Consider the following 43,398-nt stretch of genomic DNA (forward strand, 5'->3'; position numbering starts at 1 on the left):
GCAGCGGGGTCGCCTCCGGCTCGACGACGGTGACCTCGGCGCCGTACTCGCGGGCCGCCGCCGCGACCTCCAGGCCGATCCAGCCGGCGCCCGCGATCACGATGTGCCCGTTGTCCCTGCCGAGCGCGGCGAGGACTCCCTTCAGCCGTTCGGCGTGGGCGAGGCGGCGCAGGTGGTGGACTCCGGCGAGGTCGGTGCCCGGGATGTCGAGGCGGCGCGGCTCGGCGCCGGTCGCGAGGAGCAGCTTGTCGTAGTGGACGAGCGTTCCGTCGTCGCCGAAGCGGACCGTCCTCGCGGTGCGGTCGATCGCGTCGACGGTCTGGCCGAGGTGCAGCTCCACGTCGTTCTGCGCGTACCAGGCGGGTTCGTGCACGAAGACGCTGTCGCGCTCCTCCTTGCCGAGGAGGTAGCCCTTGGAGAGCGGCGGGCGCTCGTAGGGGTGGTCACGTTCGTCGCAGATCAGTATCACCCGCCCGGTGAATCCCTCCGCTCGGAGTGTCTCGGCCGCCTTGGCGCCGGCCAGGCCTCCTCCGACGATGACGAATGTCTGATCCGCGTCGACCACTTGATGCCTCCTCGTAAGGATGTCGCCCCATGCGAGCGTCCCGCACGCAGCGTGATGCGGGAAGAGGGAGTGGCCCGATCAGGCCACGCAGGGTCACACTCCGCCGCCTGTGGTGGGGCGGGTGGTGAACCTGAGGTGCAGTGAGCGCGCCGAGGCGTCCGTCAGCGAGGCGATCTGGTCGACGATCACCCGTTTGCGGGCGCGGTCGTCGGGCGCTTCGTCGAACAGTGCCCTGAACTGCGGGTCCAGGCCGTCGGGGGCGCGGGCGGTGAGCGCCTCGGCGAGTTCGGCCACCACGATCCGCTGATCGGCGCGGAGCAGTTCCTGCTCGGCGCGCTGCATGACGTAACGGTCCGCGACCGCCTTGAGGACCGCGCACTCCAGGCGCGCGGCGCGCGGAACGACCAGTTCCGCACCGTAGCGGGTGAGCCGGCCGAGGCCGTACGTGGTCCGTGTGGCGCCCTCGGCGGCCAGGCAGAAGCGGCCGATGAGCTGGCTGGTGGCGTCCTTGAGCCGGGCCTGGGCGATGGCCGATCCGTCGTAGCCGTGCGGCCACCAGTCCTGGTCGAGGAGGCGGTCGAGGGCCTCGGCGAGCTCGGCGGGGTCGGTCTCCGCGGACACGTACCGCCCGATGGCCACCGCGAAGATCTCCTGCCGTTCCGGCTCGGCGTGCAGGCAGCCGGGGTCGATGTGGCCCGCGTGCAGCCCGTCCTCGACGTCGTGGACCGAGTAGGCCACGTCGTCCGACCAGTCCATGACCTGGGCCTCGAAGCAGGTGCGGGTGGCGGGGGCGCCCTCGCGGATCCAGTCGAAGACCGGCCGGTCGTCCTCGTAGACCCCGAACTTCGGTGACTCGGGGGCGGTGGGGTGGGCGCCGCGGGGCCAGGGGTACTTGGTGGCGGCGTCGAGGGTGGCGCGGGTGAGGTTGAGGCCGACGCTGACCAGTTCGCCGGTCTCCTCGGACGGCACGAACCGCTTGGGTTCGATGCGGGCGAGCAGCCGCAGCGACTGCGCGTTGCCCTCGAAGCCTCCGCAGTCCCGCGCGAACTCGTTCAGCGCCTGTTCGCCGTTGTGTCCGAAGGGCGGGTGGCCGAGGTCGTGGGAGAGGCAGGCCGCCTCGACGAGGTCGGGGTCGCAGCCGAGGGCCGCGCCCAGCTCACGGCCGACCTGGGCGCATTCCAGGGAGTGCGTCAGCCGGGTGCGGGGGCTGGCGTCCCAGGCCCGGTCGAGGGTCCCTCCCCTGCGGGCGGAGTCGAGGCCCTGGGGAAGGGTGCCGGGCGTGACGACCTGGGTCTTGCCCGCGAGCCTGCGCAGCGCGGAGGAGTGCAGCACACGCGCGCGGTCGCGCTGGAAGGCGGTGCGTCCGGGGCGCTTGTCGGGCTCGACCGCCCAGCGCTCGACGGCGGTCTCGTCGTACTCCTCGTGGCCGGTGTGGTGCTCGCATGCCTTCGGTGCGGTGCCTTCCATGCACCCGACAGTAGTCGCAGGCGGTGACGGCCGGAGCCCGCAGGACCACCGCGAGCCACGGTTCAGGTCGCGGCGAGCTCGCGTGCGAAGGCCGGTTCGGGGGCGGCGAGGGCCTGGTCGTAGCGGTGCAGCACGAGGCGGGCCATGGCCGGGTGGGTGCCCAGGGGCGCGGCGGCGATCCAGGGGGCGGCCCCGGCGCACGCGGTGGCGAAGCGGCCGGGTGCGGTGAAGTAGGAGGCGACGGCGATGCGGTGGCGGCCCCGGGCGGCCATGGCCCGTACGGCGGCCGGGACGGTGGGCGCGGCGGCGGAGGCGTACGCCGCCGTGACGGGCACCCCGAGGCGTTCGGCCAGCAGACCGGCGGTGCGGCGGGTGTCGACGGCCGCGTCGGGGTCGCGGGAGCCGGCGGCGGCCAGCACGACGCCGCTCGCCCGGCGGGCGGCGTCGCTCATCCGGGTGCGCCAGCCGGCCTCGACCAGCCGCGCGTACAGCGTCTCCACGAGGAGCGGGTGCGGGCCGAGCGGGGCGGCGACGCGGGCGCGCAGGCCCGGGACCGCGGCCACCGCCGCGGGGACGTCCCGCTTGACGTGGTGGCCGCGGCTGAGCAGCAGCGGCACGAGGACGGCCCGGGGGTCGCGGGCCGTGTCGATCGAGGCGAGGGCGGCGGGCAGCAGCGGTTCGTCGAGCTCCAGATGACCGAGCCGCACGGGCAGGTGCGGGCGCAGCTCGCGGACCCGTTCGGCGAGGGTGCTCACGGTGTCGAGCGCGCGTGGGTCGCGGCTGCCGTGCGCGACGAGGACGAGCGGCGGGGGCGCCGGGCGCCGCGTGCCGTTGAGCGAGACGAGGCTGAGCTGCGTGCCGAGGCGGCTGGTGATCGCGTTCATCAGTTGCGCCGTGGTGTCGAGGGGAGCGCCCGGGAGCGGCCGGCCCCCGGTGCCGGCCGGGGACTCGTCGTGAGGGGGTTGCGACGCCGTCATGGACCGATCGTGCCGGTCGGAGGTTGCCGCGCCGTTGCACCGGCGTGACGGGGGTTTTCCGGGGGTTCACGGTGGCGTTCCGCCCATCCGTGAGGCCCGCGCACGCGCGGCCGGCGACGTCGGGTGACCCCGGTCACCGCACCACACCGAACCGAACGGGCTTGCGCTGCGTCCCCATCTGTCGAACGCCGTCACGCGCCGACGCCATCTGGGGGACACCGATCATGCTGCGCCTGCCGGGCCCGAGCATCCGTAGACCGCTTCTCCGACGGCCCCGGCAGCTCCGGCGGTTCCTCCGGTTCCCCCGCACCCGCGCCGGGCAGCGCAGGGCGGTGCAGGTGATCATGGCGCTGTGCGTGCTGGCGCTGCTTCCCGCGACCTGGCTGTACGCGGTGACGGGCGACCGGCTGCGGACCACCGCGGACGTGCCGAGGACCGGGGTCGCGGTGGTGTTCGGGGCGGGGCTGTGGGAGGGCGAGCCGTCGCCGTACCTCGCGCACCGGCTGGACGCGGCGGCGCGGCTGTACAGGGCGGGACGGATCGAGGTCGTCCTCGTCACCGGGGACAACAGCCGCGAGGACTACGACGAACCGGACGCCATGCGCGCGTATCTGACCCGGCACGGGGTGCCGGACGGCCGGATCGTCAGCGACTACGCCGGGTTCGACACCTGGGACTCGTGCGTACGGGCCCGGAAGATCTTCGGGGTCCACGAGGCGGTGCTGATCAGCCAGGGGTTCCACATCCGGCGGGCCGTCGCGCTGTGCCGCGCGGCGGGGGTGCGTTCGTACGGCGTCGGGGTCGACGACGCGCACAACGTCACCTGGTACTACGGGGGTGCCCGCGAGGTGTTCGCGGCGGGCAAGGCCCTGCTGGACGTGGTGTTCGAGCCCGATCCGCGGTTCCTCGGGCGGAAGGAGCCCGGCGTGGCGCGGGCGCTGGCCTCGGCGGGTGCGCGGTGATCCCCGCCGACCTGACGCCCGCCGAACGCCGGGTCCGGGACGCCTTCCCGCTCGGCGAGGGCGTCGACTTCCGCGAGAGCGACGTCGAGGACGCCGCGGACGGGGCCTCCTGGGGACCGGAGCGGACCGTGCGCGCCGAGGTGCTGAGGGCGCTGCTGATCGGCGGGGCCGCCCGGGAGGGCGGGATCGCCGGCCTGAGGCTGAGCGGGGCGCGCGTCACCGGGCGGCTGGACCTCGCCTACGGGACGGTCGACCACCCCGTACGGCTGCGGTTCTGCCACTTCGAGCAGGATCCGAACCTGTACGGGGCGCGGCTGCGCAACCTGGTGCTGAGCGACTCGGTGCTGCCCGGACTCACCGCCGGCACCCTGCGGGTGGAGGGGGTGCTGCGGCTCAGCTGCTGCCGTGTCACCGGGCAGGTGCGGCTCCAGGGCGCGAAGATCTCGGGCGCCGTCTTCCTGAACGGGGCGCGGCTCGGCGTGCCACCGGACCCGGACGCCCCGCCCCGCGATCCCGGGGCCCCGGAGGCCTCCGCGGAGCCGGCCCTCCAGCTCAACCACGCCGAGGTCGGCACCGACGTGTGGGCCGTCGGTCTCGTCTCCCACGGCCAGGTCCGGCTGAACGGCGCGACGCTCGGCGGGCAGTTGAACCTCGACGACGCCGAACTGCACGCGCCGGGCGGCACCGCGCTGCACGCCGAGACGCTGTCGGTCGGCACCGATCTGCGGGCCATGCGGCTGCGCGCCCACGGGCGGGTCAACCTGAGCGGCGCGAGGATTCCCCACCAGCTCAACCTGGCCCACGCCCGGCTGTCGAACCCCGGCGGACCCGCCCTGCGGGCCAGCAGCTGTGTCATCGGCGAGCTGTGGCTGCGCGAGGCCCCTCCGATCGTGGGCACGGTCAATCTGCGCCGCTCCCAGCTGGACCTGCTGCACGTTCCCCCGGAGACCTGGCCCGGCCGGGTCCGCATCGACGGCCTCAGCTACCGCACCCTCGCCCCGCATCTGCCCGCCGAACTGCGGCTGCCCCTGCTCGAACGCGAGGAGTCGGGCTATCTCCCGTACGCCTACGAGCAGTTGGCGACCGCCTACCGCACCGCGGGCGACGACGCCGCCGCGCGCACGGTGCAGCTGGCCAAGCTCCGGCGGCACCGCGGGACGCTGTCACGCCCCGCCCGGTTCTGGGGCCATCTGCAGGACGCGACCGTCGGGTACGGCTTCCGGCCGATGCGCGCCGCCGGCTGGCTGCTGTTGCTGCTGTGCACGGGCGCGGTCACCTTCGCGCTGCACCACCCGGCGGCCCTGAAACCGGCCGAGGCACCCGGTTTCAATCCCCTCGTCTACACCCTCGACCTGCTGCTGCCCCTGGTCGACTTCGGGCAGGAGACGGCCTTCGCGCCGCGTGACGGCTACCAGTGGCTCTCGTACCTGCTGATCGCCACCGGCTGGATCCTGGCGACGACGATCGCGGCGGGCGTCACCCGCTCCCTCAACCGCCAGTAGCCGCCCGGCGGTCCCAGGTCGCGCACCGCTCCCGGCGCACCACGTCTGCCGGGCGCCGGCGGACCCCGTCACGGCGTACGCCCGCGCTCCCGCCAGTCCCCGCCCGGGACGAGCCGGCCGTGGGCGCGCAGCCGGGCGGCGACGGCGGGGGCGGCCAGGTACACCCAGGCCCGCGCCGCCGTGCCGTCCGCGCGGATCACGTCCCCGACCACCCGCTCGTACAGGTTGCGGGGGTCGCCCGGCACGTACTCCTCCAGCCGGTCGAGCGCGCCGAGCAGTTCCCCGTACGCCTCGGGCAGCGCCGTGACCAGTTCCCCGCGCACGACGCCGGCGGGCTCCTCCACGGCGTACGGATACCCGGGTCCGTCGTACAGCACGATCCCCCGCATCGTCCCAGGCTCCTCGGACCGCGTCCGTCCGCGCAGGAGGAGGTCGTGGTTGTGCTCGCCGGGGCGCAGCGTGCCGTAGGCGAAGAACGGCAGTCGTCCCCCGTTCGCGACGTTCACGAGCCGGTCTCCTCCCTCGTCCCCGGGGTCGTCCCGGTGGCCGCCCCGGACGTCGTCGCCACCGTGGTTCCCGTGGTCGTTCCATGGTCGTTCCGGGCGCCGTCTCCATGATCGTCCCTCATTCGTGAGGGCACGGAAACGATTCTCTCCACACCCGCCGGAACCGTACGTGGGCTATGGACATGACATGTCATGCACCTTTAAATCTGAACCGACATCAGCGCCCCCCACACGCGTCTGAGCGTGCCTCCCCGAGGAGACCGATGAGTCGGAACCGGATACGGCCCACCCGAGGTTCCCGTCTGGCCGCCGGGGTGGCCGCGGCCACCACCGCCCTGCTGGCGACCGCCCTCACCCCCACCGCGGGCGCCGTCACCCCCACCGCCGGCGCGGCGGAACGGCCGAGCCGGGCCACCGCGATCGCCGACGCGGCGACGGCCCTCGCGCACGAGGCCGCCCGGCTGGGCCTGACCTCCGCCGAGGGCACCGGCGTGCGCGACGTCGTCATCGACGCGGACGGCGGCCGGCACGTGCGCTACGACCGCACGTACCGCCGACTGCCGGTGCTCGGCGGCGACTTCGTGATCCATCTCGCCCCGGACGGCTCCTACCGCGGCGCGGACCGGGCCACCTCCCGCGACCTCGCCGTCCCCACCACCACGCCCGCGCTCTCCGCCCCGAAGGCCGCCTCCCTGGCCGCCACCGCGCTGCGCGCCGCACACGCCGGCCAGACCCTGAGGAAGGTGACGGCCAGGCCGAAGCTGGTGGTCGACGCCCTGCACGGCACGCCCCGACTGGCCTGGCGCACCGACGTGGTGGGCCAGGACTCACTGGGCAACCCGGTCGCCCGCATGGTGCTCACCGACGCCCGCACCGGCCGGCGGATCGACGCCTGGGACAGCATCGAGACGGCGACCGGCGACGGCAGCTCGCTCTACAGCGGCACGGTCCCGCTGGAGACCACGCCGTCCGGATCGGCGTACCAGCTCAAGGACCCGACGCGGGGGAACACGTACACGGGCGACGCGGCGAACAAGACGGACCTGTGCATCTTCGGGATCTGCATCAGCCGGGCCCCGGCGACCCTCTTCACCGACGCCGACAACCACTGGGGCGGCGGCGCGGCCACGGACCGCTCCTCGGCCGCGGTCGACGCCCAGTACGGCACGGACGAGACCTGGGACTACTACAAGGACGTGCACGGACGCAACGGCATCGCGGGCGACGGGAAGGGCTCGTACAACCGCGTGCACTACGGCAGCAAGTACAACAACGCCTTCTGGGACGACAGTTGCTTCTGCATGACGTACGGCGACGGTGACGGGACGACGTTCGGCCCGCTGGTGGCGCTCGACGTGGCCGGTCACGAGATGTCCCACGGAGTGACCTCGAAGACGGCGGCGCTGACGTACTCGGGCGAGTCGGGCGGCCTCAACGAGGCGACCTCCGACATCTTCGGCACGCTGGTGGAGTTCCACGCGCACAACGCCACCGACCCCGGTGACTACCTGATCGGCGAGAAGGTGGTGCGTTCCGGGTTCGGCAAGCCGGCCCTGCGCTTCATGGACCGCCCCTCCAAGGACGGCAACTCGGCGGACTGCTGGAGCTCGTCGGTGGGGAACCTCGACGTCCACTACTCGTCCGGCGTGGCGAACCACTTCGCGTACCTGCTCGCCGAGGGCAGCGGCCCGACGACCGTGGGCGGCGTCCCGTACGACAGCCCGACCTGCGACGGCTCGACGGTCACCGGCATCGGCCGGGACAAGCTCGGCGCGATCTGGTACCGGGCACTGACGGTCTACATGACGTCCTCGACCAAGTACGCGGGTGCGCGGACGGCGACCCTGAACGCGGCGAAGGATCTGTACGGCGCGGGCAGCACGGAGTACGGCGCGGTGGCGGCGGCCTGGTCCGCCGTGTCCGTGGGCTGACGCGCCGGGCCGTACACCCCGGTACCGTCCGGTCCCGTCGAGGCCGAGCGGGCGCCGCGCCCCTCCGTCGGGGCCGGACGCCCGCGTCGGCGTGACCGGACGCCCGTGTCGACGGGGCCGGGCGCTCTTCACCCGTTCACCCATGCCCTCCCCCCTTCGGACCCCCGTTCTCCCCTCACGTTCGACGCACACCGCTGACCTGCCGAAACGCTCCCCGATCCGCCCGTACGGCCCCCTCGTACGCCACCCGTTCACCGCACTTCCGGCTTTCCCCGGGCAAGCGGGCGCGCACCGATGCCACTTACCTCGGAAGGGCAGGGGCACGACCGACGCAGCGGCACTTGGGGGTGCCGCGGGCCGCGCCCCCTCGGAGGAGCAGCAACCATGCGACGCACAGCCCGTCTGCTGATCGGTACCGCGCTCGCCGTCGCCGCCGCGGGTCTCACCGTCGTGCCCGCGTACGGCGAGAGCACCGTGAGTCTGGTGGTGTCCCCCTCCACCGCGCTCCCGGGTGGCGACATCACCGTCAGCACGGCGGCGTGCGGCACGAACGGCGCCGCGACGGGTGACGCCAGCGCGGTCGGCGCCGGCACCTTCCCGCTCGCCGCCGGCCCGCGCGAGAGCGACGCGGTCGGCCGGTTCCGGGTGCCGCCGAGCGCGCAGCCGGGGACGTACGAGATCGTCGCGAAGTGCTCCCGCGGCACACAGGTCACCGGGGATCTGACGGTCACCATGACCTCGACGACCTCGGGTGCCTCGGCGCACGACGGGCTCCAGCCGCACGGACATGTGAACACGGGCGTCGGTGGCGCACTCGGCACCGACCCCACGAAGACCGCGGCGGGAGTGGCGGCACTGGCCGTCGCCGCCGCGGGCGGTACCTGGCTCCTGCATCGCCGGGCGAGAGGCGACGGGATCTGACGGACACCCTCCGCTGTCCGTCTGCCGGTACCGCCGTCCCCTCCCCCTCCGTGGCCCGACGCCCCTCGCGGCCCGGAGGGGGACGGGGACCCACCCACGGGCGAAACCCCGAGGCAGCCCGAAAGGCCCCTCGAGGAATCCCCGAAGAACCCCGAGAGGAGGCTCCCGTGCACCGGATAACCAAGGCCGGTCGCCCCGGCAGCGTCGGCAACACCTTCATAGCGTCCGTCACCGTGGTCGCCCTCTGCTCGGGCGTCTGGCTGGTGCGCAGCGGCACCGAGAGCCACCCGCCGCCCCAGCCCTCCGCCGCCCAGTCGGGCACCGGCCGCGCGGTCCGGCAGTCCGTCCCCGCGCTCCGCCACTCCCCGCCCGAGCGGATCCGCATACCCTCCATAGGCGTGGACGCCCCGCTGATGGGCCTCGGGCTCACCCCCCAGGGCAGTCTGGACGTCCCGCCCGCCGCGCAGAAGAACCTCGCGGGCTGGTACGAGGCCGGCACCACGCCCGGCGAACGCGGCACCGCCATCGTCGCCGGCCATGTCGACAACACCGAGGGACCGGCCGTCTTCTACGACCTCGGCTCCCTGCACAAGGGCAGCGCCATCGAGGTGGCGCGCCGCGACGGCGGCACCGCGCACTTCACCGTCGACGCCGTCGAGGTGTACGACGCCCGCGACTTCCCCGACGACAAGGTGTACGGGGCCGCGCCCCGCCCCGAACTGCGCGTCATCACCTGCGGCGGCGACTATTCGAAGGCGACGGGCTACCAGGGCAACGTGGTCGTCTTCGCCCACCTGACCGGCAGCGGCTGACCCGGGCCCGCCCGCGCGCGGGCGACACGGGTCCGGCCCGAGCGGCGGCCTCAGGCCACCCACTGCTGGTACGCCAGGTTCGCGACCAGCGCGAACACCACCGTGAGCAGGACCACCCGGACGAACCCGCTGCCCCGCTTCAGCGCGGTGTGCGCCCCGACGGTCCCGCCGACGAGGTTGAAGACCGCCATCAGCGCGGCCAGTTGCCAGTACACCGTGCCCTTCCAGGCGAAGGTCGCGAGGGCGCCCGCGTTGGTGCAGCAGTTGACGATCTTGGCGGTCGCGGAGGCGGTCACCAGGTCGAGGTGGAGCAGCGCGGTGAGGGCGAGGACGAGGAAGGTGCCCGTGCCGGGGCCGACGAGTCCGTCGTAGAAGCCGATGCCGAGGCCGGCGAGTCCGATCGCGGCGAGCACGCGGCGCGGCGGGACGGGCCCGGCCGAGGGTGCGGTGCCGAAGGCGGGGCGCAGGATGACGAACGTCCCGACGCCGACCAGGACCACCATGACGACCGGCTTCAGGACGTCCGTGCTCATCCCGGCGGCCACGAAGGCACCGGCCGTGGAGCCGGCGAGCGCCGCGAGACCGATCCGGACGGCCAGCCGCACGTCGACGGGCGCCTTGCGCGCGTAGGTCACCGCCGCGCCGCTCGTCCCGACGATCGCGACCGCCTTGTTGGTCCCGAGCGCGTACGCCGCCGGGGTGCCGCCCGGCAGTCCGAGCAGCAGCGCGGGCAGCAGGAGCAGTCCGCCGCCGCCCACCACGGCGTCGATCCATCCCGCCGCGAGGGAGGCGAGGCACAGCACAACGACCATGGTCAGCGATATGTCGGGCATGATCGCGACCCTAACGGAGGGGATGGATGTGTCGTCCACGGAATTGGGCGTCTTCCGAGGTTCTCCGCCCGGCGCGCGGAACGACGGGCCGGACCCTCACAACCGGTCGCCGCCCCCGCTGAGGTCAGCGTTCCGCCCGGGAAACAGCGGTGATGCGACCGGGTAACACCGGCGTCGCACGCTGCGGGCATGACCTCGAACGCGCGGCCGGTGGCGACCGGCACCGGATCCGCGGGCACCCGTGCCGCCCGGGGCCGCGAAGAACCCGGCGATCGGGCAGGCCCGGTCGGCCCGGTCGGCCCGGCAGGCCCTGCGACAGGAAGAGCCGGCGTTCTGCCGGCGCCCGCCGCGCCCGCCGCGCCCGCCGCGCCCGCCGCGTCCGCCGCGTCCGCCGCGTCCGTGGGCACCGAGGAGCACCGCCCGTGCCACCGGCTTCCGCCCGCCCGGGTCCTGGCCACGGGCCGCTCCACCGCTCCCCGACCACGGAGGCTCCCGATGTCCACGGACACCCCCACCATCGTGCTCGTCGGTCACGGCATGGTCGGGCAGCGCGTCCTGGAGGCGCGGGCCGAACGCGGGCTGACCGCCACGCACCGGGTGGTCGTACTGGCCGAGGAGCCCCGTCCGGCCTACGACCGGGTCCGGCTCACCTCGTACTTCTCGGGCCGCACCCCGGACGAACTCTCGCTGACCGACCCCGGGTTCATCTCCGCGCACGGCATCGAGCTGCACCTCGGCGACCCGGCCGGGTCGATCGACCGGGCGGCGCGGACGGTGACGGCCCGCTCCGGTCTGACCGTCGCCTACGACACCCTGGTCCTCGCCACCGGCTCCTCCCCCTTCGTGCCGCCCGTGCCCGGCAGGGACGCCGAGGGCTGCTTCGTCTACCGGACCATCGAGGACCTGCTCGCCATCGAGGAGTACGCGAGGGCGCGGGCCACGACCGGCGCGGTGGTCGGCGGCGGGCTGCTGGGCCTGGAAGCGGCGGGCGCGCTCCAGGGCCTCGGACTGGCCACGCACATCGTGGAGTTCGCACCGCGGCTGATGCCCGTGCAGGTCGACGAGGGCGGCGGCGCGGCACTGCTGCGCACGGTCAGGGACCTCGGCCTGACCGTCCACACCGGTACCGGCACACAGGAGATCGTCATCGGTGCCGACGGCACCGTGACCGGCATGAGACTCTCCGACGGCTCCGAACTCGCCGCGGACCTCGTGGTGTTCTCGGCGGGCGTGCGTCCGCGCGACGGGCTCGCCCGCGACAGCGGACTGGCCGTCGGCGAACGCGGCGGCGTCACGGTAGACGACCGGTGCCGCACCTCCGACCCCCACGTGTTCGCGATCGGCGAGTGCGCCCTCGCGTCCGACGGCCGCGTGTACGGGCTGGTCGCACCCGGGTACGAGATGGCCGAGACGGCCGCCGCGGCCATCGCCGGCGCCGACGCGGACGCCGGCTTCACCGGTGCCGACCTCTCCACCAAGCTCAAGCTGCTCGGCGTGGACGTCGCGTCCTTCGGCGACGCGCACGGCACCACCGACGACTGCCTCGACGTCGTCTACTCCGACGCGCGCTCGGGCACGTACCGCAAGCTCGTCATCGGCCGCGACGGCGCGCTGCTCGGCGGCATCCTGGTCGGCGACGCCGACACGTACGGCACCCTGCGCGCCCTCACCGGATCGGTGCCGCCGGTCGCCCCCGAGCAGTTGGTGCTCCCGGCGGGCGCGGGCGCCCCGGTCGCCCTCGGCCCCTCCTCGCTCCCCGACTCGGCCGTCGTCTGCTCCTGCCACAACGTCACCAAGGGCACGGTCCGCGAGGCGGTCACCGCGGACTCCCGGACCACCGTGCAGGAAGTGAAGAGGTGCACCAAGGCCGGTACCGGCTGCGGGAGTTGTGTCAAGGTCCTCGCCCAGCTCGTGGACGAGGAGCTGGCGGCGCAAGGCGTCGAGGCCGACCACGGACTGTGCGGCTGCTTCCCGCAGACCCGCGAGGAGCTGTACGAGATCGTCCGCGCGCTGCGGATCTCCTCGTACCAGGCGCTGCTGGACCGCCATGGACGGCCCGGCGCCCGGGGTGGCGAGGGCTGCGAGGTCTGCAAACCGGCCGTCGCCTCGGTCCTCGCCTCGCTCGCCCCGCTCCTCGGCACGAGCGGCCATGTCCTGGACGGCGAGGAGGCGGCCCTCCAGGACACCAACGACCACTTCCTCGCCAACCTGCAGAGGAACGGCTCGTACTCGATCGTGCCACGCGTCCCCGGCGGCGAGATCACCCCCGAGAAACTCATCGTGATCGGCGAGGTCGCCCGGGACTTCGGCCTCTACACGAAGATCACGGGCGGTCAGCGCATCGACCTGTTCGGCGCGCGGGTCGAGCAACTCCCCCTGATCTGGGCCCGGCTGGTGGACGCGGGCTTCGAGTCCGGGCACGCGTACGGAAAGGCGCTGCGGACGGTGAAGTCCTGCGTGGGCCGGACCTGGTGCCGCTACGGGGTCCAGGACTCGGTCCGGATGGCGATCGACCTGGAGCTGCGCTACCGGGGACTGCGCTCGCCCCACAAGCTCAAGTCGGCGGTCTCCGGATGCGCCCGGGAGTGCGCCGAGGCCCGCTCCAAGGACTTCGGCGTCATCGCCACGGCCACCGGCTGGAACCTCTGGGTCGGCGGCAACGGCGGTGCCACGCCGCGCCACGCGGACCTGCTGGCGCAGGACCTGGACGATGCCGGACTGATCCGTCTGATCGACCGGTTCCTGATGTTCTACATCCGTACCGCCGACCGGCTGGAGCGCACCTCGGCCTGGCTGGAGCGGATCCCGGGCGGCCTCGGCCATGTCCGGGACGTCGTCGTCCACGACTCACTCGGCATCTGCGAGGAGCTGGACTCCCTGATGACCGCGCATGTCCGCGCCTATCGCGACGAGTGGGCGGAGACCCTCCGCGACCCCGTGCGGCTGGCCCGGTTCGTGTCGTTCGTGAACGCCCCCGGCACCCCCGACCCGGTGGTCGGCTTCGTCCCCGAGCGCGACCAGATCAAGCCGGACCTGCCGCTGCTGACCATCGGCCCGCGCCCACTGGAAGGAAGCGCCCAGCGATGACCCGACCACACAGCCCCCTTCCAGCGGATGTCCAACTCCGACTGGGTGAAGTCTGGTTGACCATCTGCGACCTGTCCGTCCTGACGCCCGGCCGGGGGGTGGCCGCGCTGCTGCCGGACGGCCGCCAGGCCGCCGTCTTCCGCGACCGGTCGGGCCGGACGTACGCCATCGACAACCGCGACCCGTTCAGCGGGGCGGCGGTCCTCTCCCGCGGCCTGACCGGCTCCCACCAGGGCCGGCCCTTCGTCGCCTCGCCGCTCCTCAAGCAGCGGTTCGACCTGGAGTCGGGACGGTGCCTGGACGACGAGACGGTGACGGTCACGACGTACGAGGTGCGGACGTTCGAGGGGACGGCGCACGAGGAGACGGCGTACGAGGGGACGGCGTACGAGGCGAGGGTCCACCGGCACGGTGTGAACACCCACTGACTTGACCGATCGTTCCGGAAAAGCCTAGGCTCCCCGCATGGCCAGGACCAAGGAGTTCGACCCGGACGCCGCGCTGCAGTCGGCCCTGGAGCTGTTCTGGCGCCGCGGCTACGAGGCGACGTCGATGGCGGATCTCGTCGAGCACCTCGGCGTGGGGCGCGCCAGCATCTACGCGACCTTCGGCAACAAGCACGACCTTTACCTGAAGGCGCTGGACCGCTATCAGCAGGCGCGCAATCCGCAACTGCTGCGGGAGCTGTCCCAGCCGGGCCCCGCACTGCCGGCCGTCCGCGCGGTCGTACGCCGCTTCGCGACCGAGGCGTCGACCGGCGAACGGCGCCTGAGCGGCTGCTTCGTCACCAACACGGCCGCCGAGCTGGCTCCGCACGACACGGACGCGGCCCGCCGGGTCGAACACAACTGGGACCACCTCGAAACCCTGCTGCACGCGGCTCTGGTCCGCGCCGAGGCCCAGGGCGAACTGCCCGCCGGCCGCGAGCCGCTGGCCCTCGCCCGCATGCTGCTGGTCCTGATGCAGGGGCTGCGGGTGGTCGGCAAGGCGACCACGGACCCGGCCCGCGTCCAGGACGCGGCGGAGCAGGCACTGGCCCTGCTGGACTGAACACTCACCCCGGAGGGGCGCTTTCCCCTTCCCCTCATACTGGACCGATCAGTTCAATAAATGGGGCATCCCCTCGCGTACGCGTCCCGTGCGCGTCCCGTACGACACCGCAGACGAATGGAGAACTCGTGAGCGTCCGCTTCTCCGGCAGGACCGCCCTCGTCACGGGCGCCGGGTCCGGCATCGGCCGCACCACCGCCCTGGCGTTCGCCGCCGAGGGCGCGCACGTCGTCGTCGCCGGGCGCACCGCCGCCCCGCTGGACGAGACGGTCGCGCTGATCGAGGCGCGCGGCGGCAAGGCGCTGGCCGTGCCCGCCGACGTGTCGCGCGCCGCGGACTGGCGGGAGCTCGTCGCAGCGGCCGTGGACCGTTTCGGCTCACTCGACGTGGCCGTCAACAACGCGGCCGTCTTCCACGGCGGGACACCGCTCGCCGACCTCGCGGAGGCGGACTGGCACGCCCAGTTCGACATCAACACGACCGGCGTGTTCCTGGCCCTCCAGGCCCAGATCCGGCAGATGCGGACCCAGTCGGCCGGCGGCGCCATCGTCAACATCGCCTCCACCATCGGCGTGCACACCCGGCGCCCGGGCGTCGCCGCCTACGCCGCGTCCAAGGCGGCCGTCACCGCGCTGACCCGCGCCGCGGCCCTCGACCACATCGCCGACGGCGTCCGGATCAACGTCGTCAGCCCCGGCGCCGCCGCCACCACGATGTCGCTGCGCCCCGGGGAGTCCGAGGAGGAGCGGGTGGAACGGGTGCGGCACGAACTGCCGCTGGGCCGGGTGTCGAGGACGGCGGAGGTGGCCGCGGCCGTCCTGTACCTGGCGTCCGAGGACGCGGCGTCGGTCGTCGGCACGGACCTGGTCGTCGACGGCGGCGGGGCGCTCTGACCGCCTGACCGCCGGACCGGTCAGGCCTTCAGGCCGCCGTACGGCACTCCGGTGAGTTGCAGGGAAACGTCCCAGAGCCGCTCGCCCGCGACGTCGTTGCGGGTCCAGCCCGCCCGCCAGGACTCCGCCGGCGCGCCACGCCACATCGCGAACGAGGGTCCGGTGAAGGAGTCGGGCCGCACGCCCGGCGCGGTGGCCGCGTACAGCGAGGGCAGCGCCCCCGCCTCCGGGCTCTGCCCGAAGACCAGGTTGCCGATCTCCATGAACCGCTCGGCCCCCTTGCGGCCGGCCTTCCGGGGGCCGGCGGTCTGCAGATTCGTCGCGGCGTACCCGGGGTGGGCGGCGGCCGCGACCACGTCGGACCCGATGGCCGCCAGCCGGCGTGCCAGCTCGTGGGTGAAGAGCAGGTTGGCGGTCTTGGAACGGGCGTAGGCGATCCAGCGCCGGTAGGAGGGCCGCTCGCTGCCGAGGTCGTCGATGTCGATGTTGGCGAGCGCGTGCACCATGCTCGACACGGTCACGATCCGTGCGCCGGGGGTGTTCAGCAGCGCGGGGAGCAGCAGTCCGGTGAGCGCGAAGTGCCCCAGGTGGTTGACCCCGAACTGCGTCTCGAACCCGTCGGTGGTCCGTCCCTGCGGCAGGGCCATCACCCCGGCGTTGTTGACGAGCAGGTCGAGCCGCTCGCCGTACCGGCGGTCGTAGGTCGCCGCGAACTCCGCGACGGAGTCGAGGTCGCCCAGGTCCAGCCGTACGAACTCCACGTCCGCGCCCGGCACTTCGGAGGCGATCCGGTCGCCCGCCTCACTCCCCCGTGCCTCGCTCCGGCAGGCCAGCACGACCCGCGCCCCACGCCGGGCGAGCTCACGCGCGGTGACGAGGCCGATCCCGCTGTTTGCTCCGGTGACGATGGCCGTACGACCGCTCTGGTCGGGAATGTCGTTCACGTTCCACGCGGCCATGCCGGACCTCTTCTCTGCACCGATGTCTGCCGCTCACCGTACGCCGCACCCCTTTCCCCGCCTCGGACCGTCGACCCCGGTCAGTGACGCCGGATCAGTTCGGGATCGATTCGCCGCCCGACCAGCGGCAGCGCACCGACGGCGGCGACGGCCACGACGCCCAGCGCACAGGCGAGCAGGACCGGGACCCCGGCCCCGTCCCAGAGGACCGGTCCGCCGCCGATGACCAGGTAGCTCGACTCGGCCATCTTCCCCACCACCAGCGCCGGCACCAGCCCCACCACCAACGGCAGCACCACCTGCGCCACCTGCGCCGCCCGCAGGGTCCGCGTCCGCGCACCGAGCAGGGTCAGCGCGGTGACCTGCGGCCGCCGCTCCACGGCACGGTCGGTGGCGGCCACGAGGTAGGCGGCGACGCCGATGACGAGGCCGAGGGTGATGCCTACGGCGAGGAGGGTTCTGACGATGGTCACCTCTTGGAACACGTCGACGTTCAGGCCCTGCGGGAGGACACCGGCCGTGGGTGCGATGCCTCCGATGCCGTCGAGAACGGCACGGACGGTCTTCTCCCCCGGAGCGCTGACGAGCCTGAGCGTGGCTTCCCGCGGGATCGCGCCAGGGGGCAGCATCGAAGGCGGGACGAGAACGCCTCCGTTCTGCAGGAGCACGAGGCCCTCGTGCTCCCGGTACCGGACGGTCTGCCGCGGCATCTTGAGATTCAGGCCACGGGAGCGCTGCCCCACCCGCCGACCGAAGCGGACCTCGTCGCCCGCCTCGGTCCGCACCTCCTGGGGCTGCCCGGGGTCCCACAGCCGCATGAGGCGTCCGTCCACGCATCCCTCGGTCCACCGCACCGCCTTGCGGAGTTGGTCGCACGTCGCCACCACCCCCTCGGGGCGCGGTGACTGCTCCCAGCCGTCCGAGAGCGGCGGATTCAGGGTCACGACATGCGCCCGGACACCTGGCAGGACTTCGATCGCCTGTCGCTGGGACCCGCTGAGCTGCCCGTACTGGATGTCGTACGTCTGAACGGGCAGGGTGCTCCTCGCGACGCTGTCCAGTTGGATGACGACCCCCTGCGCGAGGGAAGCCGCGAAGACGAGCAGGACGAGCCCGGTGGCCACCCGGACGGCACCACCCGGCTCGGCCTCGTTGCGCCGCATGGCCAGACCGAAGGAGAACGACCGCGTGGAGCGCGCCATCCGCCGCGCGAGAAATCGGGAGCACGCCGGAAGTGAGAGGGCGAGCCCGACACCGGACAGGAGGGCCGCCGACGGCATGAGCCACGCGGAGAGGGCGGTGCTCGTGGGGGTGTGGTGCGTGACGCCGGCGACGCAGTAGCCCGTGAGGACCCCCAGACCCGCGATCAGCGGCAGGAAGACCCACTTCCGGGGCGCCTTCTCCACGGCCCCGCGCCGGACAGCCAACGGATTGGCGGCGGCCTTTCCCGCACTGGCACGGCCCACGTACCAGGCCAGTGCCGGACATCCGACGAGACACACCGCGAGGGTCTCGAAGGTGAGGGCCCCGTCAGCGGGGTACCACGTGAACCCCGGCAGGCCGACCCGCGAGACCAGTTGGTTCATGGTCCAGTACTCGCCGAGCCCGAGGATCGCGCCCAGCCCGGCGGCCGCGACGGTCTCGGCGGCGTTCACCCGCTGCGTCCCCTTCTTGCTCAACCCCAGCAGGCGCAGCGCGGCCAGCCTGCGTGCCCGGTCCGCGGCGGACAGTCGCGCGCAGACGGAGAGGAAGACGACGAGGGGAAGGAGGACGACCGCTGCCAGGGTGAAGCGCAGGATGGCGAGAGTGGAGGAGTCCAGTGTGGGCAGTGGCCCATGGGACTCACCGAACCGCTCCACGGGGTCGCCGTCGGGGAGTTCAGCACGGCTCACGCCCACGTACGCGATGAGTTCATCAGGGCGCGCCAGCCCTGCGGGGCCGATCAATCCGCCCTGCTCGCCAGGGACCAGTTGCGCCAACGCCGTGTTGTGCCAGAGGAGTTCGTGCAGTCGCGGGGAGACGAACACCTGACCGTCCCGTGGGAACGACCGGAGTCCGGGCGGCGGCTCGACGGTCCGCGTGCCGCGAGCCACGAAGACCCGGGTGAGGGGTGTCGAGCCGTAGGGATCGGTGCGGGCGAGCGTCACCGGATAGCCGTCGACGACGGCAGCGCCTGACGGGTCCCTCGGTGTGACGGGTTGGCGGGCGGTGACACGCGCGTCCTGCGCTTCCAGGATCCCGGGAATCGCCAGCACGATGGCCAGACAGCAGACACCGAGCGAGCTGCCGAGTGTCATGAGGAGGAACCTCGCACGATGACCGGGTCCGCTCCCGAACAGCAGTCGCAACCCCAGAACGAGTTCCCTCATGACGCACCCCGCTCTCGCGCGCTGAGAACGCCGTCGGACATCGTGTACCGGCTGTCCGCCCGGGCCGCGACCTCCAGATCGTGCGTGACGAGCAGGACCGCGGTCCCCTGCGAACGGGCGAGACCGAGGAACTCCTCGAGGACCGTTGCCGCGTTGGCGCTGTCGAGCGAGCCGGTCGGCTCGTCCGCGAAGACCACCGCCGGTCTGTGCACGAGAGCACGGGCGACGGCGACCCTCTGACTCTGGCCGCCGGACACCTGTGAGGGGCGCCGCTCCCGCAGATCCGCGAGGCCCAGACGTCCCAGCACCTCTCCCGCGGCGGCCAGTGCCGGGGTCTTGCGCTGCCCGGCGAGCCTCAGTGGCAGCGCGGTGTTCTCCTCCACGGTCAGCTCGGGAAGCAGCTCGCCGTACTGGAAGACGAAACCGAAGCGGTCTCGTCTCAGGGCGCTGAGCTCCTCGTCACCGAGATCTCTCAACAAGCGCCCGGCGAAACGGACTTCACCGCTCGTGACAGGAAGAACCCCCGCCAGGCAGTACAGCAGGGACGACTTGCCCGAACCGCTCTGCCCCGTGATTGCCGCCACCTCGCCCCTGTGGAGGCTCACGGAAGCCCCTCTGACGGCTTGCGCAGAGCCGTAATGGAGGTCGATTCCCCTGCCGGAGAGGATTTCTGACATGTCGATCTGGACTCCCGAAGGAAGCGGACCCGGGCCTGAGCCCGGGTCCGGGGTGCCGAGGTGACCGCTCACTTCTTGTAGTGAATTTCCCTGGAACAGAGGTCCCACTGGGCGGCTCCCCGATCGACGCAGGCGCGGATGTAGGCATCGTCCGTGTACTGCTGCGCACCGTCCCAGTTGGACTTGTGCAGCGTCACCGTCCGCCCCTGCTTGCCGTAGTACCGGATCGGTCCGTGGCCCTCGACGCGGACCTGCATGTAGACGTTGCGGCCGTCCCTCGCCAAGGAGTCGTGGAGGTATCCGGCCCACTCGAAGGCGCCATGGTTCCGGCCCGCCGGATTGAACTTGTACTTGCCCTGATCGAAGCGCACGCCCTGCACGCCCATGTTTGGGAGGTCTTGCCAGGACGCCGCGGCCGCGGTACCCGCTCCGACCATAAAGACGCCCGCCGCCACCACGCCGGCCCATACCCGCTTCATGTCCCACCTCTCGTGATCCCCATGGCCCCACGGCCACCGGAGATCACAGAAGGTAATGGATCAGTAACGCGCTGAATCCTTTGGCCTCCGGATCGCCATCCCATCAGGTGATCCGGAAGCACAAGAAGCACAGGCCGTACAGGCCAAGCACGACGGGACGGCACCCCGCACAAGGTGCCGCCCCGCTTCTTTCGTACGCCGGGACCGTCGACCGCCGGTGAGGGTCGGACAGTGGGCGACGGTCCCGGAGTTCCCGGTGCTCCCGGAGGGCTACCGGTGGTCGCTGCCCTTCGACGTCGACGCCGCGCGGCCCGCCTCCAGGCGCGCCACCGGAATCCGGAACGGCGAGCAGGAGACGTAGTCGAGACCCACCTCGTGGAAGAAGTGGACCGACTCGGGGTCGCCCCCGTGTTCGCCGCAGACGCCGAGCTTCAGGTCGGGACGCGTCGCGCGGCCTGCCTTCACGGCGGAGCGGACCAGCGAGCCCACGCCGTCCCTGTCGATGGTCTCGAAGGGCGACACCCCGAAGATGCCCTTCTCCAGGTACGCCGTGAAGAAGCTGGCCTCCACGTCGTCCCGGGAGAAGCCCCACACCGTCTGCGTGAGGTCGTTCGTACCGAAGGAGAAGAACTCGGCCGCCTCGGCGATCTGCCCCGCCGTGAGAGCCGCCCGCGGGAGCTCGATCATCGTGCCGATGGCGAGCTTCAGCTCGGTGCCCGTCGTCTCCTGCACCTCCGCGATGACCCGGTCGGCCTCCTCGCGGACGATCTCCAGTTCCTGGACCGTGCCGACCAGCGGGATCATGACCTCGGCGCGCGGGTCGCCCTTGGCGTTCCTGCGCTCGGCCGCCGCCTCCGCGATGGCCCGTACCTGCATCGTGAAGAGGCCGGGGATGACCAGGCCGAGGCGCACACCGCGCAGGCCCAGCATCGGGTTCTGCTCGTGCAGCCGGTGCACCGCCTGGAGCAGGCGCAGGTCGTTCTCGTTGGCGTCGCCGCGCGACTCCGCGAGCGCCACCCGCACCGACAGTTCGGTCACGTCGGGCAGGAACTCGTGCAGCGGCGGGTCGAGGAGACGGATCGTCACCGGAAGGCCGTCCATCGCCTCGAAGAGTTCGATGAAGTCCCGCTTCTGGAGCGGGAGAAGCTCCTTCAGGGAGTCCTCGCGCTCCGAGTCCGTGTCGGCCAGGATCAGCCGCTCCACCAGCTCGCGCCGGTCGCCGAGGAACATGTGCTCGGTGCGGCACAGGCCGATACCCTGCGCTCCGAAGCGCCGGGCCCGCAGGGCGTCCTCCGCGTTGTCGGCGTTGGCGCGCACCCGCAGCCGGCGGACCCGGTCCGCGTACGCCATGATCCGGTGCACCGCGGCGACGAGTTCGTCGGCGTCGTCCGCTCCGGCGTGCATCCGGCCCTCGAAGTACTCGACGACCGGGGAGGGCACGACCGGGACCTCGCCGAGGTAGACCTTGCCGGTGGAGCCGTCGATGGAGACGACGTCGCCCTCCTCGATCACCACGCCGCCGGGGGCCGTCATCCGGCGCCGCTTGGTGTCGACCTCCAGTTCCTCCGCGCCGCACACGCACGTCTTGCCCATGCCGCGCGCGACGACCGCCGCGTGCGAGGTCTTGCCGCCGCGGGAGGTGAGGATGCCCTCGGCCGCGATCATGCCGTCCAGGTCGTCGGGGTTGGTCTCGCGGCGGATCAGGATGACCTTCTCGCCGGAGCGCGACCACTTGATCGCCGTGTACGAGTCGAAGACGGCCTTGCCGACGGCCGCGCCCGGCGAGGCGGCGATGCCGCGGCCGATCTGCTCGACCTTCGCCTGGTCGTCGAAGCGCGGGAACATCAGCTGGGCGAGCTGGGCGCCGGTCACCCGCTGGAGCGCCTCGGCCTCGTCGATCAGGCCCTGGTCCACGAGCTGGGTGGCGATCCGGAAGGCCGCGCCCGCGGTGCGCTTGCCGACACGGGTCTGGAGCATCCACAACTGACCGCGCTCGATGGTGAACTCGATGTCGCAGAGGTCCTTGTAGTGGTTCTCCAGCGTCTCCATGATCTGCATCAGCTGGTCGTACGACTTCTTGTCGATCGACTCCAGCTCGGCGAGCGCGACCGTGTTGCGGATGCCGGCGACGACGTCCTCGCCCTGGGCGTTCTGGAGGTAGTCGCCGTACACGCCCTGATGACCGGAGGCCGGGTCGCGGGTGAAGGCGACTCCGGTGCCGGAGTCGGGGCCCAGGTTGCCGAAGACCATCGAACAGACGTTGACGGCCGTGCCGAGGTCGTGCGGGATGCGCTCCTGGCGGCGGTAGAGCTTGGCGCGGTCGGTGTTCCAGGAGTCGAAGACCGCGTGGATGGCGAGGTCCATCTGCTCGCGCGGGTCCTGCGGGAAGTCCCGGCCGGCCTCGGTCTTGACGATCCTCTTGAACTTCGTGACCAGCTTCTTGAGGTCCGCGGCCTCCAGCTCCGTGTCGACGCCGACCTTCTTGGCCACCTTGGCGGCCTCCAGCGCGTCCTCGAAGAGCTCGCCGTCGACGCCGAGGACCGTCTTGCCGAACATCTGGATGAGGCGGCGGTAGGAGTCCCAGGCGAAGCGGTCGTCGCCGGCCTGCTGGGCGAGACCCTGGACCGACTTGTCGGAGAGCCCGATGTTCAGGACCGTGTCCATCATGCCGGGCATGGAGAACTTCGCGCCGGAACGGACCGACACGAGCAGGGGGTCGTCGGCCTGGCCGAGCTTCTTGCCCATGCTCGCCTCGAGCGCCTTGAGGTGTGCACTCACCTCGTCACGCAGTGCCGCGGGCTCCTCGCCGCTGTCGAGGTACGTCTTGCACGCCTCGGTGGTGATCGTGAAGCCCGGAGGGACGGGAAGGCCCAGGTTGGTCATCTCGGCGAGGTTCGCGCCCTTGCCGCCCAGGAGGTCCTTGAGGTCCTTGTTGCCCTCGGTGAAGTCGTAGACGAACTTCGCGTCCCCGACGCCGTTGTCGCCGCTCTCGGCTACGTGGGGATCTTTGTTTTCCGACACGAGTCTCGACTCCTCGACGTCGCGGTGGCTGCCCTGACGGCGAGGAACATACCCAGATCGAAGGCACCTGGGTACGTCCACTTGCACGTCATGCGCCTGTAACCACCCGTCCGCCACGCGATCGAAAGTCAAGGCTTGGCAAGCGGCCGGGGCGGGATGTTTTCACTTCTTGAACGAGCGAGCGCTCACGCACCAACAAATTCGCTCACCTGAGCACTCCCCGGCACGCCCGAGTTCAATCGATGAACGATCATGGGGTGGCACTGAGTGCCACTCCTTAGGGAAGTGCAGTCGCTCAAGATCCGCTCATCTGAGCATCACCCCGATCAGAGGTGGCGAGAATCACGCCGGAAGGACGGCCGGAATTTCATCATGCGGACCACGACGCGGACCCGACACACGGACGTCACAGGACGCCGGCACCGGCCGCGGAGTCTCACACGCCCAGCGCCGCCAGCCGCTCCTCGGCCCGCTCCGGCGCGTACAGGTACTCCACGACCAGCGCCCCGGCGCCGACCAGCCCGGCCCGCTCGCCGAGCCTCGACGTCACCACGTCCAGATGAGCGGTGGAGCGGGGCAGCGCCCGCTGGTAGAGCAGCTCGCGCACGCCCGTGAGGAACGGGGTTCCCGCCAGGTCCCCGGCGATCATCAGAACCCCTGGGTTGAGCAGGGTCACGACGGTCGCGAGGACGTCCCCGACCTGCCGCCCCGCCTCCCGCGCCAGCGCCATGGCCTCCGGGTGACCGGCCGCCAGCAGGTCCCGCACGTCCGAGCCGGAGGCGGCCGGCACTCCGGACTCCGCGAGCCGCCGCGCCACCGCGCCACCGCTCGCGACGGCCGCCAGACACCCGTACGACCCGCACCGGCACAGCGCGTCCGCGCCGACCCGGATGTGCCCTATGTCGCCGGCGCCTCCGTCGACACCCCGGTAGACGGACCCGCCGACGACCATGCCCGCGCCGATACCGGTGGAGACCTTGACCAGGGCGAACGCCGAGCAGTCCGGGTACCCGGTGCGCTGTTCGCCGTACGCCATCAGGTTGGCGTCGTTGTCGACGAGGACGGGGACCCCGGTGCCGCCGCCCGCGTGCTCCGCGAAGGCGCGTGCCAGGCGCCCCCGGATGTCGTATCCGTCCCAGCCGGGCATGATCGGCGGCTGCACGACCCGGCCGGTCTCGCTGTCGACCGGCCCCGGCACCGCCAGCCCCATCCCGCACACCGAACCGGCGGACTGCCCGGCCTTCTCCAGCAGTTCGGCGAACCAGCCGCCCAGTTCACCGAGGACGGCGTCCGGGCCGTCCTCGATGCGCAGCGCGCCGTGGCGCTCGGCCTGGATCTCCCCGGTCAGCGAGACCACGGCGGCCCGGCCGTGCCGGGTGTCGAGGTCGGCGGCGAGGACGACGGCGTGCGCGTCGTCGAACTCCAGGGTGATGGAGGGGCGCCCGCCCAGCGGTGAGTCCACCGGGCCGCCCGCCCCCTCACGCAGCCAGCCCGCGCGGAAGAGCCGGTCGAGGCGCTGACCGACCGTGGCCCGCGACAGACCGGTGGCCTGCTGCAGCGCGCCGCGCGTCGTGGCACGGCCGCTGCGCACCAGTTCGAGCAGATCTCCGGCGCTTGCCTGGTTCCCGGCCCTCATGGCCTCCGCCGCCCTTCCGTCGTGCCGGTCATGCCCTACCCCTTGCGTTCCCCAACTCTGCATTACATATTGAGTTTTGCGTGTTAAATAGGCGTAACCCTACGGTACCCAGTGCCGAACCGGCCGGCCGGACGTCTTCGGGGAGACCTGAGTGGACAGCACTTCCCAACTCACCATCCGCCGCACGGGAATCACCACCCCCGTGCGCACCTCGGGCTCCCCCGCCCCGCCCGGCTCGCGCGAGATCACCCACTCCGCCGCCGACGTATACGATCCCGTCCGGTCCGCCGGCTCACTGCGGCTCAGGGCCGCCCACGTGCTCGAGGGCAACTGGACGGGAACGTCCACCGTCCCCTCGCGCGGCCTGTATCCGCACCAGTGGTCCTGGGACTCGGCCTTCATCGCGATCGGGCTGCGCCACGTGTCCCCCCTGCGGGCACAGACGGAACTGGAGACCCTGCTCGGCGCCCAGTGGGGTGACGGCCGGATTCCGCACATCGTGTTCAACCCCTCCGTCCCGCTCGACGCGTACTTCCCGAGCCCCGACTTCTGGCGCTCCTCGACCGCGGGGCGCGCCGCGGGCGCCCCGCGCACCGTACAGACGTCGGGCATCGTGCAGCCACCGGCGCACGCGTTGGCCGCCTGGCTGGTGCACCAGGCCGACCCCGGCCTGTCCCGGGCGCGGTCCTTCCTGCCCCGGGTGTATCCCCGCCTCGCGGCCTGGCACCGCTATCTGCTGCACCACCGTGACCTGGGCGGCGGCGGGCTCGCCTCCGTGGTCCACCCGTGGGAGCAGGGCATGGACAACAGCCCCTGCTGGGACGCCCCGCTCGGCCGGATCGCCCCGGCCCCGCCGCGCACCTTCCGGCGCGCCGACCTCGACCACGGGTCCGCCGAGGACCGCCCGACGGATCTCGACTACGGGCGGTACGTGCGGCTCGCGACCGACTACCGGGACGGCGGGTACGCCGACGGGATCGGGACGGGGGCCGGGGCCGGGGCGGGCCGATTCGCCGTCGAGGACCCGGCGTTCAACGCGCTGCTGATCGCCTCCGAGCACGCGCTCGCGGCCATCGCCCGGGAACTCGGCGCGGCGGGCACGGCGCGGCACGCACGCGCGGAGCGCCTGACGGCGGCCCTGGTGGAGCGGCTGTGGGACCCGGCCGAGGGGATGTTCTTCTGCCGGGACGTGTTCGGCGGGAGCGATGGCGAGGAAGAGCGCGAGAGCGGTGCTCACCGGACGGAGCAGAGCTCACGGAACGGTGACCGCACTCCGGAGCCGTGCTTAGAGAGCGGTGACCGCGGAACGGAGCGGTGCTCACAGAAGGGTGACGGCACTTCGGAGCCGCGCTCACAGAGCGGTGCTCACGGAGCAGAGCGGTGCTCACGGAACGGTGACCGCGCCGCGCGGCGCTCTCCAAGTGGCGCGCTGATCCCCGAGCGCAGTGTCGCCGGGCTCCTCCCGCTCATCCTTCCCGCGCTGCCCCGCGACATCGCCACCGCCCTCGTCCGCACCGCGGCCGGCCCGCACTTCGGGCTCGGCGGGGTCGCCCGGCTCGTGCCCAGCTACGACCTGACCGGGCACGCCTTCGACCCGCGCCGCTACTGGCGTGGGCCGGCCTGGTTCAACACCAACTGGCTGCTGGTACGCGGGCTGCGACTGCACGGGGAGCACGGTCGCGCGCAGGAGCTGCGCTCGGCCCTGCTGGAGACGGCGGACGCGTCCGGGTTCGCGGAGTACGTGGACCCGTACACCGGCGAGGCCTGCGGAGCACTCGGCTTCAGCTGGACGGCCTCGCTCACGCTGGACCTGCTGCACGAGCCCTCAGGGGCGGACCAGGTCGTGTCCCGTCCGGGGCACGACGCGTTCGACACGGCACAGGGCGCGGCCCCGCACGGCACACCGCCGGACGGCACGGCGCCGCGCAGTTCATTCGAGACGGGCGCCCAGGGAGGGGACCGGGGATGACGGACCGGCATCATCTGCTCGTGCACGGTGGGACGTTCGCCGCCGTGGGCGACGGCGGGGACATCAGCGGAGTGCGGGGCGGCAGCTCGCCGAACGGGCTGTTCGTACGGGACGCGCGGCACCTCAGCCGCTGGCAGCTGACCGTGGACGGCGCGGTGCCCGAGGCGCTGACGCCGGTCTCGGACGGCGACACGGCGCGCTGTGTGCTCGTCCCGCGCGGCGGCCGCAACGAACCGCCCGCGTACACGCTCTTCCGTGAACAGGCCGTCACCGACGGCGCGTTCGTGGAAGCCCTGCGCGTCACCAGCAACCGTCCGGCGCCCACGACCGTGCGTGTCGCGCTCACCGTGGACGCCGACTTCACGGACCAGTTCGAGCTGCGCTCCGACCACCGCACGTACAGCAAGACCGGCGCCGTACGAGGGCGCCGGATCCTGGACGACGGGGTGGAGTTCAGCTACCAGCGCGGGGAGTGGCGGTCCCGTACGACGGTCACCTCCGAGCCGCCGCCGGACGGGGTCGAGGAGACGGGCACGGGCGCCCGGCGCCTCGTCTGGACCCTGGACCTCCCGCCGCACGCCTCGGCGGATCTGTCGCTGCGCGTCGCGGCGCGTCCGCACGGCGCGCTCAAGGAGCCGGAGGTGCCCCTCTCCCCCACCGCGGCGAACGAGCGGCTGCTCGCGCTGGAGGACGAGTTCGCGGAGGGCGTGCCCTTCCCGACCGGCTGGCCGGAGCTGGCCGCGGCCTGCGCGCGCGGTCTGTCCGACCTCGCGGTGCTCCAGGTCCCGGCGACCGGCCCGGACGGCGAGGAGCTGCGGGTGCCGGCCGCCGGGGTCCCCTGGTTCCTCACGCTGCTGGGCCGGGACGCCCTGCTCACCTCGCTGTTCGCGCTTCCCTACCGTCCCCGGCTCGCCGCCGCCACGCTGCCCGCGCTCGCCGCGACCCAGGCGGTCGAGGTGGGGGCGGGCGCGGTGGCCCAGCCTGGCAAGATCGTGCACGAGGTGCGGCACGGCGAGCTCGCGCACTTCGGGCAGGTGCCGTACGGGAGGTACTACGGGTCGGTGGACGCCACGCCGCTGTTCCTGGTGCTGCTCGGCGCGTACACCGAGCAGACCGGTGACGTGGCCCTGGCCCGGCGGCTGGAGTCGCACGCCCGCGCGGCGATCGGCTGGATGCTGGACCACGGCGGCCTGACCTCGTGCGGCTATCTCGTCTACCGCGCGGACGGCGGCGGTCTCGCCAACCAGAACTGGAAGGACTCCCCGGGCGCGATCTGCTCGGCGGACGGCAGCCGTCCCAGCGGCCCGGTGATGGCGGCGGGCGCGCAGGGATACGCGTACGACGCGCTGCGCCGCACCGCCCAGCTGTCCCGTACGGTCTGGGGCGACGAGGTCTACGCGGCCCTTCTGGAACAGGCCGCCGGTGATCTCCGCGACCGTTTCCAGCGGGACTTCTGGATGGGTGAACAGGCCTTCCCGGCGCTGGCGTTGGACGGTGACGGCCGGCAGGTCGACGCGCTCGCCTCGGACGCGGGCCATCTGCTGTGGTCCGGTCTCCTGGACAAGGAGTACGGCGAGCTGGTCGGCCGGCGGCTGCTGGAGCCGGACTTCTTCTCGGGCTGGGGCGTACGCACGCTGGCCGCCGGTCAGGGTGCGTACCACCCGCTGTCGTACCACCGCGGTTCGGTCTGGCCGCACGACAACGCGCTGATCACGCTGGGGCTGGCCCGCTACGGCCTGCACGACGAGGCCCGCACGGTCGCCCACGCCCTGGTCGACGCGGCCACGGCGGCCGGCCACCGGCTTCCCGAGGTCCTCGCGGGTTACGGCCGCGCCGCGCACGCGGAGCCGGTGCCCTACCCGCACGCGTGCGTACGGGAGTCGAGGTCGGCGGCGGCGCCGCTGGCGCTGCTGACCGCGGTGGGGGGAGCCTGACGGGGCTCAGGGGGCGCCCATGGCGTCCCGGGCCGTCCCGGACCGTCACGGCGAACCGCTCCAGCGTGTGGCGGAAGGCCGCGTGGGCCTGGTCGAAGCGTTCGTGGGCGCCCGGGTCGCCCCGGGTCACGTGCCACGGCGCCCCGTCGGCACTCTCCGTCGCCTACCTGCGGGCGGTGGCCGCCTCGGCGGCCGGGACCGGGCCCTCCAGGACGACGACCCGGAGACCCGGTCAGCCGCCGGACGTGTCCAGTTCGGCGTCCTCGCTGATGCCCGCGCAGTCGTACGGGTCCTTCAGCCAGCCGTCCGGCAGGACGACCCGGTTGTTGCCCGAGGTGCGGCCACGGGGGCCGTCGGCACCGGTCGGCCACGACTGGTCGAGGTCCAACTCGGCGAGTCCGTCGGCGAGTTCGGCCAGCGACGAGGTGATCGCGAGGCGCTTGCGCATGTCGGAACCGACCGCGAAGCCCTTCAGGTACCAGGCCACGTGCTTGCGGAAGTCGATGACGCCGCGGGCCTCGTCGCCGATCCACTCGCCGAGCAGGGTGGCGTGCCGGACCATGACGGCGGCGACCTCACGGAGGGTCGGGCGGCCGCCGTGTCCGTCGAGGCCTTCGGCCCGGCCGTCCGTACGGCCTTCGAAGGCGGCCACCAGGTCGGCGAAGAGCCACGGCCGGCCGAGGCAGCCGCGCCCGACCACGACGCCGTCGCAGCCGGTCTCGCGCACCATCCGCAGCGCGTCCTCGGCGGACCAGATGTCGCCGTTGCCGAGGACGGGGATCTCGGGCACGTGCTCCTTGAGCCGCGCGATGGCGTCCCAGTCCGCGGTGCCGCCGTAGTGCTGCGCGGCGGTGCGGCCGTGCAGCGCGATGGCCGTCACGCCCTCCTCGACGGCGATCCGGCCGGCGTCCAGGAAGGTGATGTGGTCGTCGTCGATGCCCTTGCGCATCTTCATCGTGACGGGCAGGTCCCCGGCGCCGCTCACGGCCTCCCGCAGGATCGCCCGCAGCAGGTTGCGCTTGTAGGGGAGGGCGGAGCCGCCTCCCTTGCGCGTCACCTTCGGCACCGGGCAGCCGAAGTTCAGGTCGATGTGGTCGGCGAGGTCCTCCTCCGCGATCATGCGGACGGCCTTGCCGACGGTCGCCGGGTCCACGCCGTACAGCTGGATCGAGCGCGGCTGCTCGCTCGCGTCGAAGCGGATCAGCTGCATGGTCTTCTCGTTGCGCTCGACCAGCGCCCGCGTGGTGATCATCTCGCTGACGAACAGTCCCTTGCCGCCGCTGAACTCCCTGCACAGGGTGCGGAAGGGCGCGTTCGTGATCCCGGCCATGGGGGCCAGGACGACGGGTGGCTGGACGGTGTGGGGGCCGATCGACAGCGGGGCGGCGGGGGCGAGGACGGTCGTGGACATTCCCCCATTGTCGCGTACGGGAGCGAGTGCCGTGACAGTGGCCGGCGACACCGCACGCACGCGCGGCGGACGTCGAGGACGTGCGTGACCGCCGTCACCGGATAGGGCGAGGGTCATTAGTTAGACGCACTATCGAAGCGGGCGTAGGCTTGTGGAATGCCCGAGCTCACCCCACGCCACCGCCTCCTGGTGCTCGCGATCTGCTGCATGAGCCTGCTGATCGTGAGCCTGGACAACACGGTGCTGAACGTCGCCCTGCCCTCGATGCAGAAGGAACTGCACGCGAGCGTCGCCGGTCTCCAGTGGACGATCGACGCGTACACGCTGGTCCTCGCGTCGCTGCTGATGCTCGCGGGTTCGACCGCCGACCGCATCGGTCGCCGCCGGATCTTCAAGGCGGGCCTGGTGATCTTCACCGTCGGCTCGGTGCTGTGCTCCCTCGCCCCGAACCTCGAATCACTGGTCGCCTTCCGCATGGTGCAGGCGGTCGGCGGTTCGATGCTGAACCCGGTGGCGATGTCGATCATCACCAACACCTTCACGGACCCGCGCGAGCGCGCCCGCGCGATCGGGGCCTGGGGCGCCGTGGTCGGCATATCGATGGCCGCGGGCCCGCTGGTCGGCGGACTCCTGGTGGACTCGGTCGGCTGGCGCTCGATCTTCTGGATCAATCTCCCGGTGGGCCTCGCCGCCCTCCTGCTCACCTGGCGGTACGTCCCGGAGTCCCGCGCCCCGAAGGCCCGCCGTCCCGACCCGGTCGGCCAGCTCCTCGTCATCGCGCTGCTCGGCTCCCTGACGTACGCGATCATCGAGGCGCCCAGTTCCGGCGTCGCCAGGACCACCGTGTTCGGCGTGATCGCCGTCGCCGCCCTGCTCGGCCTGCTGTGGTACGAACCCCGGCGCGCCGAACCCCTCATCGACCTGCGCTTCTTCCGGTCGGCGCCGTTCAGCGGGGCCACGGTCATCGCCGTCAGCGCGTTCGCGGCGCTCAGCGGCTTCCTGTTCCTCTCGACGCTCTATCTTCAGAACGTGCGCGGTCTGGACGCGCTGCACGCGGGTCTGTGGATGCTGCCCATGGCGGCGATGTGCTTCGTGTGCGCGCCGCTGTCCGGGCGGCTGGTGGGCAGCCGGGGGCCGCGGCTGTCGCTGCTGATCGCGGGGGTCGCGACCACCGCGAGCGGGCTGCTGTTCGCCGCCTTCGAGGCCGAGACGTCGAACGTCACTCTTGTCATCGGCTACCTCCTGTTCGGCCTCGGCTTCGGCTTCGTCAACGCGCCCATCACCAACACCGCCGTCTCCGGGATGCCCCGCGCCCAGGCCGGTGTCGCCGCGGCCGTCGCCTCGACCAGCCGTCAGATCGGCGGCACCCTGGGCGTCGCCGTGGTCGGCGCGGTCCTCGCCTCCGGCATCCACGCCTCCGCGTACCGGGAGACGTTCGTCTCGGCCGCCCGCCCCGGCTGGTGGATCCTGACCGGCTGCGGTCTCGCCGTCCTCGTCCTGGGCGCCCTGACCAGCGGACGCTGGGCACGCGGCACCGCCGAACGCACGGCGAGGCAGCTGGCACCCGCGGAGGCGGAGACGCGCGAACCGGTGGCCGCCCGCTCCCAGGACGCGCCCGCGACCTGAGCGCTTCAGAAGGCCCGGGAGGTACCGACCCCCCGGGCCGCCTCCGTCTCCGTCTCCGCCTCCGCCGCCCGCGCGATCTCGTACAGCCTCTCCAGCCCCTCACGGCTCGACTCGTCGGTGGGCGCGTACGTCACCATCCGGGCACCCAGGTCGGGGGCGAGCCACAGGTCGGTGTGGTCGAGGGTGAGGAGCCCGACGTAGGGGTTCAGGAACTGCTTGGTCTTGCTGCGGGAGCCGCCGAACACCTCGTACCGCTCCCAGATCTCGCGGAACTCCGCCGACTCCGTCCGCAATCGCTTGACCAGCATCTTCCAGGCGGGCTCGCCCAGATGCCCGGCCATCGAGGCGCGCAGCTTGGCGGCCATCATGCGCATGGTCTCGTCCAGGAGCACGATCGACCTGCGCCACTCCTCGTGGGTGTAGACGAGGACCATGCAGTTGCGGTCCTCGGGCGCCACCGCGTCCAGGTCGCTCATCATCAGCCGGGCGTAGGTGCGGTTGTACGCCAGGATGTCGTACCGGCTGTTCTGGATGCAGGCCGGGACCGGCTCCAGCTGGGTCAGCATGTGGCGCAGTGCCGGGGTGAGGGTCGGGCACCGCGCGGCGGGCGTCGGGTCGACGGCACCGGCCAGCTGGAAGAGGTGGGCGCGCTCGCTGGAGTCCAGCAGCAGGGTGCGGGCCAGCGCGTCGAGGACCTGTTCGGAGACCTGGATGTCGCGGGCCTGTTCGAGCCAGGTGTACCAGGTGACGCCGACGGCCGAGAGCTGGGCGACCTCCTCGCGGCGCAGTCCCGGGGTGCGCCGGCGGCGGCCACGGGGCAGTCCGACCTGCTCGGGCGTGATGCGCTCGCGCCGGTTGCGCAGGAACGCGGCGAGTTCGTGCCGCCGGATCGCGCTTCCGCGCGGGGCGGCCCCGGCGGCGGCCGGCCCCGGGGTGGTGATCGTCTCCCGCACCATCGTCGTCATGTCTCCAGACTGCCGTCCACCGGAACCTGTTGCCAGGTAGTGCCTCTACCAGGATAAGGAGACTCTGGTACCAGCCTGTGGGCGGGACGAAGCTCTTTACGTGACCGAAACCGGAACCCTGACCACACCCGTCCGATCACCGTCCGCACCGCCCCTGCTCAGTGGCCTCGGACTCTTCACCGTGCTGCTCGGTGCGGCACTCCCGCTCATCGACTTCTTCATCGTCAACGTGGCCCTCCCGACCATCGGCCGGGACCTGAACGCGAGCGAGGCCGTCCTCGAACTCGTCGTCGCCGGGTACGGGGTCTCGTACGCCGTCCTGCTCGTCCTGGGGGGCCGGCTCGGCGACCTCTTCGGGCGGCGGCAGCTCTTCCTCGGGGGCATGGCGGCCTTCGGCCTGACCTCGCTGGCGTGCGGACTCGCGCCCAGTGCCTGGACGCTGGTCGCGGCCCGTGTCGCGCAGGGCGCGGCGTCCGCCGCGATGCTGCCCCAGGTGCTCGCCACCATCCAGTCCGCGACCGCGGGGACCCGCCGCGCCAAGGCCATGGGCCTGTACGGCGCGACGGCCGGCCTCTCCATGGTGGCCGGGCAGATACTCGGCGGCCTCCTGGTCGCCGCGGACATCGCGGGCACCGGCTGGCGCGCGGTGTTCCTCGTGAACGTCCCCGTCGTAATCCTCGGCCTGGTCCTGGCCGCGCGGGCGGTGCCCGAGACCCGCTCGCAGCACCCGGAGCCGATCGACACCCCCGGCACCGTCCTGCTCGCGCTGTCGCTGCTCACGCTCCTGGCCCCGCTGACCGAGGGCCGCGCGGCGGGCTGGCCGCTGTGGACCTGGCTGTCGCTGGCCCTGTTCCCCCTGGTCGCCGCGGCGTTCTACTTCGTCGAGCGCCGGGAGGACCGGGCGGGCCGCACTCCGCTGGTGCCGCCGAGCCTGTTCGCGCTGACCTCTCTGCGCCGGGGCCTGATCATGATCGTGCCGTTCTCGATCGGCTTCAGCGGCTTCATGTTCGTGATCGCGGTGGCGCTGCAGCGGGGCGCGGGCCTCGGTCCGGTCGCGGCCGGGCTGGCACTCGCCCCGATGGCCGTGGTCTTCTTCTTCACCTCCCTCTGCGGGCCGCGGCTGATCGCCCGCTTCGGCACCCGGGTCGTCACCGCGGGCGGCCTGATCCAGACGGTGGGTGTGGCCCTCATCGCGCTGACCGCGTGGCGGTCCTGGCCGGACCTCGGGGTGTGGGAGCTGCTCCCGGGCGCGGCGGTCGCCGGTGCGGGGCAGGCGCTCCAGTTGCCGGTGCTCATCCGGATCATCCTCTCCGAGGTACCGGCCGCGCGGGCCGGCGTCGGCAGTGGCGTGATGGCGACCACGCAGCAGTCGGCGCTCGCCGTCGGCGTCGCCACCCTGGGCACCCTGTTCCTGTCCCTCGTCCCGGGCCACGGCATGCGCGACGCCCTGGTGACGACCCTGCTGGTGCAGCTGGCGGGCGTGGCCCTGACGACGGCACTGAGCCTGCGGCTGCCGCGCACGGTCGGCTGACGGCCACCGCGCGGACCGGACGGTGACCGACCGCAGGGTGGCCAACCGGACGGTGACCGACCGCAGGGTGGCCAACCGGACGGTGACCGACCGCAGGGTGGCCAACCGGACGGTGGCCGACCGACCACAGGCGGACGGACGGGGAACGGACCGGCCGGGGGACGCGAGGGGGGGGACGGCCGGGAGCAGATCGAGTGCCGGTCAGCCGGTGACGACGCCGCCCGGTGACGACGCGGCCCGGTGACGGACCGGGCGGCCACGGACCGGACCATGGCCGGCCGGGCCCGTGGCTCACCGGACCACGGTCGGCCCGTTCAGTCGCGGACCAGGCAGAACGGATGCCCGGCCGGGTCCGCGTAGACGTGCCGGCCGCGCCCGTCGGAGACGTCCAGTACGGTCGCGCCCCGCGCCTGGACCTGTTCGCCCGCGACGGCCAGGTCCGGCACGCCGAAGTCCAGGTGGAACTGCTGGGGCCTGCTCGGCTCGGGCCGGCGCGGCGGCTCGTACTCCGACACCCGCTGGAAGGCCAGGACCAGACCGGACGGCGTGTGAAGCGTCGCCCAGCCCTCGTCGAGCGCCCAGCGCCGGTCGGGCCGGTCGACCTCACCGCCGAGCAGTTGCGCGTAGAACCCGGCCAGCCGGTGCGGGTCCGGGCAGTCCAGCACGACGCACTGCAGTCCGGCGGTGACGGGGGCGCTTCCCGGGTCGGCCGGCGGAGCGACCAGCGTCCGCGACTGGCCCGAGCGTCCCAGCGCGTCCGCGACGAACCCGTCGGCCTTCAGCTCCTCGACGAGGCCGCGCAGGAAGCGGACGGTCTCCGGACGGCGGGTCCTGGTCGTGCCGACCGCCTGCCGGATCTGCATGAACCGGTCCTCGATCAGCCGGAGTTCGGGATGCTCCTCGACGTACGCCGTCATGGGCTGCCGGATACCGGCGGCGACCTCCAGCGCCTCGGCGCGGAACACGTCGACCCCTTCGTCCCCGCGTACGACGCTCGCGTGCCGCAGTGTGCGGGCGAGGAAGAGGTCGTAGGCGGACCCGCGCTTCACACCGATCCGTACTCCGGGACGGTCGACGTCGGCGGCGCTCGCGTGGCCCGAGTCGCGGGGCACCGCGTACACGCCCTCGATCACCACGTACGGCTCCGTGAAGGCGACTTCGGCCTCGCGTGCGGGCTCGACGGCCAGGAAGCAGAGATCGGCCCGGCCCTCCGCCATCGCCTCGTAGGACTTGCGGGCCGCGTCGAAGCTGAGGAGTTCCACCGGAAGCCCCAGCCGCGCGCCGATCTCCCGCGCGAGGTCCACGGTGATGCCGGCCGGGGACCGCGAAGTGCCGCGGGCCAGTACCGGATTTCCCAGGTTGATCGAGGCCCGCAGGGTGCCCGTCGGTGCGAGATCCCGCGCGATGGCGGCGGCTTCGGTCGTCATGCAGCGGAGTCTAGGCGGACGGCCCCGGGGCGAATGGCGGGAGTCACACCGGCCAACTAGTACCCGAAGACACCCCGTTGATCTTCTCCATGCTGCACACTCTCTGCTGCACAGGCCTTGCCGGGCAAGCGGAGCGGGAACACCAGGAGGTGTCATGCTGCAGATCAACACGAGCAAGGTGAGCCGCTGGGACCAGCACGGCCGCGAGCACGTCGTCCACGTCCAGCGGACGGGGATGCAGCGCACGATCAGGTGCGGTACCTGCGGCTGGCGCAAGGGCGCGCAGTTCCTGCCGTGGCTGAAGGCGGAGGAGCACCTCGCCGAGGCCCACCAGGCGACGGTGGACCCGACGGAGGGCTGAACGCTCTCCGCCGGGCCCGCCGGGTCCACCGGTCAGGGGCGCAGGCCCCGCAGGACGAGGTCGACGACCGCCGTGAACTCGGCCTCGATGCCCGGCTGTTCCCATTCGCGGGCGTAGGCCGGGTCGTGGAAGCGGTTCGTGGCGTCGAAGAGCGCGCGGGCCGTCGTGGCGGCGTCGCCGTCCACCGCCGCGAAGTCGCCCTCGCGCACCCCCCGGCCGACGATGTCGGTGAGCTGACCGACGAGCTCCAGGACATGTTCCTCGACGACGCTGCTGGTGTCGGCGAGGAGCACCGTGTACGTGGCGAACAGCTCGGGGTCGTCGCCGGCCTTGTGCCGCTTGGCGGCGAAGAGCGCGCCGAACCACTGCCTGAGCGCCTCGGGAGGCGTCTCGTCCGTCGCCCCGACGATCCGGGCCAGCGTCTGCGACGTGCGGTCCAGCCAGCGTTTGGTGACCGCCTCCCGCAGCGCCGCCTTCGTACGGAAGTGGCGGTAGACGCTGCCGTGGCTGACACCGAGCGCGCGGGCCACGTCCACCACGGTGGCCTTGGCCGGGCCGTGGCGGCGCAGCACCTCCTCGGTCACTTCGAGGATGCGCTCGGCGGTCAGGGTCTCGCTGGTCGGTGGTGCCATGACGACGACCGTACCCGGCGGTACCGTCAGCGCTCCGTGCCGAGGTGCGACATCTGCGCCCGCGGGTAGCGGTCGCCCGCGGCGGCGCCGTCCGGCACGGCCTCCCCGATGGCGGTGAGGTCGGCGGGGTCGAGGGTGACGTCCAGGGCGCCCAGCGCTTCCGCCAGCCGCTGCCGGGTGCGGGAGCCGACCAGCGGCACGATGTCCTCGCCGCGCGAGAGCACCCAGGCGATGGCGATCTGGGCGACGGAGACGCCCTTCTGCTCGGCGACCTTGCGCAGCGCCTCGACGAGCGTGAGGTTGTGCCGCAGGTTCTCGCCCTGGAAGCGGGGGCTCATGGCCCGGAAGTCGTTCGCGCCGAGCTGCCGGTCGGCGGTGAAGTGGCCGGAGATCAGGCCGCGGGAGAGCACGCCGTACGCGGTGATCGAGATGCCCAGCTCGCGGGTGGTCGGCAGCACCTCGTCCTCGATGCCCCGGGAGATGAGCGAGTACTCGATCTGGAGGTCGCTGATGGGGGCGGTGGCGGCGGCCCGGCGGATGGTGTCGGCGCCGACCTCGCTGAGGCCGATGTGCCGGACATGACCCTTCTCGACCAGTTCGGCGATCGCGCCGACCGTCTCCTCGATCGGCACGCCGGGGTCGGCCCGGGCGATCCGGTAGACGTCGATGTGGTCCACGCCGAGGCGCTGGAGGGAGTACGCGGCGAAGTTCTTCACCGCGGCGGGGCGGCCGTCGTAGCCGACCCAGCCGCCGTCCGGGTCCCGCAGCGCGCCGAACTTGACGCTGGTCAGGGCCTGCTCGCGCAGGGCCGCGGGGGCGGTGCGGAGGGCTTCGCCGATGAGCATCTCGTTGTGGCCCATGGCGTAGAAGTCGCCGGTGTCCAGCAGCGTCACGCCGGCTTCGAGCGCGGCGTGGACGGTGGCGATCGACTCGGCCCGGTCCGCGTCGCCGTACAGGGCGGACATGCCCATGCAGCCGAGGCCGAGGGCGGAGACCTGAGGGCCGTTCGTTCCGAGGGGACGGGTGCGCATGAAGGTTCCTTGGGTTGGGGGGTGGGTGCCGTACAGGTGACCCGTACCCACCATGACATGACAGCTGACAGATTTCAATATCTGTCAGCTGTCATGTGTCAGTGACTTCATCGACCCCTGAGCCGCCCCCACCACCCGTCGCGCACACCGCTTGCCGCCGCCTCAATTTGGTCCAGACCTATTGACGACAGGTCTGGACCGCGCGCACTGTCATGCATGCGACACGCCCCCTCCGCGTCCCCCCGCTTCCCCCCACTCCAGGAGGCCCCGCATGATCCGCCGGAAGTTGCGCCTGCTCGCCGTCGCGCTGGCGGCCGCCGTCCTCGCCCCTCTGTCGGTCGCCGCCGCCCCCACCGCGTCCGCGGCCGACACCTGCGCCGTGAAGTCCCGTCCCGCCGGCAAGGTCCTCCAGGGCTACTGGGAGAACTGGGACGGCTCGTCCAACGGGGTCCACCCGCCCTTCGGCTGGACCCTGATCACCGACTCCCGTATCGCCGCGCACGGCTACAACGTGCTCAACGCGGCCTTTCCCGTCATCCGGTCCGACGGCACCGCACTGTGGGAGAACGGGATGGACGCGGGCGTGAAGGTCTCGACGCCCGCGGAGATGTGCGCGGCCAAGGCGTCCGGGCAGACGCTCCTGCTGTCCATCGGCGGGGCCGCCGCCGGGATCGACCTCAGCTCCTCCGCCGTCGCGGACAGGTTCGTGTCGACGATCGTGCCCATCCTGCAGAAGTACAACTTCGACGGCATCGACATCGACATCGAGACCGGCCTGGTCGGCAGCGGGAACATCGGCCTGCTCTCCACCTCCCAGGCCAATCTGATCCGCATCATCGACGGCGTGCTGGCCCGTATGCCGGCGAACTTCGGGCTGACCATGGCTCCGGAGACGGCCTACGTCACCGGCGGCAGCATCACGTACGGCTCGATCTGGGGCGCGTATCTGCCGATCGTCAAGAAGTACGCGGACAACGGCCGCCTGTGGTGGCTCAACATGCAGTACTACAACGGCAGCATGTACGGCTGCTCCGGCGACTCGTACTCCGCGGGCACCGTCCAGGGCTTCGTCGCGCAGACGGATTGCCTGAACAAGGGGCTGGTCGTCCAGGGCACCACCGTCAAGGTGCCCTACGACAAGCAGGTTCCCGGCCTGCCGGCCCAGTCCGGGGCGGGCGGCGGCTACATGTCACCGAGCCTCGTCTCCCAGGCCTGGCGCCACTACGGCACCTCGCTCAAGGGCCTGATGACGTGGTCGGTCAACTGGGACGGCTCGAAGAACTGGACGTTCGGGGACAACGTGAAGGCGCTGCAAGGCCGTTGAGACGCCACGAAGCCCCCGCCCCCCGTGGTCACGGGGGGCGGGGGCTTCGTCGTCCGCAGGGCGGCGGCCGGTCGGCCGGTCGCCGGCCACCAGTCACCCGGCGACCGGTCAGCGGCTGATCAGCAGCCGATCAGGCGGGACGCGAGGTAGCCCTCGATCTGGTCCAGCGACACGCGCTCCTGCTTCATCGAGTCACGCTCGCGCACCGTCACCGCGTTGTCCTCGAGGGTGTCGAAGTCGACGGTGACGCAGAACGGCGTGCCGATCTCGTCCTGGCGGCGGTAGCGGCGGCCGATGGCACCGGCGTCGTCGAAGTCGATGTTCCAGTGCTGGCGCAGCGCGGTGGCCAGGCCCTTGGCCTTGGGCGACAGCTCCGGGTTGCGGGACAGCGGGAGGACGGCGACCTTGACCGGCGCGAGCCGCGGGTCGAGGCGCAGCACCGTGCGCTTCTCCATCTTGCCCTTGGCGTTGGGGGCCTCGTCCTCGACGTAGGCGTCGAGGAGGAAGGCCAGCATCGCGCGGCCCACGCCGGCGGCGGGCTCGATGACGTAGGGGGTCCAGCGCTCGCCGGCCTCCTGGTCGAAGTAGGACAGGTCCTGGCCCGACGCCTTGGAGTGCGCGTTCAGGTCGTAGTCCGTGCGGTTGGCGATGCCTTCCAGCTCGCCCCACTCGTTGCCGCCGAACTGGAAGCGGTACTCGATGTCGGCGGTGCGCTTGGAGTAGTGCGAGAGCTTCTCGGCCGGGTGGTCGTACCAGCGCATGTTCTCCTCACGGAGACCGAGGCCGGTGTACCAGTTCCAGCGCTCCTGCATCCAGTACTCCTGCCACTTCTCGTCCTCGCCCGGCTTGACGAAGAACTCCATCTCCATCTGCTCGAACTCGCGGGTGCGGAAGATGAAGTTGCCGGGCGTGATCTCGTTGCGGAAGGACTTGCCCATCTGGCCGATGCCGAACGGCGGCTTGCGGCGGGAAGTCTGCTGCACCGAGGCGAAGTTGGTGAAGATGCCCTGCGCGGTCTCGGGGCGCAGGTAGGCGACGGAGCCGCTGTCCTGCGTGGGGCCGAGGTGGGTCGAGAGCAGGCCCGAGAACTGCTTGGGCTCGGTGAAGGTGCCCTTGTTGCCGCAGTTGGGGCAGTTCAGGTCGGTGAGGCCGTGCTCGGGGAGACGGCCGTGCTTCGCCTCGTAGGCCTCCTCCAGGTGGTCGGCGCGGTAGCGCTTGTGGCAGGAGGTGCACTCGGTGAGCGGGTCGGTGAAGGTCGCGACGTGACCCGACGCGACCCAAACCTCGGTGGCCAGGATCACCGACGAGTCGAGGCCGACGACGTCCTCACGGGAGGTGACCATGTAGCGCCACCACTGACGCTTGATGTTCTCCTTGAGCTCGACGCCGAGCGGGCCGTAGTCCCAGGCGGCGCGCTGTCCGCCGTAGATCTCACTACAGGGGAAAACGAAGCCACGGCGCTTGCTCAGGCTGACGATGGTGTCGATCTTGTCGGCGGCCACGATGCTCTCTTCAGTACGACGGACGGCGCGAATGATTCAGGTTACCGGCGCGGCCCACCCTCGTATCAAATCGGTTCGGTGGCCACCCCCCTCGCCCCGTCGTTCACCGAGGACTTACCGAGGGCTTGTTGACAATCGTTTCCAAGTTTGTTGAAAATGAGTGTCATGAACGTACGACGACGCCTCATATCCGGGTCCGCCGCGCTGGCGGCCACCACCCTCGGTCTCGGCACCCTCTCCGGCTGCTCGGGCTCCGCGGCGGCCGACGGCGGGAGCGGCGGGAAACTCGACGTCGTGGCGTCGTTCTACCCGATGCAGTTCCTCGCCGAGCAGATCGGCGGGCCGCACGTGCACGTGACGAGCCTGACCGAGCCCGGCCAGGAGCCGCACGACCTGGAGATCAGCGTCCGGCAGACCGTGCGGCTCGAGAAGGCGGACGCCATCGTCTACCTCAAGGGCCTCCAGCCGGCCGTCGACACCGCCGTCGCCCAGTCCGGGGTCGGCACGAAGATCGACGCCGCGTCGCTGACCAGGCTGGAGAAGCACGGCAACGAGGTCGGCGGGCACGCCGCCGCCCACGACGAAAGCGACGGCGAGGAGACCGGGGCCACCGACCCGCACATCTGGCTCGACCCGGCGAAGTACGCCGAGGTCGCCCAGGGCGTCGGCAAGGGCCTGGAGAAGGCCGACCCCGGGCACGCCGCCGACTACCGGAAGAACACCGCCGCGCTGGTCGAGAAGCTGGGGGCCCTGAACACCCGGTTCGCCGACGGGCTGCGGAACACCAGGACCAAGACCTTCATCACCACCCACGCCGCCTTCGGCTACCTCGCCGAGCGCTACGGCCTGACCGAGGAGGCCATCAACGGCCTCGACCCGGAGTCGGAGCCCAGCGCGAACCGCGTGAAGGAGCTTGAGAGGATGGCGAAGGCCGACGGTGTCTCGACGGTCTTCTACGAGACGCTCGTCAGCGACAAGACCGCGAAGACCATCGCCGGCGACGCGAAGCTGGGCACGGACGTCCTCGACCCGATCGAGGGCATCACCGGGAAGTCCCGGGGCGAGGACTACTTCCAGGTCATGGAGTCCAACCTGAAGGCGCTGCAGAAGGCTCTGGGCGCCAAGTGATCCCTACGGAGGACGGCATGACGACCGAGTCCGTCATATCCCTGCGCGGTGTCACCGCCGAACTGGGCTCGCGCCCCGTCCTGCGCGGCATCGATCTCACCGTGCACCGCGGCGAGGTCGTCGCGCTGCTCGGCGCGAACGGCTCCGGCAAGTCGACCGCCGTGCGCAGCGTCATCGGCCAGGTCGCGGTCAGCGGGGGCGAGATCGAGCTCTTCGGTACACCGCGGCACCGCTTTCGCGAGTGGCGGCGCGTGGGGTACGTCCCGCAGCGCACGACCGCGGCCGGCGGCGTGCCCGCCACGGTCACCGAGATCGTCGCCTCCGGCCGGCTGTCCCGGGCCCGCTTCGGCGTGCTGCGCCGGGCCGACCACGAGGCCGTACGCCACGCCCTGGAGCTCGTCGGCATGGCGGACCGCGCCAAGGACTCCGTGAACGCGCTCTCCGGCGGCCAGCACCAGCGGGTGCTGATCGCCCGCGCGCTGGCCTCCGAGCCCGAACTGCTGATCATGGACGAGCCGATGGCCGGCGTCGACCTGGCGAGCCAGGAGGTACTGGCGCGGACGCTCAGGCAGCAGGTCGCGGCCGGCACGACGGTCCTGCTCGTCCTGCACGAACTCGGCCCGCTGGAGCCGCTGATCGACCGCGCGGTCGTCCTGCGCGACGGCTGCATCCTGCACGACGGGCCGCCCCCGGCCGCGGTGGGCCAGCACGCCCTGCCCGGCCACGACCACGTACACCCGCACACGGCTCACGACGCCGAACCGATCCGGACGGGACTGCTGAGCTGATGGAGATCCTCGACTACACCTTCATGCAGCGGGCGCTGCTCGCCGCCGTCCTGGTGGGCATCACCGCCCCCGCCGTCGGCATCTACCTCGTCCAGCGCCGCCAGGCCCTGATGGGCGACGGGATCGGCCACGTGGCGATGACGGGCGTCGGCCTCGGCTTCCTGCTGTCGGCCAACCCCGTGTGGATGGCGACGGCCGTCTCGGTGCTGGGCGCCGTGATCATGGAGCTGATCCGCTGGTACGGCAGGACACGCGGCGACATCGCGCTGGCCATGCTCTTCTACGGCGGCATGGCGGGCGGCGTCATGTTCATCAACCTCGCGCCGGCCGGCTCGAACGCCAACCTCACCTCGTACCTCTTCGGCTCGCTCTCGACGGTCAGCGAGTCCGACGTGACGGCGATCTGCCTGCTGGCGGCCTTCGTGGTGCTGGTCACCGTGGGCCTGCGCCGGCAGCTGTTCGCGGTCAGCCAGGACGAGGAGTTCGCGCGGGTGACGGGACTGCCGGTGCGCGCGCTGAACCTGCTCACCGCGGTCACGGCGGCGGTCACGGTGACGGTCGCCATGCGTGTCGTCGGCCTGCTGCTGGTGAGCGCGCTGATGGTGGTCCCGGTCGCGGCGGCACAGCAGCTCAGCCGCAGCTTCGTCGCCACCTTCGTGATCGCCGTGGTGATCGGGGTGAGCGTGACGATCGGCGGGACGGTGACCTCGTTCTACCAGGACGTGCCGCCCGGTGCGACGATCGTTCTGCTGACCATCGGCGCGTTCATCGCGCTGACCGTGCTGGCGACACCGCTCGCCCGGCGCCGGGCGCGGGCCGCGGCGGCCGCACAGACGCCCGGGGACCCGGCGGAGTGCGTGATTCCGGCCGGCCGCGCCCCGGAACGCAAGGTCGGCGTCTGACCACGGACAGTCCGGACTGGCACAATGGCCGGGCAAGGGCAGACGTGAGGAGGCAACGGTGACTACCGCTGGATCGCCCGTTCGGGGCCGCTCCACCCGCCAGCGCGGCCCCCGGGGGGGGGCGCGCGGGGGGGGGGGGGCGGTGCGCCCCGCCCCCGCGCGCCCCCGCCAGCGCACGCCCCAAGGGGGCGCCGGCGGGGGGGCCCCCCCGGGGGTGTTG

Annotated in this window: 34 protein-coding genes and 2 pseudogenes (1 of these 36 running past the window's edge); 18 read left to right on the top strand and 18 right to left on the bottom strand. The window is 72.3% G+C overall.

What is annotated here, in order from left to right; all coding sequences use genetic code 11:
- The 3 genes from ACFV2J_RS12380 to ACFV2J_RS12390 all read right to left on the bottom strand — a co-directional run.
- Positions 1 to 565 carry the beginning of an NAD(P)/FAD-dependent oxidoreductase gene (locus ACFV2J_RS12380; RefSeq protein WP_385081772.1) on the bottom strand. The gene continues 701 nt to the left of window position 1, outside the view, so the window shows 565 of its 1,266 coding nt (coding positions 1-565); it begins with the start codon at positions 563 to 565; its stop codon lies off the left edge, out of view.
- A gap of 93 nt (positions 566 to 658) precedes the next feature.
- On the bottom strand, positions 659 to 2,032 hold the full coding sequence (locus tag ACFV2J_RS12385) for a deoxyguanosinetriphosphate triphosphohydrolase (RefSeq protein WP_385081771.1): 1,374 nt from the start codon (positions 2,030 to 2,032) through the stop codon (positions 659 to 661).
- Between the two features lie 62 nt (positions 2,033 to 2,094).
- Positions 2,095 to 3,009 carry a sirohydrochlorin chelatase gene (locus tag ACFV2J_RS12390; RefSeq protein WP_385438426.1) on the bottom strand — a complete coding sequence of 305 codons (915 nt, stop codon included), beginning with the start codon at positions 3,007 to 3,009 and terminating at the stop codon, positions 2,095 to 2,097.
- A 248-nt stretch (positions 3,010 to 3,257) separates the two neighbouring features.
- Here ACFV2J_RS12390 and ACFV2J_RS12395 point away from each other — a divergent pair, with 248 nt between their 5' ends.
- Positions 3,258 to 3,971 carry a vancomycin high temperature exclusion protein gene (locus tag ACFV2J_RS12395; protein WP_385081793.1) on the top strand — a complete coding sequence of 238 codons (714 nt, stop codon included), beginning with the start codon at positions 3,258 to 3,260 and terminating at the stop codon, positions 3,969 to 3,971.
- Positions 3,968 to 5,473 carry a membrane-associated oxidoreductase gene (locus ACFV2J_RS12400; RefSeq protein ID WP_385081769.1) on the top strand — a complete coding sequence of 502 codons (1,506 nt, stop codon included), beginning with the start codon at positions 3,968 to 3,970 and terminating at the stop codon, positions 5,471 to 5,473. The genes ACFV2J_RS12395 and ACFV2J_RS12400 overlap by 4 nt, the downstream gene beginning before the upstream one ends.
- Positions 5,474 to 5,541: 68 nt before the next feature.
- On the opposite strand, the gene ACFV2J_RS12405 is transcribed toward ACFV2J_RS12400, so the two are convergent.
- The gene (locus ACFV2J_RS12405; RefSeq protein WP_385081768.1) at positions 5,542 to 5,979 is read right to left on the bottom strand and encodes a gamma-glutamylcyclotransferase family protein; all 438 of its coding nucleotides are present in this window, start codon (positions 5,977 to 5,979) and stop codon (positions 5,542 to 5,544) included.
- 263 nt (positions 5,980 to 6,242) lie between these two features.
- Between ACFV2J_RS12405 and ACFV2J_RS12410 the strand changes: the two genes are divergently transcribed.
- From ACFV2J_RS12410 to ACFV2J_RS12420, 3 genes are all read left to right on the top strand, one after another.
- Positions 6,243 to 7,910, top strand: coding sequence for a M4 family metallopeptidase (locus ACFV2J_RS12410; RefSeq protein WP_385438430.1), 1,668 nt, complete (start codon positions 6,243 to 6,245; stop codon positions 7,908 to 7,910).
- A gap of 384 nt (positions 7,911 to 8,294) precedes the next feature.
- A complete protein-coding gene (locus tag ACFV2J_RS12415; RefSeq protein ID WP_385081766.1) occupies positions 8,295 to 8,831 on the top strand; it encodes a hypothetical protein in 537 nt (178 codons plus the stop codon).
- Positions 8,832 to 8,998: 167 nt separating this feature from the next.
- On the top strand, positions 8,999 to 9,643 hold the full coding sequence (locus ACFV2J_RS12420) for a class F sortase (protein ID WP_385081765.1): 645 nt from the start codon (positions 8,999 to 9,001) through the stop codon (positions 9,641 to 9,643).
- Between the two features lie 50 nt (positions 9,644 to 9,693).
- On the opposite strand, the gene ACFV2J_RS12425 is transcribed toward ACFV2J_RS12420, so the two are convergent.
- Entirely contained in the window at positions 9,694 to 10,476 is a 783-nt protein-coding gene (locus ACFV2J_RS12425) for a sulfite exporter TauE/SafE family protein (protein WP_385081764.1), read from the bottom strand.
- A 495-nt stretch (positions 10,477 to 10,971) separates the two neighbouring features.
- Here ACFV2J_RS12425 and nirB point away from each other — a divergent pair, with 495 nt between their 5' ends.
- The 4 genes and pseudogenes from nirB to ACFV2J_RS12445 all read left to right on the top strand — a co-directional run bounded on the left by nirB (position 10,972) and on the right by ACFV2J_RS12445 (position 15,506).
- Positions 10,972 to 13,563 (top strand): nitrite reductase large subunit NirB, encoded by a 2,592-nt coding sequence (gene nirB / locus ACFV2J_RS12430; protein WP_385438434.1) that lies wholly within the window; start codon positions 10,972 to 10,974, stop codon positions 13,561 to 13,563.
- A pseudogene (nirD, locus tag ACFV2J_RS12435) lies at positions 13,560 to 13,901 on the top strand (nitrite reductase small subunit NirD); the annotation flags it as partial. The gene nirB and the pseudogene nirD, both read left to right, overlap by 4 nt.
- A gap of 127 nt (positions 13,902 to 14,028) precedes the next feature.
- Positions 14,029 to 14,613: a TetR/AcrR family transcriptional regulator gene (locus tag ACFV2J_RS12440; protein WP_385081762.1), complete on the top strand. Its 585-nt coding sequence runs from the start codon at positions 14,029 to 14,031 to the stop codon at positions 14,611 to 14,613.
- Positions 14,614 to 14,741: 128 nt separating this feature from the next.
- Complete coding sequence (locus ACFV2J_RS12445) at positions 14,742 to 15,506, top strand: SDR family NAD(P)-dependent oxidoreductase (RefSeq protein WP_385081760.1); 765 nt, start codon at positions 14,742 to 14,744, stop codon at positions 15,504 to 15,506.
- A gap of 20 nt (positions 15,507 to 15,526) precedes the next feature.
- Here the strand turns inward: ACFV2J_RS12445 and ACFV2J_RS12450 are convergent, their stop codons facing one another.
- From ACFV2J_RS12450 to ACFV2J_RS12475, 6 genes are all read right to left on the bottom strand, one after another.
- Positions 15,527 to 16,465 (bottom strand): oxidoreductase, encoded by a 939-nt coding sequence (locus ACFV2J_RS12450; RefSeq protein ID WP_385438439.1) that lies wholly within the window; start codon positions 16,463 to 16,465, stop codon positions 15,527 to 15,529.
- An 80-nt stretch (positions 16,466 to 16,545) separates the two neighbouring features.
- Entirely contained in the window at positions 16,546 to 18,762 is a 2,217-nt protein-coding gene (locus ACFV2J_RS12455) for an FtsX-like permease family protein (RefSeq protein ID WP_385081757.1), read from the bottom strand.
- 68 nt (positions 18,763 to 18,830) lie between these two features.
- A complete protein-coding gene (locus tag ACFV2J_RS12460) occupies positions 18,831 to 19,511 on the bottom strand; it encodes an ABC transporter ATP-binding protein (RefSeq protein ID WP_385081756.1) in 681 nt (226 codons plus the stop codon).
- 68 nt (positions 19,512 to 19,579) lie between these two features.
- Positions 19,580 to 19,897: a hypothetical protein gene (locus tag ACFV2J_RS12465; protein ID WP_385081755.1), complete on the bottom strand. Its 318-nt coding sequence runs from the start codon at positions 19,895 to 19,897 to the stop codon at positions 19,580 to 19,582.
- Positions 19,898 to 20,260: 363 nt separating this feature from the next.
- On the bottom strand, positions 20,261 to 23,011 hold the full coding sequence (gene ppdK / locus ACFV2J_RS12470) for a pyruvate, phosphate dikinase (RefSeq protein WP_385081754.1): 2,751 nt from the start codon (positions 23,009 to 23,011) through the stop codon (positions 20,261 to 20,263).
- 436 nt (positions 23,012 to 23,447) lie between these two features.
- The gene (locus ACFV2J_RS12475) at positions 23,448 to 24,647 is read right to left on the bottom strand and encodes an ROK family protein (RefSeq protein ID WP_385081752.1); all 1,200 of its coding nucleotides are present in this window, start codon (positions 24,645 to 24,647) and stop codon (positions 23,448 to 23,450) included.
- A 151-nt stretch (positions 24,648 to 24,798) separates the two neighbouring features.
- On the opposite strand from ACFV2J_RS12475, the gene ACFV2J_RS12480 reads away from it, so the two are divergent.
- The gene (locus ACFV2J_RS12480; protein WP_385081751.1) at positions 24,799 to 26,616 is read left to right on the top strand and encodes a hypothetical protein; all 1,818 of its coding nucleotides are present in this window, start codon (positions 24,799 to 24,801) and stop codon (positions 26,614 to 26,616) included.
- Positions 26,613 to 28,550, top strand: coding sequence for a glycogen debranching N-terminal domain-containing protein (locus ACFV2J_RS12485; protein WP_385081750.1), 1,938 nt, complete (start codon positions 26,613 to 26,615; stop codon positions 28,548 to 28,550). Before ACFV2J_RS12480 ends, ACFV2J_RS12485 begins: the two co-directional genes overlap by 4 nt.
- A gap of 232 nt (positions 28,551 to 28,782) precedes the next feature.
- On the opposite strand, the gene dusB is transcribed toward ACFV2J_RS12485, so the two are convergent.
- Complete coding sequence (gene dusB, locus ACFV2J_RS12490) at positions 28,783 to 29,961, bottom strand: tRNA dihydrouridine synthase DusB (RefSeq protein ID WP_385081749.1); 1,179 nt, start codon at positions 29,959 to 29,961, stop codon at positions 28,783 to 28,785.
- A 156-nt stretch (positions 29,962 to 30,117) separates the two neighbouring features.
- Between dusB and ACFV2J_RS12495 the strand changes: the two genes are divergently transcribed.
- Positions 30,118 to 31,587 (top strand): MFS transporter, encoded by a 1,470-nt coding sequence (locus tag ACFV2J_RS12495; protein ID WP_385081748.1) that lies wholly within the window; start codon positions 30,118 to 30,120, stop codon positions 31,585 to 31,587.
- A gap of 5 nt (positions 31,588 to 31,592) precedes the next feature.
- Here the strand turns inward: ACFV2J_RS12495 and ACFV2J_RS12500 are convergent, their stop codons facing one another.
- The gene (locus tag ACFV2J_RS12500; RefSeq protein ID WP_385081747.1) at positions 31,593 to 32,552 is read right to left on the bottom strand and encodes a helix-turn-helix transcriptional regulator; all 960 of its coding nucleotides are present in this window, start codon (positions 32,550 to 32,552) and stop codon (positions 31,593 to 31,595) included.
- A gap of 100 nt (positions 32,553 to 32,652) precedes the next feature.
- Here ACFV2J_RS12500 and ACFV2J_RS12505 point away from each other — a divergent pair, with 100 nt between their 5' ends.
- The gene (locus ACFV2J_RS12505) at positions 32,653 to 34,083 is read left to right on the top strand and encodes an MFS transporter (RefSeq protein WP_385081746.1); all 1,431 of its coding nucleotides are present in this window, start codon (positions 32,653 to 32,655) and stop codon (positions 34,081 to 34,083) included.
- A gap of 314 nt (positions 34,084 to 34,397) precedes the next feature.
- On the opposite strand, the gene ACFV2J_RS12510 is transcribed toward ACFV2J_RS12505, so the two are convergent.
- Both ACFV2J_RS12510 and ACFV2J_RS12515 read right to left on the bottom strand, forming a co-directional pair.
- Positions 34,398 to 34,808: a VOC family protein gene (locus ACFV2J_RS12510; RefSeq protein WP_385081792.1), complete on the bottom strand. Its 411-nt coding sequence runs from the start codon at positions 34,806 to 34,808 to the stop codon at positions 34,398 to 34,400.
- Positions 34,809 to 34,856: 48 nt separating this feature from the next.
- Positions 34,857 to 35,666: pseudogene (locus ACFV2J_RS12515) on the bottom strand (transporter substrate-binding domain-containing protein); the annotation flags it as partial.
- On the opposite strand from ACFV2J_RS12515, the gene ACFV2J_RS12520 reads away from it, so the two are divergent.
- Positions 35,665 to 35,871 (top strand): hypothetical protein, encoded by a 207-nt coding sequence (locus tag ACFV2J_RS12520; protein ID WP_153290717.1) that lies wholly within the window; start codon positions 35,665 to 35,667, stop codon positions 35,869 to 35,871. The pseudogene ACFV2J_RS12515 and the gene ACFV2J_RS12520 sit on opposite strands and share 2 nt — an antisense overlap.
- Positions 35,872 to 35,903: 32 nt before the next feature.
- Here ACFV2J_RS12520 and ACFV2J_RS12525 read toward each other — a convergent pair whose 3' ends face one another.
- Positions 35,904 to 36,503 carry a TetR family transcriptional regulator gene (locus ACFV2J_RS12525; protein ID WP_385081745.1) on the bottom strand — a complete coding sequence of 200 codons (600 nt, stop codon included), beginning with the start codon at positions 36,501 to 36,503 and terminating at the stop codon, positions 35,904 to 35,906.
- A 26-nt stretch (positions 36,504 to 36,529) separates the two neighbouring features.
- The gene (locus ACFV2J_RS12530; RefSeq protein ID WP_385081743.1) at positions 36,530 to 37,534 is read right to left on the bottom strand and encodes an aldo/keto reductase; all 1,005 of its coding nucleotides are present in this window, start codon (positions 37,532 to 37,534) and stop codon (positions 36,530 to 36,532) included.
- 271 nt (positions 37,535 to 37,805) lie between these two features.
- Here ACFV2J_RS12530 and ACFV2J_RS12535 point away from each other — a divergent pair, with 271 nt between their 5' ends.
- Positions 37,806 to 38,858 carry a chitinase gene (locus ACFV2J_RS12535; protein ID WP_385081742.1) on the top strand — a complete coding sequence of 351 codons (1,053 nt, stop codon included), beginning with the start codon at positions 37,806 to 37,808 and terminating at the stop codon, positions 38,856 to 38,858.
- Between the two features lie 119 nt (positions 38,859 to 38,977).
- Here the strand turns inward: ACFV2J_RS12535 and ACFV2J_RS12540 are convergent, their stop codons facing one another.
- Positions 38,978 to 40,360 carry a glycine--tRNA ligase gene (locus tag ACFV2J_RS12540; RefSeq protein WP_385087555.1) on the bottom strand — a complete coding sequence of 461 codons (1,383 nt, stop codon included), beginning with the start codon at positions 40,358 to 40,360 and terminating at the stop codon, positions 38,978 to 38,980.
- 165 nt (positions 40,361 to 40,525) lie between these two features.
- Here ACFV2J_RS12540 and ACFV2J_RS12545 point away from each other — a divergent pair, with 165 nt between their 5' ends.
- The 3 genes from ACFV2J_RS12545 to ACFV2J_RS12555 are packed head-to-tail and all read left to right on the top strand — an operon-like array spanning position 40,526 to position 43,178.
- Entirely contained in the window at positions 40,526 to 41,488 is a 963-nt protein-coding gene (locus ACFV2J_RS12545; protein WP_385087556.1) for a metal ABC transporter substrate-binding protein, read from the top strand.
- A gap of 17 nt (positions 41,489 to 41,505) precedes the next feature.
- Positions 41,506 to 42,276 (top strand): metal ABC transporter ATP-binding protein, encoded by a 771-nt coding sequence (locus tag ACFV2J_RS12550; RefSeq protein ID WP_385087558.1) that lies wholly within the window; start codon positions 41,506 to 41,508, stop codon positions 42,274 to 42,276.
- Entirely contained in the window at positions 42,276 to 43,178 is a 903-nt protein-coding gene (locus tag ACFV2J_RS12555) for a metal ABC transporter permease (protein ID WP_385087560.1), read from the top strand. Before ACFV2J_RS12550 ends, ACFV2J_RS12555 begins: the two co-directional genes overlap by 1 nt.
- Positions 43,179 to 43,398: the final 220 nt, after the last annotated feature.

Source organism: Streptomyces sp. NPDC059668 (assembly GCF_042734135.1).
GTDB lineage: Bacteria > Actinomycetota > Actinomycetes > Streptomycetales > Streptomycetaceae > Streptomyces.

What these genes read in the sequence shown, in the direction of transcription:
- ACFV2J_RS12385 (WP_385081771.1), bottom strand. Translation starts at nt 2,032, where the DNA reads ATGGAAGGCACCGCACCGAAGGCATGCGAGCACCACACCGGCCACGAG.
- ACFV2J_RS12390 (WP_385438426.1), bottom strand. Translation starts at nt 3,009, where the DNA reads ATGACGGCGTCGCAACCCCCTCACGACGAGTCCCCGGCCGGCACCGGG.
- ACFV2J_RS12410 (WP_385438430.1), top strand. Translation starts at nt 6,243, where the DNA reads ATGAGTCGGAACCGGATACGGCCCACCCGAGGTTCCCGTCTGGCCGCC.
- ACFV2J_RS12415 (WP_385081766.1), top strand. Translation starts at nt 8,295, where the DNA reads ATGCGACGCACAGCCCGTCTGCTGATCGGTACCGCGCTCGCCGTCGCC.
- ACFV2J_RS12425 (WP_385081764.1), bottom strand. Translation starts at nt 10,476, where the DNA reads ATGCCCGACATATCGCTGACCATGGTCGTTGTGCTGTGCCTCGCCTCC.
- nirB (WP_385438434.1), top strand. Translation starts at nt 10,972, where the DNA reads ATGTCCACGGACACCCCCACCATCGTGCTCGTCGGTCACGGCATGGTC.
- ACFV2J_RS12440 (WP_385081762.1), top strand. Translation starts at nt 14,029, where the DNA reads ATGGCCAGGACCAAGGAGTTCGACCCGGACGCCGCGCTGCAGTCGGCC.
- ACFV2J_RS12450 (WP_385438439.1), bottom strand. Translation starts at nt 16,465, where the DNA reads ATGGCCGCGTGGAACGTGAACGACATTCCCGACCAGAGCGGTCGTACG.
- ACFV2J_RS12455 (WP_385081757.1), bottom strand. Translation starts at nt 18,762, where the DNA reads ATGACACTCGGCAGCTCGCTCGGTGTCTGCTGTCTGGCCATCGTGCTG.
- ACFV2J_RS12460 (WP_385081756.1), bottom strand. Translation starts at nt 19,511, where the DNA reads ATGTCAGAAATCCTCTCCGGCAGGGGAATCGACCTCCATTACGGCTCT.
- ACFV2J_RS12465 (WP_385081755.1), bottom strand. Translation starts at nt 19,897, where the DNA reads ATGGGCGTGCAGGGCGTGCGCTTCGATCAGGGCAAGTACAAGTTCAAT.
- ACFV2J_RS12475 (WP_385081752.1), bottom strand. Translation starts at nt 24,647, where the DNA reads ATGAGGGCCGGGAACCAGGCAAGCGCCGGAGATCTGCTCGAACTGGTG.
- ACFV2J_RS12485 (WP_385081750.1), top strand. Translation starts at nt 26,613, where the DNA reads ATGACGGACCGGCATCATCTGCTCGTGCACGGTGGGACGTTCGCCGCC.
- dusB (WP_385081749.1), bottom strand. Translation starts at nt 29,961, where the DNA reads ATGTCCACGACCGTCCTCGCCCCCGCCGCCCCGCTGTCGATCGGCCCC.
- ACFV2J_RS12495 (WP_385081748.1), top strand. Translation starts at nt 30,118, where the DNA reads ATGCCCGAGCTCACCCCACGCCACCGCCTCCTGGTGCTCGCGATCTGC.
- ACFV2J_RS12500 (WP_385081747.1), bottom strand. Translation starts at nt 32,552, where the DNA reads ATGACGACGATGGTGCGGGAGACGATCACCACCCCGGGGCCGGCCGCC.
- ACFV2J_RS12520 (WP_153290717.1), top strand. Translation starts at nt 35,665, where the DNA reads ATGCTGCAGATCAACACGAGCAAGGTGAGCCGCTGGGACCAGCACGGC.
- ACFV2J_RS12525 (WP_385081745.1), bottom strand. Translation starts at nt 36,503, where the DNA reads ATGGCACCACCGACCAGCGAGACCCTGACCGCCGAGCGCATCCTCGAA.
- ACFV2J_RS12530 (WP_385081743.1), bottom strand. Translation starts at nt 37,534, where the DNA reads ATGCGCACCCGTCCCCTCGGAACGAACGGCCCTCAGGTCTCCGCCCTC.
- ACFV2J_RS12535 (WP_385081742.1), top strand. Translation starts at nt 37,806, where the DNA reads ATGATCCGCCGGAAGTTGCGCCTGCTCGCCGTCGCGCTGGCGGCCGCC.
- ACFV2J_RS12545 (WP_385087556.1), top strand. Translation starts at nt 40,526, where the DNA reads ATGAACGTACGACGACGCCTCATATCCGGGTCCGCCGCGCTGGCGGCC.
- ACFV2J_RS12550 (WP_385087558.1), top strand. Translation starts at nt 41,506, where the DNA reads ATGACGACCGAGTCCGTCATATCCCTGCGCGGTGTCACCGCCGAACTG.
- ACFV2J_RS12555 (WP_385087560.1), top strand. Translation starts at nt 42,276, where the DNA reads ATGGAGATCCTCGACTACACCTTCATGCAGCGGGCGCTGCTCGCCGCC.